Raw genomic sequence first — 49,009 nt, 5'->3', positions numbered from 1 at the left:
TTTTCTCCTGGTTGGATATTCTGGATATTACGACTAGCATAATTCCTTACATTCTGTTCAGACTCTAAAAGATAAAAAAGAATGAGGTGGTTTCTATCGAACAATATACTTCTTGAGTTATTTAGCCATCGGTGTACTCTCATTCTTCTTACTTTATTTCTACAAATTTAATCATTCCATTTCTGAAATTTTTAACTTTGCAAACATAGGAGCTATCGGGGCAGATTGGACGGATTTACACAGATAAAAATTTGTTAATCCATATCTGGCCTTATAGATCACGTATATTTCATACTCAAACTTTTAATTTATAACCAAAGAATCAGTGCTAATCTGTCTAATCAGTGTCCCATTATGAAGTAGAATAAATTTGGTACACACGATAGCTCCTTTGGAGGGGTGCCAAACGGCGGAGTGGTTTTTAAGTGTTTATTTTATTTCGGATTGACTTGCTGGTTTTATTTGCAGTAAGAACTTTTCAAACAATTGTATGGTTTTGGTATTGATTTCTTCATAAGACAATCGGTCTTTGCTTTGGTAAAAAAACATAAAAGAATACGGTTGATCCAAATTGTCCAACAGTAAGTGCTTGTTGAGTCTATAGGTTTCTCGGAGTACACGTTTGAAATAATTACGATCTACTGCTTTTTTGAAATATTTTTTCGAAACAGAAACACCTATTTTTATTTTTTCGGCTTCGCCAAAGGTTCCCGCATTATAAACCAATCGCAATGGATATTTTGAAACCGATTTTCCTTCGGTAAACAACAGACCAATGGTGATTTTGCTTTTTAGTTTTTCTGTTTTGGGATAGGTAAAGTTCATTTTTATAAAATAGACAAATTTATATTTCTACAAAGGTACAATTAAAGTATAGGCGAACAATAGGCCGTTTTTAATCTACTTGGTTTTACAATTATAAGAAAAATCTTTTAGTATGTGTATAGTACAATTCGAATGGATGGTCAGGATGTTGATTTACAAAGATTTAGAATCTGGTTAATTAATTGATAAGGTTATAAATAGTCCTAAAAATATATTTCTTACTTTTGTCGCAAATTTAATAGTATGCAAAAGTTAATTTCGTATCCCTTATCTTTTATTGTTTTAGTCTTTGTTTTGTTGACTTTGGTAGTTTTTCATCCCATTCAATGGTTTTGTTTACATGTATTTGGATATCAAGCGCACAAAAAAAGTGTGGATTACTTGAATTTTATATTACTAAGAATTGTTCTTTTACTAGGAGTAACTTTTAGTTTTGAAAACAGGGAAAGTATTCCAAAAGGTGTACCTGTAATATTTGTTGCCAATCATCAAAGTTTGTATGATATTATTGCGATGATCTGGTTTTTAAGAAAGTTTCACCCCAAATTCGTCAGTAAAAAAGAGTTGGGAAAAGGAGTGCCAAGCGTTTCTTTTAATTTGCGTCATGGAGGTTCTGTATTGATCGATCGAAAAGATCCAAAACAAGCCATTCCATCCATTAAAAAAATGGCAAATTATATCGAAAAATACAAACGATCTGCTGTTATTTTTCCTGAAGGAACAAGAAGTAGAACCGGAAAACCAAAAGAATTTGCTCAAACAGGGTTAAAGATTTTATGCAAGAATGCACCATCGGCTTATGTTGTGCCAATTAGTATCAATAATTCTTGGAAATTGATGAAATATGGAACTTTTCCTTATGGTTTAGGAAATCGTATTACCTTTGTAGTGCACGATGGGTTTGCTGTAAAGGATTTTGATTTCGAAGAATTAATGCAAAAAACCGAATCGGCGGTTGTAAACGGAATAAAAATTTAAAAATTAATATATAATGTCTATAAAAAACATTCGTCTAGAAGTAATGCAATTTTTAGAAAACAAGGTAGAAGGTTTTGTTGATCAATACCTGATTCCTGTTGAGCAAATATGGCAACCTTCTGACTTTTTACCCAATTCAGAAAGCGATAATTTTCTTGAAGAGGTAAAAGAACTTAGAGAGATATCCAAAGATTTACCTTATGATTTTTGGGTAGCCATGGTTGGAGATATGATCACTGAAGAAGCTTTACCAACCTATGAAAATTGGTTGATGGATGTAGAAGGTGTAGATAATCTTGAAAGAAACGGTTGGGCCAAATGGGTGCGTCAATGGACTGGAGAAGAAAATCGTCACGGTGATTTATTGAATAAATACTTGTATTTGTCTGGTCGTGTAAATATGAAAGAGATCGAAATGACAACTCAGCATTTGATCAACGATGGTTTTGATATTGGAACCGGTAGAGATCCGTATAAAAACTTTGTGTACACTAGCTTTCAAGAATTGGCGACTTATGTTTCACATAACAGGGTTTCGCAATTGGCCAAAAGTTATGGAGACAAAAAATTATCCAAAATGTGTAAGATGATTGCGGGTGACGAGATGCGTCATCACCATGCCTATAGTCATTTTGTTACTGAAATTTTTAAAATTGACCCAAGCGAAATGATGCTTGCTTTTCAATACATGATGAAAGCAAAAATTGTTATGCCAGCTCATTTCTTGAGAGAGTCTGGAAACAAAATAAGTTCTGCTTTTGAACATTTCTCTGATTCGGCACAACGTATTGGGGTCTATACTGCATCGGATTATGTTGACATTATGCAAAAATTAATTGATAAATGGGAAATTGACAAAATTGGTAGTTTGACTGATGAAGCCGAAAAAGCCCGTGATTACTTGATGAAATTACCTGCTAGAATGGCAAAAATTTCTGAAAGATTAGTTATTCCATCAGAATCGTTTCAATTCAAATGGGTTGAACCAGCGAGATTGTAGATTTAAGATTGTAGATTTTTGATTAACGATTTAAGATTTTTGATTGAAATTGTCTTTGAAATTGCCATTGCTATTGAAATTGAATTTTGCCGTTGAAATTAATATTAACATCGCTGATTTTTGAAGTTTATGCTTCAAGAATCAGCTTTTTTTTATAAACATATACATTATGAATAATCCAGATTTAATAAACAAAACCATTCTTTTTGTAAAAAAAAAATTAGAAAATGCCGAAGGAGGTCATGACTGGTTTCACATTCAAAGAGTGTATAAGAATGCACTTTTGATTGCCAATGGCGAAAAGTGTGATCTAACTGTTGTAAAACTTGGCGCTTTGCTTCATGATATAGCCGATAGTAAATTTCATGAAGGTGACGAAACGATAGGTCCAAAAGTGGCTCGTGAATTTTTAGAAAGTGAAGCTGTTCCCGAAGTAATAATTGCGCATGTTATTCAAATTATAAATAACATCTCTTTTAAAGGCGGAAAAGTCGAAAAGACATTCTCGTCAATTGAATTGGATATTGTTCAAGATGCCGATCGTTTAGACGCCATAGGAGCTATCGGGATCGCCAGAGCATTCAACTATGGTGGTTTTAAGAACAGACCAATATATAATCCTCAAATTGCGCCAAATTTGCACATGACAAAGGAGGAATACAAAAATAGTCAAGCCCCTACAATCAATCATTTTTATGAAAAATTGTTGTTGCTAAAAGACAAAATGAATACTGAAACGGGTAAACAAATTGCCGAACAAAGACATCACTATATGCAGGGATTTTTGGCTCAGTTTTATGCCGAATGGGATGGGGAAAAGTAAGATTGTAGAATTATAGAAAGTTATTTCGCAAAGAAACGCAAAGCAAACACAGAGACTCACTAAGAGTTTAGTTTTACTATTTTTGTGTGACTTTGCGTTTCTTTCTTTGTGAATCTCTGTGGAATTATTTTCCTGTTTCGTAGATCTTAAATCTACATCCCAAGCTCTTTCATTTCCAAAATTACATCCGATGCATTTTTAAACGTTGGGACTTGTTCAATAATACTTCCGACACGTTTTTTATTCAGTTTGAAGGTAATGTCATTTTCAGTAGTGAACAAAAGTGCTGTCAGGAACGGGTTGTTCATGTAGGGAGCGAGAACAATGTAGGCTTCATCAAGCGTATGAAAACTTTCAATTTCCTCTGTTTTGTAGCGCGCCATAATCGAAAGACTAAAAACACCATCGTTCAAAACCGGACGCACATAAATATTCTTCAATTCGGTATCGCCTATGGTTTTGGCCAGTGTCAGTTTGGCGTAGGTTTTATCGGCGATGCTATCTTTAACTTTTTCCCAAAATTCTGCAAATACAGGTTGAAACGACATAATTTTATTTTTAGGTATTATCGAAAGGCAAAATTAAGTTTTTGAAACCAAAAAAATGGGTTTTCGGTTCAAGATAATATAAAGAAAGGATAGTAATTCTCTCTCTTCTCTATCAATCGATAAAAACACCATGAGTTTTGGGTTTCTGAAATGAATATGATGTTTTAAAAATGGTAAATGAGTATATTTGGGTTTAAAAATGGTATGAGTTTTCATCAACTCCATACAGTAGTCATATAATAATTGCGTGTGAAAATTTAATTTCAGATACAAATACAAAGGATGAGTTCAAAAAAATATATTATAAAAGGAGAAGGATTGCCAAGTTGGACAAATCCGATAAGTCACGGTGTAGTTGCTAATAATATGTGTTTTGTTAGCGGACAATTATCAGTAAACTTAGAAGGACAATATGTTTCTGGTACAGCATTAAAAGAAGCCGAAATGGCATTTGAAAACTTTTTTTCTGTATTGAAAAATGCAGGTTTTAAAAAAGAAGATACTGTATTTATTGATATTGCATTTATTGATTTAGAAAATTTAACCGAAATAAATCAATTGTTCATTAGTTTGTTTCCTGAAAATAAGCGTCCTGCTAGAACTGTATATGAAGTTAATAAATTACCATTTGGTGGAAAAATAAAGATTGCAGGAACTGCAGTCAGAGACCTGAAATAAACCCCACGAGTATTAGAAGGGTTTGAAATTTAAACCAAAAGTTTGATAACTGCAAACAACCAAAAACAATGAAACGAATAACCGTGTTCTGTGGTTCAAGCTCAGGAACTGAAGAAATTTATACCTCAAAAGCTACTTTGCTTGGAGAAACGTTAGCCAAACGAAACATTGAATTAGTATATGGCGGAGCCAAAGTAGGACTTATGGGAGCCGTTGCCGATGGAGTCTTAAGTGAAGGCGGAAAAGTAATTGGTGTATTGCCCAACTTTTTGGGCTCCAAAGAAATTGCTCACCCAAAACTTACCCAATTAATTTTGGTCGATACTATGCATGAAAGAAAAACCAAAATGAATGATCTAAGTGACGGCGTTATAGCCTTGCCGGGCGGTTTCGGTACTTTGGATGAGCTATTCGAAATGCTGACTTGGGCACAATTAGGTCTGCATAAAAAACCAATTGCCATTTTGAACGTCGACGGTTATTATGACGCTTTAATTGTTTTTGTGCAAACAATGGTAGACAAAGGTCTTTTGAAAGAAGTAAACCAACAAATGCTTTTGGTAAGCGATACTATAGACGAACTTCTGGACAAAATGGAAAATTATGTAGCGCCAAAAGTGGGGAAATGGATTAATAAGGAGAACATTTAACATCTATCAATACAAACTATTAAAATGAAATTTAAACTTTTAATACTATTCATTGCTGTGTTTCAATTTACTGGCTGTCAAAAGAATCAAAAAAGCGAAACGACCAATCCAAAAAGCGATTCTAAAAAAATTAGCAGGAATGGCTATTCCATTACCTACGATTCTGGTTTTAGGCTGGATGAAAGCGGAAGCAATGGAACAGAATTCTATTTGTTTTCTCAAAAGGTAAAACCTGGAGATGATTTTGTGGAAAATATTAATTTAATTATTCAGGATTTAGGAACTTTAAAGTATGATTTGAATCAATTTGTGACTCTTTCTGAAAATCAAATTAAAACAAACGGAAAACTAATTGAAAGTGCTAGAAAAAAATCAAGTGAAAAAGAATATCACTTGCTGATTTTTGAGGGCAAATTTAATGGCTTAGATTTAAAATTTTTACAATATGATTTTGTAAAAAATGATAAAGCATACATATTGACTTTTTCTGCAAAGAAAAATGAATTTGCGGATAATCAGAAAAAAATGGAATTGATTATGAATACTTTTGAACTGAAGTAACAAATGTTCTCCTTTTTTTATTTTGAAATTGAGATGAGTTTGTTAATAGGAATAATTCGATTAAAGTCATAAAAAGTTATAATTCTTAATTTACAGAGCAATTATATTTCCTTTTGTGGTTTTTTTGTTTACATTTAAATTTTTAGAAAATATTATTTAACACGGATGTTTTTGATGGTTTATTCCGAAGTTTTCGAGAGCCATGAAGTCCGTGAAAATTGATTAAAATCAATCAAAATGATGAAAGACACCGTTTCGATACCTTCAATTTCAAATGTTGAAAATTCAGTACCCAATTCCCGAATTAAGATTGCCAATTTTGCACCCAATCCAGAATCGCGTTTGGATTCTATGGAACTGAAGTGGGAACCTATAGATGATTCCAGTATTCCTTACAGAGACCTGACCAATTTTTCTACAAAAAAAGAAAGCTATACCAAGCTTATTGCCAAGCTGGATGTTGAAAATAGCATTCGATATCAAAGAACTATCGAAGATACCTATTGTAATGTTTACTCTTTTGATTATTGTTATTTCTCAAAAGTATATCTTCCTACAGTTTGGTGGACAGAAGATGCACTTCAGAAAGTTTTGAATGGTGAAGAAGTAGAAGTTGTTTTTCAAGAAACGGTAGATCATATTTATTCCAGTGCCATTCATGATTGGTTTTTGCAATGGGGAGCTAGTTTTGGTTGGAAAAGGATGTTATCTGTTGATGAAATGCAAACTCAAGTGAATACCAACGGCGGAATTGGAATCATATGCGCCAAAAGAAGAGAAAAAGGACTTTCGGGTCATATTGTTCCCGTTGTTCCAGAAACGGATTTGCACCAAGCGTATCGAGAAAATGGAGTGGTCCTATATCCACTGCAATCGCAAGCAGGAAAAATCAATTATAATTACTTTTCTGAGGTTCGAAAAGATTGGTGGAATGATGAATTATATTCTTCTTATGTCTTGTATTATCACGAATAATTCAAAAAAATAATGGCACCACTTTAGCATTTTGCATTATTATTGATTTTCAGCGAATTAACCGCTTGGAAATACAATAAAAATGAAGTACTTTTGCAACTTGGAAAAAACAAGGATAGCAAATGTTGTATTTAGGCTATTCAGCTGCTTAAAATATTGATATAAAAGTGATTAATGACAATAGTAATTTTATAAACCCATTATAAAAGTTTACTTTTTTATCAATCGTCAGTCGATACTAGCATAAATTTTCCAAGACTACATCAAATTTCTTATAATTATAAAAAAAGGAATAGATTTAACAATTAAGTTTCATTCGTTATTAGGGCTTTTGTTTTTGATATAGAATGAATTAGACCCGTTTTTTTAAGTATAATAAAGATAAAAAGATTCAATAAACCATAAAAAAAGAAATTAGTATAAATGAAAGACAATCAGACAAAAAAATATTATTGGGGTATAGGATTAGAAAACGAAACCTACATGCAATTTGAAGAATCCCTAATAGTTTCTGGTGCCTTTATACAAGAGAAAATTGGTTTTGAAAAATACAGTATTGATTACAGAAAATGCTACAAGCCAGAAAGCATAGCTCCAATGTTGCAATCGGCATTCTATAAAAATAAAAACTACAAAGTGAGCCGAATGATGAATAGTCATTCTCTCGAAAAATTGGACATCAACTATCAGCACAAAATGTTGTCTCCAGTAAAGCCATTTGTGGATACAGAAACTGCTGAGGTGAGTGCACAACCACTTGAAAATCCTGAATATCTTGGAAAATCGATCATGGAACTTTTTCTTGAAGATCAACCGTACAATATTCAAAGTATGATTACCCAAAGAAACAAAACGATGGGATCGGTGCATTTTGATGGTGATTCTATCGAATTTGTAACCAAATATTTTGAAAACAGAACTATTGCTGATTCCTGCAAAGAATTAAAAGCCACCAAAAAATTATTCTTAGATAAAATCAATGAATCTGCTGTATTGAACGGAAAATTAAGTTTTCCAGATTACAACAATGGTCTTAATATGTTCATGAGCAATCAAGAAAACTTGGTTTTGTTTAATAATGGAACCTATCATTTTCATATTACTTTGCCAACATTGACAGAAGACAGCCGAATTGTCGATTATAATAATTTTGACAAAACGCACGCCAACGCCATTTATTTGTTGCAATGGTTTGAGCCTTTTTTTATTGCAACGCTAGGAAGTCCTGACATCATGGGCGTGATAAGTGATAAATACAGTTTGGACAAAAAATTCACTCTGGGTTCTATGCGAAATGCCATGTCTCGTTACATAGGTGTGGGAACTTATAACAAAGCAATGCCAAAAGGTAAAATCTTAACGTATAACGTAGATGATTTTAGAAAATTACTAAATTTTGAAAAAGAGGAAAACATTTGGTGGAGAGATCAGATTGAAGGGGATATGGCATATGAAATGCTTTCGGAGTTAGGACTTGATTTTAATCAGGAAAAAATGTACCAAAGTGGTTTTGAAATGAGAAGCTTTGATGAGTTTCCGGCAGAATATTTGAATGATGTTCTTTTTTCGATTATTTTGATCTGTGAACATTCTCTAAATCTTCCCGATGTTCAATGGGGACATGACAGTGTGGCTTGGAATAATCTAGTTTTTAAAACTTTAAAAAATGGGTATTCAACCGAAATCAATGAAGCCGAAAAGAACGAAGTTTTGGATTTATTACAGCTATTGAATCCTAATGATACTCATTATAATACACTCAAAGCAGCATTTGATGCTATCGTAATGCTGGATGAATTTTTCTTCAAAATCTTGGCTGTTTTACACGAAATGTACAAAGACAATAATGTTTGTTTGGATTCTATGTACGGTCAAAAAACAAGTTTCCCCCCAAAATGGGATAACTTCAACAAATACCAAAACGAGAGACATTTGCAGCAAATAGGGTCTTTCTGCGAGAATTAAATACCGTATTAGAATAGAGCTAGTAGATTTCTAAAGCGGGATCTTGGTTTATTCCTTACCTTTAGAAATTCACTGATTTTAGAGGTTTTTATGCAATAGATATAAAATCTGTGTAAATCTGTGAACCCCGAAAGCATTCCTATGGTGTGGACACATCTAAAAATAGAACACAGAATTAACAGATTGGACGGATTTACACAGATAAAATTTAGTTAATCCATATCTGGCCTTATAGATAATGTATGTTTCATACTCAAACTTTTAATTTATAATACCAAACCCAAAAATAAATTAACTCAAATACTTTTATGGTTTGAAGTTTTTCTCCCAAGGGCAATAGCAATTTCATTAAGTTAAGCTTTGTTTTTTCTCGCCAAGACGCCAAGGCGCAAAGTTAAGAGTCGATTTCTTGGCGTCTTAGCGTCTTTGCGAGAGTTATATTTTGAAAAAGCGTAGTGAGAAACCCTTAATGACATTGGGCAATAGGGTTAAGCTTTTTTCTCGCAAAGGCGCTAAGGTCGGACGAATCACTTTGAACCTTTGCGTCTTTGCGAGAGTCTTAATTTATAATATGCGAGAATTTCTGACGCTTATTAATGTATAAGCTTGTGCAAAAGATAAGCTTGTTGGACTAATATATATATGTAACTGGTATAACCAAAGAATCAGTACTAATATGTGTACCATTACATTATGAAGTAGAATATATTTGTGTCCACACGATAGGAAAGCTTTCGGGGTCGTCAAAAACAACTAATTGCTGTTTTATTATAATCCAAATTTCTTAAAACGAACGGTCAAATCCATCAATGAATTTGCGCATAACGTATTCTTTGGTATACGTATCATAATACCCAAAAATATAATAGTTTTTGTATCGAAAGGTATTTTGCATACTTACTTCATCATGTTCTTTAAGGAATTTGGAAATAAAATCTACCGCTAGAGGATCCTGTTGTTCTTTTTTAAATTGTTGTAATTTTTTATCAAAAACACTTTCGAAATAAACTGTTGTGGGGCCTGAAGCGTTCATCAAATCATAGGCGATGTCGGTGAAATTTCCTGACATAGCGGCGTTGATTCCTGTTGAAAGATCTAAAGTATTCTGACTGTTATTTGTTCCTCCTAGGGTGATTAAAATGGCTTTTGGAGTTTTATAAACGGATAAGCCCACATTCAAAAATAATAATCGTTCCAGAAACTTGGCGGTGTTTTTTAACTCTTTGGTTTTTTGACTGTCCATTTGAATCCACAAAGGAGAATTTTTAAAGGAGATAGTATCTTTTTTTGAAACGGGAAAACTTTTGATGGTTTCACCAGATTGATATTCTTTAATTTCAAATAACAATTCCTCTTTATTGGTGGTCAATTGAAACATTTTGTTTTCGTGGTAATACGAATTGGACAATCCCGATTGTTTTTTGGTAACAGGTTGCAGAAACTTCTTCTCTTGAATTTTAAAAGTAGATAAATCAATATCAAAGGATTGTGTTTCCTTAAAATTATGATCAAATGTGAGTAACAAACGTTTTTTTAAGATGTATAATTTGGTTTTTTCCGAGCCTTTGAACAATGGATTGAACTGATTGGTTTCCATTTTTTCAATAGGGCAAACTTCTAAAATCTGATTCAATTTCAAAATTTCTGTGTTTTTATTTTGAAATTTAAAAGGAGTGAAATCCAGTATTTTTTCTTCTTTTTTACCGTCTTTATAAACATACAAAATCATTTTTTGCTCTAAATTTTTTAAAGAAAGAATATAAAAGCTGTTGTTTTCTTGGAATGATGTTACAATGTCTTGATTGGAATAGGAAGAGTAGTAATTGGACAAGTAAGTAGTTTTTGCATTCAAATCATATTGAACTGCCAAAATGTTTTTTAAATCTTCAGAAGACCAATAAACAGTAGGATTTCCTTCCTCATTAAAGCTATAGCCAGTTATGGTTTTGTAACTTAAATCAGGTCTTGATAGCGTAAATTGATCGGTAAGAAACAAAGCACTATTGTATTTTAGAATCGTAACTGATTCTTTATCGCTGGCAAATACAAATACATCGTGAGTGATTGTATTTTCGGCATTTACAATTTGCTTGTATTCTTTGGATTTTTTAAGCTCCAATGGATAAGTTGACAAAACGGTTTGACTAAAAAAGAAGTTGTATTGAAATAGAATTGTAAAAACAATGAATTTTTTCATATCTGTGAAAATTAATAGTCAGTGGACAAATATGTAGTCGCTTTTCTGTTTATTGGGAATTGTCCATAACTAACTTGTAATTAATGACGATTTCATAAGTGATTATTATAAAACCAAAAATAGGAATTCTATTTTATAGGAATTGAATTTATTGATTCATTATTTCCTGAAAATAATCTACCATTTGGCCTACATGCATGGCGTCCATTAATCCGTGATGTACATGAATAGACATCGGCATAGTTCTTTTCCCGTTTTGATCAATTGTCATTTTACCAAAAGAAATTTTGGGACAACTATCTGGAAAAGTCAAGTTTCGCGCGTGAGAAAGTGAAGTAAATTTTAACCAAGGTATGGCTGAAAAGTGAATCAGATTTTCTGCATAAAATTCACGGGTAAACAATCCTGTTGTGTTTTGAATTCGTTCGATTTCTGTTATTGCTGTTTGCTCGAAAATTAAAAAATTGTGGTGGTATTTAATAAAAGAAAACCCAAAAGTTCCATCGGCTCGACTTATAGTAGCGGACCCATCAATACGATCATGAATATAGATGTGTGTATTTGAAATTCGGTATCTGAAATTCTCAAAAGCATTTACAGCCATCAAAGTTTTGTGTAAATAATAAATAAAAAAAGAGGAGCTTTGTGTTTTGGCTGTTGCATACGCTTTGGTACAGTCAATATCAATAGTGACTCCAAAAAAAGGTTCTTGCATTTGTTTGAAGAAAAGGAAATGTTCTTTTCGATTCCAATTGTCTATGTCTAAAAGCGTTTTCATTTTTTTAGTATTTATTTGAGTTCAATATGATAGTTATTCAGACTTTTTTGCCGAAACGTATCAAATTTAAAACCTAGCTAAAATACTAAATAAAAAGCATTTTAACTAGGTTCAATTTATTAAAAAAATGATTTTAAGCGTCCAATAACTTTAAAACTTCTGTTATTTTTTCGAAGGCCTGAAAGTTTTTGTGCTCTACTTTATGGTCGATTTTTTCATGAGCCCAAGTAGTGTGAAACGGAATATGCACTGCATGTCCGCCAATGGCCAAAACAGGCAATACATCGGATTTTAAAGAATTTCCAATCATAAAAAATTCCTCTGGTTGTATCTCCAAACGCTTGATTAAATCGGTGTAATCGATTTCTTGTTTGTCTGACATTACCTCGATATGGTGAAAATAATGTCCCAAACCCGAATTGTGTAATTTTCTGCGTTGATCCAGTAAATCTCCTTTAGTGGCCACCACCAATTTGTATTTACCATGTAAGGCTTCCAAAGTTTCCTCAACTCCGTCAAGTAAAATCACGGGTTTTTCTAGTAATTCCTTACCGTATTGAATGATTTTTTCGACTACTTCAATTGGAATCGTATTGTTCGAAATTTTCATCGCCGCTTCGATCATCGAAAGAATATAGCCTTTTATTCCGTAACCATACAATTTAAGATTGTCAATTTCGATTTTAAAAAGTTCCTTCGAAATTCCTTGATGTGACAAATAATCTTCCATCAAACCACAGAATTTTTTCTCGGTTTCATCAAAATAGGTTTCGTTGATCCATAAGGTATCATCGGCGTCGAAAGCAATTACTTTTAGGTTCATAAGGTTTCTTTTTTATGCAATACTAAAAAAAATTAAAGAAATAAAAGCACATAATACATGAATTGCGGAAAGCATTATGATGCTAATCATGATTTTTTTATTTTTAGTATTTGAATTGTTTAAAACAGAAAGAATAGATTTAGACTGAGTGTCATTTAGCCAGGCATTCAAATCAATTAATCCCTCTAGATAACCAAATATAAAGGTAATAGTTAAAACAAAACCTTTTTGATTAAAAGATTTTTGCATAGAGAAAGCAATGAAAATGATAAGCCAAACTTTAAAAATGATTCTAAAAACAATTTTTATAAAACTTAATGTTTTTTCTCCAGTAATCATATTTAAAAGGATGTACAATAAAATTACACTTGTGAAAATAGTGTGAATTTCCCATAAGATTCCAGAAACTATAAGGTGAGATTTAAAAATAAGTTGCCAGATTCCTATGGCAATAATCCACGTTAAAAAGGCAATTATTCTTAGATTCATTTTACATTTATTTGACCGCAGATTCACAGATTATTTTTTAATTAATCTGCGAATCTGCGGTTAATTTTTTTTAATTTATCGTCTCCCCATTGCCAACACCATCTGTATCAGGGTTTACAAAAACTAATTTTCCTTCTGCATTGGTGGTCATCAAAATCATTCCTTGGCTTTCTACACCGCGAAGGTTTCTAGGCGCTAAGTTTACAAGAACCGTTACCCGTTTACCAACAATATCTTCGGGTTTAAAACTTTCGGCTATTCCAGAGACAATGGTGCGAATGTCAATTCCGGTATCTACTTTCAAAATCAATAGCTTGTTGGCTTTTGGCATTTTCTCTGCTTCAAGGATAGTCCCAACACGTATATCCATTTTGGCAAAATCTTCAAACTGAATTAAGTCTTTTTGCGGTTCGGCTACTTTATTTTCTGCTTTGTTAGCAGTTTTTGTTGCTTCCAATTTGTCTATTTGTTTCTGAATTTCCTCATCTTCAATTTTAGAGAACAATAATTCGGCTTCTCCAATTTGATGACCAGCAAGCAATAAATCAGAACTGTCTGTAATCGTTTTCCAGTCTAAAGGCGATTCAATTTTTAAGATTCTTGATAATTTTGTAGCGGTAAATGGCAAGAAAGGCTCACAAAGTGAACTCAATGCCGCAGCAATTTGCAAGGCTACATACATTTGGGTTTGCACACGAGCAGGATCGGTTTTCACCATTTTCCAGGGCTCCTCGTCTGCCAAGTATTTGTTCCCTAAACGTGCTACATTCATCATTTCGCCCAAAGCTTCTCTAAATCTATATCTTTCCAATGAACTCGAAATCACTGCTGGATAGGCTTTCAATTCAGTCAAAGTAGCTTCATCAACTTCTGATAATTCATTCGGTTGAGGTACTATTCCTTCGTAATATTTATTGGTCAACACCACCACACGATTAATGAAATTGCCATAAATCGCTACCAATTCATTGTTGTTTCTCGCCTGAAAATCTTTCCAAGTAAAATCATTGTCTTTTGTTTCAGGTGCGTTTGAAGTCAAAGCATAACGCAAAACATCTTGCTGATTCGGAAATTCTTCCAAGTATTCGTGCAACCAAACGGCCCAGTTTTTAGACGTCGACAATTTGTTTCCTTCTAAATTCAAGAACTCATTTGCAGGTACATTATCTGGCAGAATGTAGCTTCCTTCGGCTTTTAGCATCGCAGGGAAAATTACACAGTGAAAAACAATATTGTCTTTCCCTATGAAGTGAACTAGTTTTGTATCCTGATCTTTCCAATACGGTTCCCAATCTTTTCCTTCGCGTAAAGCCCATTCTTTTGTGGATGAAATGTACCCAATTGGTGCATCAAACCATACGTACAATTTTTTTCCTTCGGCACCTTCTACAGGTACGTCAATTCCCCAATCGAGGTCACGTGTTACTGCGCGAGGTTCTAGTCCGCCATCAATCCATGATTTTACTTGTCCGTAAACATTCGGTTTCCAGTCGTTTTTATGCCCAACAAGTATCCATTCGGTCAAAAAATCCGTATAACGATCCAAAGGCAAAAACCAGTGTTTCGTAGATTTCAAAATAGGAGTTTCACCAGTAATGGTCGATTTTGGGTTGATTAAGTCAGTTGCGTTTAGCGTAGAACCACATTTTTCGCATTGATCACCATAGGCTTCTTCGTTACCACATTTAGGGCAAGTTCCCACCACAAAACGGTCAGCCAAAAACTGATCCGCTTTGGCATCATACAATTGCTCTGTTACTTCTTCAATAAAATCACCTTTATCATATAGTTTCTTGAAAAATTCCGAAGCAGTATCGTGATGAATTTTTGCCGAAGTTCTAGAGTAATTGTCAAATGAAATTCCGAAATCAGAGAATGATTTTCTAATAATTCCATCGTATTTATCAATTACTTCCTGAGGTGTAATGCCTTCTTTTTTAGCTTTCATCGAAATGGCAACGCCGTGTTCATCGCTTCCGCAAACAAACAAAACGTCTCTTCCCTGCAAACGCAAATAACGAGAATAAATGTCCGAAGGCACGTAAACCCCCGCCAAATGTCCAATGTGTATAGGCCCGTTTGTATAAGGCAATGCCGCTGTAATCGTATATCTTTTTGGATTCTGTAACATAATTCAGTTTAATTTGTTGCAAAAATAAGCAATTATTTTTTGTCATCCTGAGCGAAATCGAAGGATTAGGGACTAATCCCGCTATCCGTTGCAAATATATTCACTGAACTCCGCTGTAAATCAATTTGTGTGAAATAATCTTTTTCTTTTTAAAGAAAAAACAGAAGTGACTTCTATTCTTTGATGTGTGTAGTGATTTTTTAAATGCCAAAATAATAATGCAAACTATAGCAATAATTATATAACTTTTTTCATACACTCTAAAACTAATTTAGCCATTATTAATAATAAAAAAATAGAACATGAAAACTAGAAGCATATTATTTGCATTAGCATTAAGTATCGGATTATTTGCAACGTCTTGTAATTCAAATGATGAAAACGAAGGAGATACGTTAGCTCCGATAGCTGGAAAATGGAGTATTGTCAAAGTAGGCACCAATGTTAATGGTGTAGAAACACTGTCTGATCCGCCACAAAATGTAAGTGGCTGCGACCATGATTATATGGATTTAAAGATTAATAACACATTAATTTCTGGAGATTATGATTCTTCTGTTAGTCCATGCGCGTTAACTACAATTACGGGAACTTTTGCAAAAGGAGACAGTAAATTGACAACTGTAATAAATGGAGTAACTACTACTTATGACATTGTGAATCTTACACTTACTGATTTAAAATTAAAAAACGGTAACGCTATCTCAGTTTATATCAGATAATACATTTTTTCTGGTATTGGATTCTGCATCTTTTGGAATGTAGGATGAAAACGGAAATGACTTTTCAAAAGTTATTTCCGTTTTTTTTATGAATGTAATTGTTGAAAATAAAAAGTTGTGTTTGTATTTATTAGAAGCTATTTCCCGCTATCCGTTGCAATCTTTTGTGCCGAACACCGGCGCAAAAGGATTTTCACTGCTATCTGGGCTATGGGATTCTGCAAAGCCATTAATTTTATAATTGTACAACTGCTAGACTTTTTTAATTAATGCAAAATTTAAAATCGTTGCTTAATGCTACAAGACAATCAAGTTTAGTTGTCTTCTTCAGAAAGATTTAGGGTAAAAAACGATTACGTTTAATATAATCGGAATCTTATTTTGTAACATTTTTAGTATTTTTGTATATTGTATCAATAATTCATTCAAAATGCTTCAAAATCAATCCATAATCCCAGATATTAAATCCATTATTGCTCTTGCTCAGGACAAAGCCATCAGAGCTGTTGACAACGAGCGAACACTAATGTATTGGACAATTGGCAAACGTATTTTTGAGGAAGAACAACAAGGAAAAGACCGCGCCGATTACGGGACGTATTTAATTCAATTCATTGCTCAAGAACTTGAACCTGAATACGGAAGTGGCTATTCGAAACGGCAAATCGAATTATTTAGACAATTTTATCGCACATTTCCAATTGCGAACGCACTGCGTTCGCAATTGAGCTGGACACATTATAAACTCATTATTCGCTTAGATAGTCAAGATAAAATTGATTTTTATATAGCCGAAACAGTAAAAAATAATTGGAATACTCGCCAGATGGAACGCCAAATAAATACCAGTCTTTGGGAGCGACTTTTAATGAGTAGCGACAGAAAGGATGTTTTGGCAGTGGCAAGAAACGAAAAATTGCCCTCAGATGCCAGACAAATTATAAAAGACCCAATGGTTTTGGAATTTCTGGAATTGAAACGGGAAGCTTCTTACTACGAAAGAGATTTAGAAACGGCCATTATTACTCACCTGCAAGATTTTTTGTTGGAGTTAGGAAATGGCTTTGCCTTTGTCGCTAGACAAAGACGAATTCATATCGATGGTGATGATTTTTTTGTAGATTTGGTTTTTTACAATCGCTTATTGCAATGTTTTGTAATTATAGAAATAAAAACCGAAAAATTGACACATCAAGACATTGGTCAGTTGCAAATGTATGTCAACTATTACGACCGAATAGAGAAAAATGATAACGAAAATCAAACCATCGGAATCTTACTTTGTGCCAATAAAAACGATGGTGTAGTTAAATTCTCGTTACCCGAAAACAATAAAAATATCATAGCTAGTCAATACAATTTGTACTTACCAACCGAAAAACAATTACTGGAAGAAGTAAAAAAGGAACTGGAGAACTTTGCAGAAGACAAGAGTCAATAATAGAAACACCTTTTCTAATTATCTTGAATGTCTTTACCTTTATACCCAAATACGATTAAAAATCATGGCAAAAGGTCCCGAAAAAAACACCAAAAACAAGGCTTTGCATACCAAATTGCTCAATCGAAAGAAGACTAAACTTCAAGAAGAGAAAAAAGCACAGGCATTGCGGTTGAAAGCTTTGGTCACAAAAATGAATCAGAAAAAACAAGAATAACAGATTTGATATTATATAAATCACTTTGAATTTCTTTCCTGTTTTTATTTACCCGAAATTTGCATCAAATATTCAAAATACAAACCCTATGGAATTCGGTAGAATAATAGTTTCAGAAAGCGCAATGAACAGTGAAAATGGTCAAGATCTAATTCACTCTAATATTTCGGTAATCAATTTAATGCGGGAGGAAGGTGTGAACGACGATTTGATTCATGAAGACGCTTTAATGAGTTATTATTTAGATTATTATTATTCTCAATATACAGAAGGCAATTTTGCTCAGTTTGTTTACAATTCAAGCTGGAACAAAGAGTTGAATGAATTGATAGAAGAAGGTTTGGCATTAATTGGCGCCCCGAAACATTTGGAATTATTTCAACAGCAATGCAAGAAAGTAAAGTTAATGAGCAGTGTTAAGCTCAGTAAATTCCTGAAAGGAAAACTGGAAGGCGTAAACCCTATTAGAGATTTGCTTAACAACGACACTTTTTTTGAAATTGAAGAAAATCTGGTTACTTTGAATGCCAATTTTCTAAAATCTCATCCCGATTTCGAAGTACTTTCGGTAGACGATATGTTTGCTGTTTTGGAAGAATTCGTGGGTCATGAGATTAAAAGAGAGTAGTTTTTTCTATGACTATCCGTTTAGCAGAACTCGATTGATTTTTTGACACAGATTCCACAAATTTCACAAATCAATCTGTGAAAATTTGTGGAATCTGTATCAAATAAACATCTTTAAGTTTTTATATTTATTTAATACTGTTTAGACTTTAAATTTACTTTTATAAAACAATCTAGATCTACGTCTGTTCGAGTGTTTAGTTAAAAAATGCGATAGCTTTTTTTTTATGAAATGTATCGAGAACCCGCATCTAGTAGGCTTCTCGATACAATTTAGAAAAGTAAAGCTCTCGCATTACTTTTCTAAATCACTTGAAGAGACGATGCGTTTTATTACAGTAAAATCAAAGGTTAAATGGTATAATCGAGTATTAATCTTTATTGGTATTAGTTACAGACAGTCATATTTTATTATATCCCAAAGTCATAAAAGAAAACCATAAAGACATGCAAAGAAAATTTAAAAAACCTTTGCGACTCTCTGTGTCTCTTTTGCGTGTCTTTTTGTAACGCTTAATTCTTTACAAACTTCAATTTCTTAGACCCAGAATCGGTGTAAACTTTTATAAAATAAATTCCTGTAGCCCAAGAGCTAATATCCCAAGAACTTGCCGAATTGCTGGTCATTATTTTTTGGCCTGACACGTTGTAAAAGACCGTTTTCTCAATCGTTTTTCCGTTTGGTAAAGCAAGGGTAAGCATGTTATTGGATGGATTTAAATACAATTGTGAATCATTCAACTCAAAATTTTCTTGGCCTAGAGTTGCAGTATTGTTTTTGGATATAATATTTTTATTCGGGTCAAAAGTGACACTCGTTATGGTAAAAGGTACGTTTTCTGTAAAACTTTGCCCATTTGATGTGTTGTTTAAAACTAAATCCAATTGTTGGCCACCACTACCAAAAACACGTACAGGCACTGGCATTTCAAAAAAGGAAACCGAAGCATCCGATTGTGTTTGATTAACTGTAAGCTTGGCTTGACCACCGCCCAAATTTTGTGCCGTGATACTGTAAATTGGATAACCTTGGTTGTAAATCCAATCATTAAAAAATTCGGTCAAACTACTACCGTAAACCGCTTCCAAATGCAATTGCAAATCGGGAGTTTTGGCATATTTGTAGGCTAGATTGCTGTCTTTTAAGTAGTTTTTTATACCTTGAAAAAACAAGACATCTCCCATTTTAAAACGGAGCATATTCAGTACCATCGCCCCTTTATTATACGTTAATCTAGAGCTGAAAATTCTATTGACATCCGTCAGTTCGGCATCGGTCAAATAGACAGCTCCGTTTGTTTGGGAAGTAATATTATTGATCATTTTGTTCTTTTCGGTTACAAAAGCAGCTTGACCATCAAAGTTTTCGATCACCAAAGCGGCAACGTAAGTGGCAAATCCTTCGTTTAACCATATGTTTTTCCAATCGCCACAAGTGATTTTGTCACCAAACCATTGGTGAGCCATTTCGTGAGCGATGAGACTTCGGCTAAAATTATTCATAAACGAAACTGTGGTATGTTCCATTCCGCCTCCCCAGCCAAATTGAGCATGACCGTATTTTTCTTTGTGAAAAGGATAGATTTCAAATAGGCTTTCGAATAAATTCAAAATCAAAGGAGTTTGATCCAATTGCGTTTGTACGTTTGGTAAAGTCTCGGGATAAATATAGTTGATGATTGGGTATTGGTTGGGAGAGGTTCCTCCCGTTTGATTGTAAACACTGTAATTGGTTACAGCGATGGCTATCAAATAAGCAGGTATGGGATATACATGGCGAAAATGAGTGGTTTTGCTAGCTCCATTAATCACTGGAGTTGCAGGCTCAACTCCATTGGAAACACTTACATATTGAGATGGTGCTGTAATGTACACATCGATAGCATCTGCCTTATCATTCAAATCTTGCTTGCAAGGCCACCAATCTCTTGCGCCATAAGGCTCGGAAAGGGTGTACAATACTGCTGATCCATTGTGTGTAGAAGTCGTAAATGCTTGTTCTCCATTTGCAGGAGCACCAGCATAAGTAATAACCAGGGTTGTGGAAGCTCCAGTATTAATTGCGTTTGCTAATGTTATTACCAATTCATTGTTGGTATTTTGAACAAAAGGCAATGGTATTCCGTTTTGAGTGATGCTACTTACATTTAATTGATTGGTTAAGTCAAACGTAACTGAAGTAAGATTGGATAATGCCGTGAAAGTTGTTGTCACTTTTCCGTTTATAAAATAAATCGCTGGATCAACCGTAATTTCCAGTTTGTGATAGGTTATATCATAATTTTGAGTATTGGGATTTACCTTCAAATTCATTTTTTTATTTGCCATTTTCATCTCAGAATTTGAGATTTTATCTAGTTGAAGATCATTTTTTTGGGCAGAAACAAATGTAATAGTAAGTAGAAAAATGTAGAGTAATCTTGATTTCATTTTTGATTTGTTTTGTACAAATATACTAATATTCTTGAGACAGAAAAGTTTGGCTAAAGGCAAAAAAAAACCACCTGAATTTGTCAGATGGTTTTAAAAATTGCAGATTAAATAACTAGATTTTGAAAGTAACTCCTACTTTAGCGCCACTAGTACCAGTATTTCCACCTAATTCTAGATTAACTCCAAAATTATTACTAAAGAAATAACGTCCACCAACTTGAAGTCCAAGTCCTAGAGACGTATTGTCTGGGTGATTGTTGTTGTCGTAATTCCAAATATAATAAGTAAGACTTGCACCTGCATAAAAGTCAAATTTACTTGGAATGTTTAATAAACTATTAAAGTGATAATTTCCGTTACCACTAATGCCTACTGCAGATGAATTGTAATTTTTGTTGTTGTCATTGTAATCATCAGATTGAAAAGATATTTGACCTCCCAAAGTAAAGTCTTTTGCAATACCATAATCCAAACCAAAATAAACTGGAATTCCCCAACCAGAAGTACCAACTCCTGCATTTAATTGTACACCACCTTCTTCAAGTGGACTTTGAGCCATAACGCCATTTGTAATAAATCCGAAGGCGATTAAAAGAATAAGTTTTTTCATAAGTTTTTGTTTTAAATACAACGCAAAAATATAATTTTATTATGGGTTCATTTTGAATTTTTGGAAAAAAAAGTCCATTTACAGTGAATTTTACAAATGAATAAATAATTGATTTCTGATAAGTTTGGATTTAATAGCCTGATAAAGCAATTAATAATTGTAAGCTACTGAATATTTGCAATTTTATTTTTTTTTAAACGTTACTATAAAAAATTAAAAGACTTTATGAGATTCCTAAACCATGCGCTATTATTTATAATTCTTTTTGTTTCTTGTTCTAAAGATGAGAAGTCAGAACCAGATTCGGTGTCTAATGCCAAACAAAAAATGAGGGATTTTGTGATAGAAATTAGCCAATATGCAAAAGCAAAAAATTCTAATTTCAATATCATTCCTCAAAATGGGATTGAACTAGTGAGTAATGACGGAGAAAGTACGACTGTCTCAAATAATGCTTACCTAAATGCAATCGATGCCAACGGTCAAGAAGATTTATTGTATGGATATGATAATGATGATCAAGCCACTCCTGTAACGACAACCCTTTACTTAAAAGATTTTTTGAATCTTTCTAAAAACACTAATAAAAAAATTCTGGTAATCGATTATTGTAGTACAGTATCCAAAATGAATAGTTCGTATTTTGAAAACAACAAATCAGGTTATGTTTCTTTTGCAGCAGATCACAGAGAATTGAATAATATCCCTACAACTTCAATTTATCTGGAGAATAATGCTGTTATAACAGCTATGTCTCAGGTCAAGAATTTTTTATACCTAATAAATCCAGAAAAATATACAACAAAAACAGCTTTTATAAACGCTGTAACAGCTACCAACTATGATCTGGTTATAATGGATTTGTATTTTAATGACGGAACTCCTTTTACGAAGGCAGAAATTAGTGCCTTAAAAAATAAAGCCAATGGGGGCAAAAGGTTAGTAGTCTCTTATATGTCTATAGGCGAAGCCGAAAACTACCGATTTTATTGGCAAAACAGCTGGAATACTTCTAAACCCAACTGGCTAGATGCCGAAAACCCAGATTGGAAAGGGAATTTTAAAGTTAAATTTTGGGATACAGAATGGAAAAAAGTCATCTATGGCGACGATAATTCGTATGTTAAAAGGATTCTTGATGCCGGATTTGATGGTACTTATCTTGACATAATTGATGCTTTTGAATATTATGAGAACTGATAAGTTTTTAAGAATCAATCTCGTTTCCTTATTAATTTTCACACAAGTTTGTCATTTCGTCTCGACTTTTGGATGAGACGAAATTACAAAACAGACCTTGAGGAAATGGAATTGGCTCAACAATCCTTATATTTGATATTATTTAAAATGACTATAATGGATTTATTCAGTACCGAATTTGATTATAAAAAAAACCTACTTCCCAAAGAAGGTACGGTGAATTATTATGCAAAAATTTTTGCGTTCCAAGAAGCAAATCAGTATTTTGATATTCTAATGAACACTATCGAGTGGAGAAATGATGAAGCCATTATTTTTGGTAAACGCATCATTACAAAACGAAAAGTTGCTTGGTATGGAGATTTGGAATTTGAATATACGTATTCCAATACTACAAAGAAAGCTTTGCCTTGGACCAAAGAATTAATGGAATTAAAATTTGTAATTGAAGAGAAAACAGGAGAGAAATTCAATTCTTGTTTGTTAAACTTATATCACAACGGCAATGAAGGTATGGCTTGGCATAGTGATGCAGAAAAAGATTTAAAAAAGAACGGAGCCATAGGTTCTGTAAGTTTTGGAGCCGAACGCAAATTTTCTTTCAAGCACAAAGACACCAAAGAAACAGTTTCGATAGTATTAGAAAATGGTAGTTTATTGGTCATGAAGGATGCCACCCAAACCCATTGGTTACATCGTTTGCCTCCCACAAAATTGGTTACTAAACCACGAATTAATTTGACTTTTCGAACTATAATAAAATAAATTAACAGCAACGCATTAATTTAAGTCAAAAACAGTCTTACAGGTTCTAGTGACTTTGCTTAAATGAACTTTTGTTTTAACTCAATGTTATTCAAATTAAAACTTATATTACTCCTATGTTTATCAATCTATTCAAAAGACACATATTGGTTTTAACTACAACACGATCATCTTGGCATTAAATTTGGTTCCATTATAAATTACTTGAACAATATAAGTGCCAGTTGAGAACATTTTGTTGGTATTAAAACTCAAAATATCGCCATCTACAGCATAAGAATTTCCAAAAATTTTAGAACCCAACATAGAATAAATACTGACTTCAACAGTGCTATTTATAAAATTATAAAACTGTACATTGATCTGACTAGTCGTTATCGGATTTGGAAAAATCTTCATAAAATCGGCATTCGGATAGTATATCGATTTGTCCGTTTTGAAAATTGGTAGCTTTTCAAAAGAGCCACCTAAAACAGCATCAGACTGTGCTTCGGTCATACACAACCAATCTTGCATGATGGTTGCATATATTTGTCTAAAATCATGCTGAAAAGGCACTTGGTCATTGACCGTTGCGTTTTGCGGTAAGTTTGGTGAAGTACCCACCATTCCAGAGACAGGGTTTGGTGTTCCTTCTACTGTTCCTCTGCCGGTATTCAATGCTGCACCAAAAAAGAGTACAGGAGCTCCAGAACCATGATCGGTTCCAGCACTGTCATTGCTTTTGATTCGGCGACCAAATTCACTAAACGTCATTCCAGTTACTATATCTGCTTTTCCCATTAACTTTAAATCTTCCTGAAAAGCACCTATGGCTTGAGAGAGTATGGTCAAATTTTCGGCTTGTTTGCCCAGTTTTCTATCCGAATCCATCACTTGATTTTCATGACTGTCAAACCCTTTTGGATGATTCACCACATATATTGGTGTTTGTAATCCTCCATTTATCAATTTGGCAACTATTTTTAATTGATCGGCCAAGCCATTTTTGTTGGGATAAGTTGGTAATTGTGCTTTGGGAACATTATACGCTTTTTGAATCACATCACGATACGCATTACTTTGATCCTTCATCAACCTCAAAAAAGTCAGTTCGTGACCATAATCTGAGTTGGGCGCTGGATCTGAAGTAGCATTGATTACATTCAATAAATCTTCTGGTCTTGGAACACTATACGCCATATTTATGGTAGGGCCTTGCAGCGAAAAGGGTAAAGTAGAACCTATTTGGATCGCCAATGGATCGGGCATGTCTGTATTGGGATATGCTTTTGGAAAACCGGGATAGACCGAGTCCAATGCTCTTCCCAACCAACCCGAAGACAATGATTTGTCACTGTCCGATGCAGTAAACCAAATATCTGTAGCTCGAAAGTGGCTATAACTTGGATTGGGATAAGAGACTCCTTGAACGATCAACATTTTACCATTGTTGTACAATTGTTGCATTTCTGTCATTGCCGGATGCAAACCTGTCGTTTCGTTGTAATGCAAAGGCAAAACATCGGTTTCTTTCATCAAAATATTGGAACGAGCATTGGTTAACTCACTCCATTTGTCTCTGGGTAAAACCATGTTCAAACCATCGTTTCCACCATTCATCTGAATAATAACTAATATTTTTCCGCAACCTGCAGCAGCTGTTGCCAGTAATTGCAAACTTTCACTATCAATTTGTGACGATGCCATTACTGGTATATGATTGAAAACCAAAGGTATTGTCGATGCAATGGCCGTTGTCTTTAAAAATTTTCTTCTTTCCATTTTTATTATTTAGTTTCTAAACTTCAAAGTTCCTAAGTTCCTGATTTTCTAAGATTTTGAGTTTATAAGTTTCTTAGCATCTTAGTAACTCAGAATCTTAGCATCTTTAAAAACACCTACATCAACTGATATTCGGCAAATTCAACAATCGTTAATAGCAAACTTCGTACTCTGGTTTTTACCGTCTGTAGGTTCATATCACTAGGATCGTTTATGTAGAAACGCCAAGCACCAGACCAATAATAATCGGCATCTTGACCCGTTAACAGTGTTTGTGTTTTTATGGCATTTTTGGCAGACAAACTAAAATCAATTGGTACTAAATATTTGATGCATTCATTAATCAATAAGTTTGGATCTTCGCAAATGGCATTTGGAAACTGCTTGACAAAAGCCATTACATCAACCTCCATTCGTGTCGTATATCCATTTTTTTCGATATCAAAGCCATAAAACAAATATTCGATAAGACCATAACGTCTTTGAATCGAATTGGAATTGATCCAATACTCATGGAAACTTGGTTTTTGGTAAAAAGCTTGCCAACCCGCTACATTTGGAATCGCTCCCATAGCTTGTTGCATGTCGTACATAGCATAGTTGAAGGTGTTCCAAAGATCGTATTGTGCTTCGTAATTGGTGGCATCGGCTACATTGTAATTCATGTTGAAGGTACGCATAGTTCCCACAATTACATCCAATGGCGATTTGATATATACGCCACGATTGGCCATGTCAAAAAAGTGTTCACTCTTGAACAATCGGTCCAAAACAGGAAGGATATTCCAATTGTTGGTCACAAAATGTTGTGCCAAAGGAACAATTACGTTGGCTTCGATGTTGGCATCAATATCATAATACACAAAGAATCGGTACAAACGGCGACAAATGTATTCGGAAACCACTTTTGATTTGGAGAAGATCATGTCAAAGAACAAATCCAATTCTCCAGCACCTGTATTTGGAATTACAGTGTTATTAAAGAAAGCCGAAAAACGTTTGGAACTTGTATCATGTATATTGGCAACAAAATTGGTCGCTTCGTTGGTAGTATTCAAGTTTTGGACTCTCCAACCAGTAAGCACTTTGGCGGCCTGAATTACGTCGGGTTCTCCATATTGGCTTCCGTCTTCTTTGCCTAGCGTAAAAAGTTCCATCACCTCACGAGCAAAATTCTCATCGGGTGCCGATTTGGTATTGGCTTGATTGTTTAAGTAAAACATCATCGCGGGTTGCGTGGCCATGTTTCGAATTAAGGATTTGAAATTGCCAGTAGCATTATCGCGAAACATTTTCATGTATTTGTAGCAAATACGAGCCGAATTGGTATTGCTAAACTCATTCGAAGATTGCTTTACAAATTCAAAATCTATGGGAATAAAATGATACCAAAACAGCACCATTTTTTCACGAATAGTAATGTCTTGATTAAAAGCAAGACCCAAAGACCAAGAACTTAAACCCGAAGTTCGATTGCCATTGGTGTCATTTCCTATTTTATCGCCAATAAAAGCATTATTAGTCCAATCTGCTCCATACGGTAATCCGTTTTCGTCTGGTTCTTCATTATTATAATGATTGACTGGCGGGGCAGGCGGTGTATTATTTATGGTCAAAACTAAATCAACTGCTTGATTCATCGAAAGCCCCAAAAGCGTATCGACATCCGTTTTTTTGAATCCAAAACCAGTTCTTTTCAATAAATGCAACGCTTCAGCCGTAGTCCATGGTCCAGTATACGGTTTGAGTCCGCTTGTAACATTGGTGACACGCTCCGTCTCTGGTCCCGATTTACCAGTCACTTCTTTTTTGGGATTCGTTAAGGAAGAATAACGACGGCCATTGTATATTTTGCGTGAGTATTTCTCGAATAAGGGATCTTTTTCTTGGGCATTTACCAATAACTTTTTTAGTAATTTAGTAAATAATGCGCGTCTGGTTAGTGTAATGTTTCCCATAAAAAGTGGTGTCTAATTTAAATCGTCAAATAATATTGACTACATACAAACGACAAATATATAGAAATCGGTATATTAGAGATAAAAAATACGTCATAACGCGTATTTTTACGTAAGAGTTAGGAAAAATAGCACAACATAAAGTTTATTTTGCCATCAAGTGGGCTTTAAAATGACCCGTATTTTTTTCTAAATTTAAATCCATTTCAAAAGTTTTGAATGATTTTAAAAGTGCCAGATTTTTATTTCTACCTATGATAAAACGCCAATCTTGAGGTTGAAGTTTATTAAAATTTATTCGCAGATAACCAATTTTGGATAGTAAAGAGTTTAATTTTCTGGCTTTTGGGAGATTGGCTTCAAATACTAATGTGTTGTTTTTTACCGAAGTTTGAGTCGGTGCCAAAGGGAAATTCACAAAGAGCTGTCGGTTGTCAATTGCGTTTTTGGTTTTCAGATAGGTATAAATTTTTGGAGCGTTCTTGGTTTGTATAGAAAAATAAAAGGAAGGTTCTCGACTGGTACGAACAACTACTTTCTTTACCGGATTAAAGTCGTCATCATAATCAAAACTAATAGCCGATTGTTTCTTTTCGACCATTCCATTAAAAATCAATTCGGTTTTGCTGGGATGATGAACCATAATGGAATCCATGTCAAAACCTACCAATTTGTTGATTTGAACTAAATGGTCTTGGAATATGGTTTGACTCCGAATCATTTCAAAATCAAATCCCAAAGACAATACTGCATTTGGGTTTTGAGTAAATAAAGTCGTTTTTTTATACTCCGAATTCAGTTGTAGCAGTCCTTCAGCTATTATATCTTGACCTTTAAAATTTAAACTTACCATTGCATCTTTTTCCAGAAAAGTGTTTTTCTTAATCCAAACGGTTATTGCATTGGGAGTGTCTATTGTATTTTGAATTGAATTGCCTTCTAAAAAATGTTTTTTCAAAAACAATTCTTCGGCGGTTTTTGCAGCGATTGACTTTTGAGTTTCATCAACTTTGGAAATCAGAATTTGGTTGGAATGTTTTATAATGTATATCCCCAATGATTTGGAGAAATAAGAAGGCATTCCGTTTTTGAGTTTTTTTTTTTGGAAATGCTTTTTGAGTATTGCTTTTTCAAATTCGGTTTCATTTTCTAATTGGGCAACGCTATGCCATTGGGAAATGGGTTGGTTTTCGAGGTGAAAAATAGCCAAATAATCAGGTGTTTCTATTCCGAAATCGGTCAAGTCAAAACTCTTTTTTGTTTCAATTTCTCGCCATTTTGTTGGATTCTTCAGAAAGGAAATGATAAAATGATTTCGAATGTTTTTTACATCTGCCATAATGATTCCATCGGCAGTTTGGGGAATACATTGAGCGTCAAATCTTTTATGAAACCCAAACCAAAACAGTATTGCCATACTCCCTAAAGCGATAAGAAGTATGGCAATTTTATAAAAATAATGTTTTACGGGCTTCATCAATTACTCAGTTACCGTTGTCTCTTTTTTGCTTTCGTTATACATTTCATCGATTACATCAAAGAAATAGTGCAAGCTATTAGTGTGTTCTCCCTTAATAGTGTAAGTTGCTTCTGTAGTAATGGCTCCGTTTTTGAATTTGGTTTCCATAGTAATTTCACCTGCATTTTTTAGTGCAATGTCAAAGTAGTTGGTTTTAGTGTCTTTGTCAAATTCGGTTTTAGAAGCCGAAATTATTTTTTGAAGATCAATCCAAGCCGCAGTATTATTTTTTGAAATTGATTTTTTGAAATTGGCTTGCAATGGCATTACCATTTGCTGGATGAGGTTTTCTACATTTACTTTGGAAGTAGTGATCATTACAACTCCATTTTTCATTCCGATATATAAATTTTCAAGAATGTTGTCTTTTTCAAAATGAATGGTATAATACCCATTGGTCAATTGATAATCGGTAGCGGTAAATTTACTTTTGTTCAAAGGGAGTTGCAGTAATTTGTTGACAAAAGACTCATTTCGGGTATTCATCATAAAGGTGAAATCGGGTTGAATTTCTTCTTTGGTTCCTTTGGTTTCAATTTGTTCGTAGTTTTCATCGTAGTCTATCGTTACAAATTCACGCTCTACTTTTTTGAGGTCATGCAATACAAAAAGAGCGTTTCCAGGAATCAAATCGGCTATGGCTTTTTCATCCAACAATAGTGCAATGGCATCTATCAAAACATCGGCTTCGTTACCACTAGTATCTTTGGTATATGACTGATAAGCCGAATTCAAAGTGGTTTTCAAAATTTTATATTCATAATTCATAATGGCTTGGGTGTCCATCGCAATAGAATAATAACCTAAAACATTATTTCCAACGTAGTTCAATAGATTTTTGTCAATTTTGGAATTAAGCATTTCTTGAAACGATTTTTTGGTTTCCTCATTTTTAGGAGTCATGGCTTGACTTAAACGAATTCTGTCCTTTTCAAAATACCCATTCGCATAGAAAGTACTGTTTAAAACACCATTTTTGTATATTCCAGCCAAAGAAGAATTGGCTCCCAGAAAAGAAGAATACACTTGGTTGGTCAAAGCATCAATATCTGCAAATACAAAAAAGTCAGATTTTGGATTGTTGTTTTTAAAAATGGAACTATTTAAAGTCGAAGTCTCTGTTTTGTTTTCAAAAGCATCTTTGAAAATCAAGTTTACAACAGGATCTATTTTCAAACTTTCGATGGAGTCATTTTTTTTGTTTTCAAGTTCCAGAAGTTTTCTATTGGTTTCTTCTAGTTCTGCATTGGCTTTGTCTTGAGCGGCATAAATTTCTTCCTCGGTAGGCTCTTCAATTATTGGTGTTTCCTTTACTTTTTTGGATTTTTTTCCTTTTTTGGATTTTGACTTTTTTTCAGGAATTGGTTTTGCTTCCACTTCTTGAACGTATGCAGGTGCTTCATAATCATAAGCAACCGCAGCGGAATCTACTATAACCGCTGTTGAGTCCATATAAGTTAAGTCCGAATAGGGATCAGAGTCGTTGTACTTGTTGGTGTAAGGTTTTGTATAACTGGCATTAACTAAAATGGCAAATTTATCATTCCAGGCCAAATGATGGTTTTTGGTAGTACAAACACTAGAATAACTATCCTGTTTTTTTACTTTTAGACTGTCTACGTATTTATTTTGTATTAATTTTTCGAATAAGGCCGAATTATTCAACGGAATCAATACCACATAATTCATCACCGTATCTTTGTTAATGTAATATTGATAGTGTTTATTGGTAAGATCAATACCCGTTTGGCTTAAATCTTTGGGTAAAAATTTTAATTCTTTTTCTAATAGAGCCTGCATCCACGGGTATTCTTGAATTGTTTTTAGGGATACTTTTTCATTTAGGTTTTTGCCATTAAAACACAAGGCAAAAGGAGCATTTTCTGGAACTTTGTTGGCTAGGTCTTGAGCAAATAGGGTTGTTGAAGAGCAAAGAATAAGAAATAATAAAATTTTTTTCATTGATTTTTAGTTGAGTATAATGGTGTTTTCGATTTTCTCGTTTCCGTTAATCACGTTGAGGACGGATCCGTTTATTTTGATGGCTTTTTTGCTTTTGGACGGAGTAGCATTTTTATTCGAAAATGATTTTATAGTCGAATCAAATTTATATACAGAAGTGTATTTTGCGGTTTCAAAAACTTCCTTATCCGCTTTTTCCAATTTGTCATAAAGTGCTTTAATGGGTACTTTTTGACTGCGAATAAATTTCTTGTCATTAAAAGTAAAATAGTCTGTTGTGATACTCGGATCAATTTTTTTACTGTTTTTTAGTTTCAAAAAAACGGCATTGAGATTCGTAATCTTGTGAAAGTCCAAATCCACCACAAAAATATAATTTGTTAAATCGATGTTGGTTTTTACATTGGATATTCCAGTAGTATTTTGAGCAAGTGCTTCTAGTTTGGATGCTTCTTTTTTAATTTCGTCTTTGGAAGGAATTTTATAGCCATTTACTTTTTGCATCTTCAGCACTGAATTGATTTTAGTTTTGCTTTGACTAAAATTAATTACAAAATTGAAATGTCCGGAACCATCGTCTTTCATTTTCACTTCTTCAATGACTTCAAAACAGCTTTGAAACAAAAATACAAAACACAATAAGGGTATAAAATAAATTTTTTTCATGGTTTTGTTTGTTACAAGTTTTTAATGTGAATACTTGTACAAAATGAGGCGCAAAGAAAAGGATAAAATTTCTTTTTTACCTTTTTCTAGACTATTTTTTTTGTCTTATTTTTTTGACTTTAATTGTTTTATGGGTATTTTGAAAGTGAACTTCAGCCATAAAAAGCCAATTGTTCCCGATAGAAATGAAGCTATTAAAATGGCAATTTTGGAATACGTAATGATTTCTTCACCATCATTTTTAAAAGCCAATAATGTTATAAAAATGGACATGGTAAATCCAATTCCACCTAGCATTCCTGCTCCCAAAATGTTTTTCCATTTTAAATCTTTTGGCAAAGTACAAATGCCTAAAGTGACCGCTAGAAAGGAGAAAAACCAGATTCCAAGTGGTTTTCCAACAACTAGTCCTAGAATGATTCCAATAGAATTTTCATGACTCAATCCTTCATGCCAATCGGATTCTATCGGAAGGCAGGTATTTGCAATGGCAAACAAAGGAAGAATAATAAAAGCAACAGGCTGGTGCAAAAAATGCTGTAATCGGTAAGAAGCAGTTTGTTTTCCGCCATCTCCAAACGGAATAACAAATGCCAATAAAACACCAGTAATGGTGGCGTGTACACCCGAATTCAGCATAAAGTACCACATAAAAGCGCCGCCAATTAAGTAAGGAGCTAGGTGGTGTACCTTTCTACGGTTTAGAATAAAAAGGAATCCCATAACTGCAAATGCATAAAACAAATTATCAAAAGCAATGGTTTGAGTATAAAAAATGGCAATAACCAATATGGCTCCTAAGTCATCAATTACGGCCAAGGCTGTCAAAAATACTTTTAAGGAAGTGGGTATTCTTTTGCCCAAAAGTGACAAAACACCAATTGCAAAGGCAATATCTGTTGCCATAGGAATTCCTGCTCCATTTTGAGTAATAGTACCGTAGTTCAATGCCAGAAAAATTCCAGCAGGTACAATCATGCCGCCCAAAGCTCCAAAAATAGGTAATATTGCATTTTTAATATCGGCCAATTCACCTTGATACATTTCTCGTTCTAGTTCTAAACCAATAAGTAAAAAGAAAATGGTCATTAAACCATCGTTAATCCATTCGGTTATCGTGTGATGGCCCAATTCCGTATTCCAAAACGATATGTATTGCGTTTGAAAAGCAGAATTCGCCAAAAGTAAAGATCCGATTGTAACGAGTAAAAGGATAATTCCTCCAGATTTCTCACTATGAAAGAATGCATTAAATGTTTTGGTTAATTTCATTTTTGAGTTGGATTTATTTGGAAATGGCTAATTTACGGATTGTAACTTAATTATTTTTAGTTCAATCCATAAACCATGATTTTTTGTAACTATTCAGCTTATTCTAAATTAACGTCAAATTAAAAAGGAAAAAGACACGAATTTCACTAATTTACACGAAAACACAGTCCTTATAATTACACAAATTTTCAAGAACTGATAATTTTCGTGAAATTAATTTTTAAAATTGAATATAATTCGTGCTAATTAGTGAAATTCGTGTCTACTTTTAATTAGGCTTAATAGTTACAATTTTTTAAGTAATTTTGAAAATCTAAATTTAGCAATACTTTTTTATATGGAAATCAAAATCCTTCATATTGACAGCAATCATCCTTTGCTTTGGGAACAGTTGGAACAAGCCGGTTTTATCAATCACGCCGATTTTACGTCTTCTAAACAAGAAATTGAAGCCAAAATACAAGATTATCAAGGAATTGTAATTCGTAGCCGTTTCAAAATTGATAAACAATTTTTAGATAAAGCTGCCAATTTACAATTTATTGCTAGAGTAGGAGCAGGTCTGGAAAGTATCGATTGTGACTATGCCACATCCAAGAATATTGCATTGATTGCCGCACCCGAAGGAAATTGTAATGCTGTTGCAGAACACACTTTGGGTATGATCTTGTCACTCTTCAATAAATTAAACATAGCCGATAGCGAAATACGTTCTGGCGAATGGAACAGAGAAAAAAACAGAGGGTACGAACTCGACGGTAAAACCGTTGGAATCATTGGTTACGGAAATATGGGAAAGGCTTTTGCCAAAAAGCTCCGTGGATTTGATATAGAAGTATTGTGTTACGATATCAAAGAAAATGTTGGTGATGCCAATGCAAAGCAAGTTTCGTTACAAGAATTGCAACAAAGAACAGATGTGTTGAGTTTACACATTCCATGGACACCCGAGACGGACAAAATGGTAAACTCAAATTTTATAAATGCTTTTGCAAAAGACATTTGGATTATTAACACCTCAAGAGGAAAGAACATCATTACGGCAGATTTGGTTGGAGCAATGCAATCGGGTAAAGTACTTGGGGCAGGTTTGGATGTATTGGAGTATGAGAAATTATCTTTCGAAACCTTATTTCAAGACAAAAATACCCCCGAAGCTTTTCAATATTTGTTGGATGGGCGAAAAGTGATATTGACTCCGCACATTGCGGGTTGGACGTACGAAAGTCACGAAAGATTGGCGCAAGTGATTGTCGATAAAATAAAGGCTTTGTACGGAAAATAATATTTATGTAAGATTTTAATTGTTTATAATGTTAAAATTTATAAATTAGCCTCATTAAGGAGTTACTGAAAATCCAAAAAAGAGTAGGGACTAACCAACTAAAAATTAAATTATGATTGAATGGTACAAAAAAGTCGTTTTTGAGAATTATGCAAATTTTTCTGGTAGAGCTAGAAGAAAAGAATATTGGATGTTTGCCTTGGCCACTACTCTTATAAGTATTCCTTTGAATTATATACTTCCTTTAGCTGTATCGCCAAAGTTAGCATTGTTGGGTACATTTTATGGTTTTGCAGTTTTAATCCCTTCTTTTGCAGTTGGCGTTAGAAGAATGCACGATATAGGTAAAAGTGGATGGTACATTATTATACCAATATATAATTTGATTTTGGCTTGCACAGAAGGTGATCAAGGCACTAATGAATACGGTCCAGATCCAAAAAATGACTTTGAGGAAATAAATGAAATTGGAACAACGGAAGTATAATTTAATTCGAATCAACAACAATAAATAATCAATCAATGGAGAATTCAAAACCCGAAACTTGGAACACACCTGTAAATCCAATACCAACTTTTAAAGTTGATCCAATTGTAGTGCTAATATTAAGTTTTTTAACCTGTGGATTGTATTTAATCTATTGGAATATAAAAGCATCAGAAGTATTAAACGCTGTAGTTGAAAAAGAAGTTATTTCACAACCAATTGCTATTTTTGCTGGTTGTTGTTATCCTATTAATGCATATTTCTTTTATTTGGTTGGGAAAGACGGTTTGCCTGCAGTTTATAAAAGAATGGGTTTGCCAATGAAAGATGATTCTGTTCTTCTATTGATTTTAGGATTAATCTTTCCTATGGTTGCTGCTATGATTGTACAAAGTGAAATCAATAAATTGTATTCATAATATAATGAAACAAGATCGTAAAATATTCGGAATTATAGGGGCTGTCATAACCCTTGTAATTCCGTTTTTTTTAATGTTACACAACCAGAATAATCATCTCGAAACAGATCAATCTTTATGCCCATTCAAAATGCTTACTGGTTTTCCTTGTCCAGGCTGTGGAATTACCAAATCATTGGTGTATTTCTATGAAGGGGATTTATACAAAAGCATGTATTATCACATTTTAGGACCGTTTGTGGTGCTTTTTTGCGTAGTTACAATACTTGTTTTAGTTGCAGAATTAATTACCAAAAAAGAATACCTAAACAGCATTCTATACAACAAAAAGCTAGCCTATGTCCTGGCTTGTTTTCTGATTTGTTATCAAATTGTTCGAATAACCTACTTTGTAGAAAACAACACTTATGATTCTATTTTAAAAGAATCCATTTGGAAATAAAAAAATCCCGAAAGGGATTTTTTTTATGCCTAAAATCTAAAATCTAAAATCTAAAATCTAAAATCTAAAATCTAAAATCTAAAATCTAAAATCTAAAATCTAAAATCTAAAATCTACTCTTCCTTATCATTCAGCTTTCGTTCCAATTCCGCTTGGTATTCTTCCATAACGGGTTTCATGGTGCTTTCTGGAATATCAGAAATTCTGAGGTAAATAAGACCGTCAATAGCATTGTTGAATAATGGATCTACATTAAAAGCAACCAAACGAGCGTTTTGTTTGATGTATTTTTTGATCAAAACCGGCAATCGTAAAACACCAGGTTCTAATTCATCGATAATTTTATCAAACTTGTTTAAGTCGGCTTCGGTTTCATTAAAAACAAAATCTTTGTCGGCGTCTTTTAGTTTTACTTTGAACTCTTTTTTCGGATGAATATACTGCGCAATATAAGGATCGTAATAGTGCGATTTCATAAACTCAATCATCAATGATTTTGAAAAATCAGAAAATTGATTGCTAATACTGACACCGCCTAATAAAAATTTATGTTCTGGATAATGAAGTGTTGTGTGAATAATTCCCCTCCATAATAAGAACAAAGGCATTGGTCTTTGTTGGTAATCTTTGATGATGAAAGCTCTACCCATCTCGATGGATTTGTGCATCATATCATGTAATTCAGGTTCAAAACGGAAAAGACCATTTAGGTAAAAACCGTCCATTCCGTATTTCGGGTAAATTTCAGCTCCTAAGCCCATTCGATAGGCGCCGGCTATTTTTTTGGCTTCATCATCCCATAAAAACAAGTGGCGGTAATATTTGTCGTATTTGTCTAAATCTATAGATTCATTAGTTCCTTCCCCTACTTCTCTAAAAGTAATTTCTCTCAATCGACCAATTTCATGAAGAATATTAGGAATATTTTTTGCCTCAGCAAAAAATACTTCATAATTTTTACTTTGCAACAATCTGCAATCAGTATCTCTCAAAGCCTCCACTTCGTCAATCATTTTCTCAGTATTGGCAGGAGTAACAATTTTTTTAGGACTCTTGGTAGGTTTCAAATTTGCGGTATTCAAGAAATTATTATCTTTCTCAAACGGATTGGCCAGCATATAGGTTTTCTTTCTCAAGAATTCAGAGTATTCTTCGATTGTTTTGTGCTCGTTTTGTTCGTTTACCGAAATGGGTTTTCCAACCCGAACTTTGATAATTCGATGTTTCTGAGTCAATAATTCCGAAGGCAGTTTTGCGGTTCTCAATGTGCCATTTATTTTCGATAAAAAATAAAACAAACGACTGTTTTTGGCGTGAAAATATATTGGAACAACTGGAACCTGTGCTTTTCGAATCACTTTGATTGCACCTTCTTCCCAGGTTTTGTCCACAACAAGTTTACCGTCTTTATAGGTAGAAACTTCTCCCGCTGGAAACATTCCTAATGGTTTTCCGTCTCTAAGATGGCGCAGTGTTTCCTTAATTCCAACCACACTAGATTTGGCATCTTTGTGGTTTTCAAAAGGATTTACAGGCATGATGTACGGTTTCATCGGATCGATGCGATGCAATAAAAAATTGGCAATGATCTTGAAATTAGGTTCTCTTTCCAACATTAATTTCAATAATAAAATTCCATCAATACCTCCTAATGGATGATTTGAAATTGTAATATAGGCTCCGTCTTTTGGTAGACGTTTAAAATCTTCTTCTGGAATCTCAAATTTAATTTGAAATTCATCCAATATAGCATTCAAAAACGGTACATCTTTCAAATGTTTGTTTCTGTCGTATACTTGGTTTAAGGTTGAAATCTTTAAAACTTTCATCAACAACCAACCTGAAAAAGTGCCGAAAACCCCGTACTTGTCCGTATTTATTGCTTTTGCAACTTCTTTTGCGGTAACTAAACCCATTTATTATTTTATTTTTGAGCTAATCACAAAGATAGCAAAATACTCCATTTTTTTATGTTTTATTTTGAATCAATCTTTCTGAATTTTGTTACTTTTGAATTCGACAAAAAAATATTTCATAAATTTTAAAAGTGCTAACCTGATAAAAAAAAAGAACAATAGCTTTTTTGAATCAATTTTAAAAACACCAAATGAAAATTATCTCTTATAATGTAAACGGAATTCGTGCTGCCATCACCAAAGGATTCATCGATTGGTTGCAACAGGCTAATCCCGATGTTATCTGTTTACAAGAAATCAAAGCCACCGAAGAACAAATCCCAGTTGCAGACATTACCGCTGCTGGATATCCGTACCAGTATTACTATCCGGCTACCAAAAAAGGCTATAGTGGTGTTGCCATTATTTCCAAAACAAAACCCAACAATGTGGTGTATGGGACTGGAATTCAACACATGGATTTCGAGGGCAGAAATCTTCGTGCCGATTTTGACGACTGTTCTGTGATGAGTCTCTACTTGCCTTCAGGAACAAACATGGACCGTTTAAGTCACAAGTTTATGTTTATGGATGACTTTCAAAACTACATAGACCAACTCAAAAATGACATTCCCAACCTCATTATTTGTGGCGATTACAACATTTGCCACGAGGCGATTGATATCCATGATCCCATTCGAAACAAAAACACTTCGGGCTTTTTACCCGAAGAAAGAGCGTGGCTGGATAAATTCATGAAATCCGGTTTTGTAGATAGTTTTCGCCATTTCAACTCAGAGCCACACCAGTATTCATGGTGGAGTTATCGTGCGGGAGCCCGCGGGAATAACAAAGGTTGGCGTATCGATTACAATTTAGTGAGCGATTCCTTGAAACATAAACTCAAAAGAGCCGTTATACTTCCAGATGCCATGCATTCGGATCATTGCCCGGTTTTGGTCGAAATTGAGTAGGACAATTTCAATGGCAATGTCAATATCAATTTCAAAATGAAAAATAATGAAAGGTTTAAGAAGCTAATCCCGCTATCATTCCAATCTTTTTTTGTGCTCAGAAAAATAGCCCAAAAAAAGGATTTTCCCTTCTATCGGGGCTAGGGTATTGCGTATTGCATGAACTTTTGATTTTAAATTAAGAACAGTAAAATTTACAATAATAAAAAAACCACCCCACCTTCCAGGTACCCCCCCAGAGGAGGGTAAGTCGCTAAAATTCCCCTCCTTCGGAGGGGTGCCCAACGGGCGGGGTGGTTTTTAGACTCTCAAAAGAAAATAAAAACTAAAATAAACCCAAATGATTAAAAAAATTTCTATCGGACTTTTAATTCTCGCATTATCCACCTCTTGTGTTTCCAAGAAAATCTACAATGATCTCGAAACCAAATTTGCCGATTTAAAAAAGGAAAACAGATCCATTTCGGATGAGAATGCAGCACTTTTAGCTTCCAAAAAACAATTGGAAACAGAGAAAGCTGCTTTGCAAACCAATCTGGATGATGTAAATGCCAACTTGATCAAAGTGCAAGCCGATTATGCCGCGGCCAAAGACAAGATGAAAGTGCTCCAAGATTCTTATGCTGCGTTAGAAAAAAACAGCAATGAATCATTGGAAGCCAACATGAAAAAGAATCGTGAATTATTGGCTCAACTCGATGCAAAAGCAAAAGCCTTAGCCTTAGAACAAGAAAAATTAAATGCAAGCAGTCAACGTTTAAAAGAACTAGAAGACCTTATCGCTGCCAAAGAAGCCAGTATGAAAAAACTAAAAGAAACACTTTCTAAAGCGCTAAATGGTTTTGAAGGCAAAGGCTTAACCGTAGAACAAAAAAACGGAAAAGTATATGTTTCTATGGAAAACAAATTACTTTTCAATTCCGGTAGTTGGGCTGTAGGTTCCGAAGGTAAAAAAGCAGTTGTTGAAGTTGGAAAAGTATTGGGAGATAATCCTGATATCTCTGTATTAATAGAAGGTCATACTGATAATGATCCGTACGAAGGTTCTGGGCCAATTGCGGACAATTGGGATCTTTCGACCAAAAGAGCCACTGCGATTGTTACTATTTTGGGAGAAAACAAAAAAGTAAACAAACAAAATCTTACCGCAGCCGGAAGAAGCGAATACTCACCGTTATCAAGTAACGCCACGTCAGATGGAAAAGCCAAAAACCGTAGGATCGAGATTATTCTAACTCCAAAGTTGGATGAAATTTCCAAAATGTTGAATGAGTTTTAAGAAGAAGATACTAAGTTACTGAGAGTCTTAGATTCTAAGTTTAAAAAAGGTTCGCGTGAAAACGTTGAGCCTTTTTTTGTAACTTTGGGTTTGTAAATTAAGAATTATGTCAACAATAGAATTAAAAAATAAGATCATCGAGCAAATGGAGCATTCCAGTGATTTTATATTGAAGCAAATTTCAGATTTATTAGACAAATATGACCATGAAATTGTTGGATCCGATGCTTCAGGATTTCCCCTGACTATTTCTGAATATAATGATAGAGTTGAAGAGGGATTGACAGATTTAAAATATGGTAGAGTTACGCCTCATGAAGATTTACTGAAAGAGATTGAAGTTTGGAAAAATGAGCTTTAAGGTTACTTGGACAACAAGTGCAAAGAGCGATTTACGTAAAATTTTAGGTGTCGTTTCCAATGACACATTTGCCGAAATTGTAAATGCACCTTTAGATATTGTGTTTTCAGAACAATTTCAATTTGATGAATATCGAATAGATTGCAGAAGGATGATAGTTGGGAATTACAAATTGTTGTATCAATTCAACGATAACGTGATTACTGTAGTTAGGGTTTTCAATACGCTTCAAGATCCAATTAAAAGTTTGAAATAAAAAATAGTTGCTTATAAATTAGTAAAAGGTTCGCGTGAAAACGCCGAACCTTTTTTATTGGAATGAATAAGAGTTTTAAATTCTCTTTTTGCAGCTATTCAGCCTAACAAAAGTTTGACACAAATTTCACGAATTAACACAAATTCAAAATAAAAATTGTGCTTAATTTCACAGAAAAACAATTTTACAATACAATAATCTGTGCAAATTTGTGAAATTTGTGTCTATTTTTTTTATTTCTATACTAATTTGGAGTAGGCTGAATAGTTACCTCTTTTTTAATTTGCTTCTGTCTTGTTTGTTGTGAAGTATTGCAACAATCGTTATTCTTTTTATGTCTTCTTCAATGTAAAAATGAACTCCATAAGGGAAGACTTTGGGATGTGCTATACGAATGTTTTCAAATATAGGGGAATAGATGAAAGGATTTTTTTGCACTTTTTTAATAATTTCTTTTATTGCATTTGCAAATCGCTCTTCTAAATCAGTATCTGGGTTTTGTGTATAGTACCATAACTTGGCATCATCAATATCCATTTCTACTTCTTCAAAATAATGTAACTCAAAATCAAAAACAATCATTTTTTGACTTTTTTATCGAGTGTATCAAAAAGACCTTTAATAGGTTTGACTTTTTCTGGATTTTGGGCAATTGCTTCTATTCTTGAGGACAAAATTTCTTTTTGCCATGCTGGTAGTTCTGCTGTTACTTCCTCAATATCTGGATATTGTTTTTTTATTAAATTCCATTCTTGAGCTGGAATATATACCCCCGAATTATTTCCGTCACTGTCGTGTAATACTTGTAGGTTCATAATTAGTTTGCTTAAGTGTTGAAATGGTTTTAATAAATGCCATTGTATTACAAATTTACAAAAAAAAGTGTAGTATGGATAATTTGATTGGGATAACCATATTAGAAAGAATTGCCAGTTTACAATGTGATTTTTTTGCTTTGAATTACCGCGAGCTAAAACTTGAGGGAATTCCAAAAAAGGAGGTTTGTCTAAAAGGCATAACCACAATTTAATTTTTATCTTTGTTTCCAAAAATAACGAAGCAACTCAGTTTCTTAGAATCTTAGCCACTCAAAAAAAATGAAATCGCCATTAATAAAAAGTTTGTTGCAAACAAACACCAGAATAAAAGGCGATAACATATATGACAGCTAAAAAAATACACTATTACATATATGAAATACACCACTTTACCGAATACCGATATCAAAGTCAGCAAAATATGTCTTGGCACCATGACTTTTGGTCAACAAAACACCGAATCCGAGGGACATACCCAAATGGATTATGCACTCGAGAAAGGCGTTAACTTTTTTGACACTGCCGAGATGTATTCAATTCCTGGAAAGCAAGAAACCTACGGAAGTACCGAAAAAATTATTGGCTCTTGGTTCAAAAAAACAGGAAAAAGAGAAGAAGTAGTTTTGGCTTCCAAAATTGCGGGTCCAAGTCCAATTTTCGGTTATATGCGCGAAAAATTAGATTTTTCGCCATCCAGTATTCAATATGCGCTAGACAATAGTTTACAGCGTCTTCAAACCGATTATATCGACTTGTATCAATTGCATTGGCCAGAGCGTAAAACGAATTTCTTCGGGCAACGCGGTTTTAAAGCGCAAGACGATGCTTGGGAAGACAATATTTACGCTGTTCTAGAAGCCTTGGATGGTTTTGTCAAAGCGGGTAAAATCAAACATATCGGAGTTTCCAATGAAAATCCTTGGGGAATGATGCGTTTTCTGGAAGAAAGTAAATACCATAATTTACCCAGAATCAAAACCATTCAAAATCCATATTCGTTATTGAATCGCCTTTTTGAAAATGCTTCTGCCGAAGTGTGTCTTCGCGAAAATGTCGGTTTATTGGCCTATTCACCTATGGCTTTTGGAGTATTATCTGGTAAATTTTTAACAGGCGAAAGTCATCCCAATGCACGATTGAGCTTGTTTCCTCAATACGCTAGATATAACAGCGCACAATGTACTGAGGCTACAAAATTGTACCAAAAAGTAGCGCACAAACACGGATTGACATTGACGCAATTGGCTCTGGCTTTTGTAGAGCAACAGCCCTTTTTGACCAGTACGATTATTGGTGCTACAACAATGGAACAACTCAAAGAAAATATCGACACCATTAAAGTAACACTGACCGAAGATATTCTCAAAGAGATTGACGCAATTCAGGCTGTTATTCCGGATCCAGCTCCTTAAACTTAAAAACCCTGTCAGAGTTCAAAACTCTGAAAGGGTTATGATTTTGAAAGGGGAACTTTTTTATTGCTCTACCGTATAGCCTTTGACTTTTGCCAATGCTACTATAGAAGTGTTAATTGCATTTCCCAAATCGTCTTGTGTTTTTGTTTTTTTGGCTTCGGTATCTATATATTGCTGGCGTTTTTTGCCCAATTCTCCAATTTCTTTCTGAATAGCTTCTCTTTCTTTGCTTTTTTGAGTAACAATCACTGCTACTTCGGCTTCCGATTTGTTTTGAAGTTCGGTAGGGAGTTCTTCTTTTTTAATTTTTGCAATGGCTTTTGGGTCTTCTTTTACACGGTCTACCAAGTCCCAACTTTCGTTTTTGTAAACCGCTTTGGATTTACTTACAGCGCGTTCGGCATAATTGGCAGATGAAACTCCTTGCGCATTCTTGTCTTGTGTTTCCTGGTTCATTTTTTTGGAAGAACCTTTTGTTCCGTAGCCAATATAAGTGGTATTTATCTTTACATTGCATTTGGATATTTGATCGTCATAAGGCGTTGATACGTATTGTACTGATAGATTGGAATCAATGTTAAAGTATTTTCCTTTTCCATAATCGGCGCCGTCTTTCCAAAAGGTGTTAATGCCTTCTAGACTGCTTCCGCAGAAAATAGTGTTTACATAAATGTTGTTTTTCATCGCTTCGCTTATGGCTTCTTTGTAGTTTATTCCGCCTTGGTTAAATGCTTCGTTTCCTGCTATGTAAATGAGTTTCATATTGCTATTGTCTTTTCCCCATTGTAGTTTTTTGGCTGCATCTTGGATTACTGCACCGCAATATTCGTTTCCACCGTTGGTTTTTAAGGCAAATAATTTTTCGGAAATCAAGTCCAAATCACTAGAGAGTGGGGTTATTTGTCGGATGTAGTTGGATTCTTGAGCCAATCCATCATTGCCGTATTCATACAAAGCGATTTCGATATCGGGAGTTTTACCAGAATATTTAAGCGTAGTAAGTGTGTTTACAATGTTCCAAAGTCTCGATTTGGCTTGATCGATTAATCCGTCCATACTGTTGGAAGTGTCTAATAAAAGTGCGACTTGAATTTTGGTTTTCGCTTCTGGTTTTTCAATTGTGTCATCCGTAATTGGTTTTGCATTCGAAGAATTGCAACTTGCAAAAGTCATTGAGGTTGCCAATAGTGCTGAGATAAATAGAGTCGATTTCATAATTTCTAGTTTTTAAGGGTTGATTACAGACCAAACTTATCAACTAAAAACGCTCGTTTTTTGGAAAATTGGTGAAACGACCTTTTGACTTGGTGAAACGAGTTGTAAAAGGAGTTTAAAATACTTTACTTTACATTGTTAATCGGAAAGTTACTATCCCGATAAATATCGGGACTAAGTTGCTGAGAGTCTAAGATTCTTAGTAACTTAAAAAAACAAAAACTTGTCTCTTAGCCCCGATAGCAGTGAAAATCCTTGTAGGCTGGGGTTCAGCCTACAAGATTGAAGCGGATAGCGGGACTAAACTTGATGAGAAAGCCTAAACTTTCTGCTCTAAATTATTATTAATCACTCAGTAGCTTTTAAAAAAATGCGTTTACGAACTATATATTTCATCTTCCTATTTACACTGTTGCTTCCTTTTGGAATAATGGCTCAGGATTCGTTGTATAAAAGCAAATCGATGCCGGCTTCTAAGATGAGTAGGGTGAGTAATGATTTAAAAAAATCTTTGGAAGTAAATGATGAGGTTCAAATTGCTAAAAATTATGAGCGATTGGCCAATGAATTTGTCAGTAAAGGAGAAAATGGCAAAGCCGAAGAGTATTTTAAAAAAGCCATTACGGGTTATACCAAATTAAAGCTTGTAGAAGACAAAACACGTGTTACCAGAAGTCTAGCCAAAGTGCAGGAATCCCGAAAGGATTATGAATCGGCGATAAAAAATTACGATAAAGCAGGGACAATTGCAGAAGATAAAAGCCTTGAACAAATTAATGCGAATGATGCCAATCGCTTGCGTGCTGTGGCGAGTCCGGTTACTCAAGTCGGCTACCTGAATTCGAATATTGAATTGCTCAAAAAAGGAAAGAAAGAAGAGGAAGTTTCGGAGGCCTATGTTCAAAAAGCCGAGAATTCGTTACAACAAAAAAACAAGGAAGTTGCCATAGAAAGTTACCATCAAGCCCTCGCTTTCGCGAAAGGAAAACCAGCAACAATCATCAAAATTAACAATGAAATTGCCAAAGTATATGCGTCGGACAATCAGTTTGACAAGGCGATTGGCATTAATGAAAAACTATTGGCGGATGCCAAAACCAAACAAGATTTTAATACTCAAATCAAACAGTTGCAATCGCTATCGGATCTTTATTTCCAAAAAGAAGAACCCAATAAAGCCATCACTGCTTTGAAGGAAGCCTTTGCTTTGGCATTGCAAAAAGGAAATTCTGCCGAGGCAAAAAAGAGTTTAAATTCCTTAATTCAATATTACAATGCAAAAGGAAACAACAAAGAAAGTTTAGCTTTATACGACCAATTTATTCAAAATTTCGACCAATTAGTCCAATCCGACACGACTTTGATGGATACCAAAGCGTTTCAGGTAAGTGAAGATAAAATCCGCCAATTGGAAAAAGAGAAAGCTTTGAAAGACGAACTGATCACCAAGAAAAATACGTTTAACTATTTTCTGTTGGGTTCGATAGCCTTGCTTTTAGTGTTGTTTGTATGGATTGTAAAAGTGCTTTTTTCGATAAAAACCAAGAACAAAGAAATCGCCTTGCAGTCGTTGAGGCGTGAAATGAATCCGCATTTTATTTTCAACAGTCTCAATAGTGTGAACCAATTTATATCCGAAAACAAAGAATTGGAAGCCAATAAATACCTGACTTCATATTCGAATTTGATGCGAAATACTATGGAGAATTCCAATAAGGATTTCATTACTCTGGACAACGAATTGGAGCAATTGAAAAAATATTTGGAATTGGAACATTTGCGTTTTCAGGATAAATTTGATTTCAAAATCAGCGTTGACCCAGAATTGGATCCTGAAAGAACGATGGTTCCCAATATGATTATGCAACCGCATTTGGAGAATGCTATTTGGCACGGACTGCGGTATTTGGATGCCAAAGGAGTATTGCAATTGAATGTCCTGTTGGCCAATGGGAAAGTGGCGATTCGGATTGAAGATAATGGTATTGGCATGACCAAAAGTCAAGAGTTGAAAACGAGTAATCAAAAAAACCATGAATCTCGAGGAATGAGCAATACTAAAGAGCGAATTAATTTGCTAAATGATTTGTACAAAAAGAACATTTCTTTTCAAATTTTCGAAAAAACGTTGCCTGAAACAGGAACCATAGTCGAAATTGTTTTTCCATTAATTGATAAAATAGCATGAGTTTTCAAAAGATAAAAAGCGTTATCATCGAAGATGAATTGGCAGCACGTGAAGTACTCAAAAATTATTTGAGCAAATATTGTCCGCAGGTTGCCGTTATTGGTGAAGCTCAAAATATAAAAGAAGCCGTTCCACTGTTGTATGAATTAAAGCCACAATTGGTTTTTCTGGATGTTGAAATGCCTTTTGGAAATGCTTTTGATGTGCTCGAAGCCTGCAAGGATTTACATTTTGAGACTATTTTTGTAACTGCCTTTTCGGAATATTCTTTGAAAGCTCTGAATCAAAGTGCTGCGTATTATTTGCTAAAACCCATTAGTATAGAAGAATTAATTGTGGCGGTAAACAAAGTGCATCATCAAATTCTGAATCACGAAATTTTTAATAGAAACAGGATAATCGTTGAAAATTTTAAGGAAACCAAACCCGAAAAGCAACAGGTAATTTTACCAACATTGGAAGGTTTTGAAGTGGTAAAAATGGAAGAAATCGTTCGTCTTCGTGGGAACGGAAATTTCACCGACTTGTATCTTCATAACGGAAGTAAGAAAATGGTTTGCCGATTCTTGAAGCACTTCTCGGAAATCTTGCCTTTGCCTTTTATCCGAGTTCACAAATCCCATATCATTAATTTGAATTGTGTAAAATCGTATAATAAAGGTGGAATCATTACTTTAAATGACGCCACCGAAATTGAAATTTCCCCGACTTATAAGGAGGATTTCTTGAAGAATTTTAAGTAGTTTAGGTTTGTTAAATTTGAAAACACTCTAAATCACTTATACCTAACAGGTTAAAATAAACCTGTTAGGAGATGCTATCCTAACAGGTTTATTTTAACCTGTTAGGTATTTAATTCATAAGTTAAATCAAAAATCAAACTCTTCCTTCACAGCCATAGAATCAATAACCGTTGTATCTTGTACTTTGATGTTCAAAAACGAATGTGCTCGCCCTGTAAGTAAAATAGAAGGGGAGAGCCCAATTGTATCTTCGGGTACTAACAATCCTCTGCGAAACATCAAATTTCTCAAGAAAATCTGTTGCTTGGTTGCGTATGCTTTTTGAAGACCTTCTTGGTCAAATTGCCACATAAATTTCTTTGGTTTTGGTATAATGGTGGCCAAATACAAACATTCGTTTATGTTTAAATCTGCTGGTTTTTTCTGGAAGTAGGTTAGATATTAGTCAAAAGATTTTGAAAATGAATTCTTTATTACCCATTTTTGTTCCACTTTTTCCAATAATACTGTTTTTCCATCTCCGCCATCTGTTTTTCTGAAATATCCAATATCACTATAAAAAAGAAGAGCAAATTTTCCATTCAAACTTATTATTGGTTTAGAAAAAATATAAGCAATAGTTCCAGTTGGAAAATCATCTGATTTCATTTTGACTCTTAATTCATTATTTTTTATGATAGGTATTTGGAGCTTTTTAAAATCCTTTTTTTTCCAATAATATGAAATTGTGTCTTTTTTGTATTTCTTTTTTAAAGTATTAATCTCGGTAGAATCAATTGGCCGCTCAATAGTCGTATTTCTTGAACAGTCGATTTTTCTTCTTATACCGTCAGGGTTTTTTCTTTCTAGGTAAGCAATTTCATAGTATTCTAATGATTTAGTTCTTGATTCTGCTTCACTGATTAAATAAGTAGGATTTCTAGAATTATTCTTTAGTAAGCTACTTTGTATGGCAAAATCTTGAATTATTTTTTCTTCAGTTTTAATAGATGAACAGCAAGCTAAAAAAAATGAACAGATTATAAATATGATTTTTTTCATAATACAAGAATTATTTACATGATTTTTATCTATTTTTTAATTTATAGGTTTTTTCTTAGTAGCTATTGCATTCCTGTTTTATCTCTATTACCATGTATTATTTGGTTTAACCAAAAAAAAACACATTCTTTTTTCGAAAACTAAAAAAGTTTCCATATAGTAGAGACTTTTTGTTGGATAAAATTAATGAAGGTTATATTACTGCTTTATTAATTTATAAATTGTATTCTGTTGGAAATACTCATTTATTGGAGTAGGACATTTCATTAAATCAACAAATTCTGCATTTTCATGAAAAAGGACATCCATATTGTTGCCATCAACATAAAGAAGGATTTGGCCACTCTGTGCACAATTGCCCCCTTTTGCAACATGAATTAAATAATACCCATCATTATGATAATAACGCCCTTTCATAATGTATGGACTGGAATCTGGAAAGTAAGAGGTATTGTCTATGACACTACCATTCAAATCTGTTATGATATAGCGCACTAACAACCTGTCAAATTTCATTGTTTCAAAAGTCGTCGTATTTTTCAACACCCTAAATTCATATTTTTTATTTCCATTGTTGCCTTTCCAAGTACCCACAAATTTCCCCAAAATATTATTGACATCCTTAAAATAAATTTCTTCATTTCTATTGATAATTTTATAACCATATTTGTTTTCTAAGGGCACTATTTTCTGTGCATTCATTGTCAATCCAAGTACCATTACTGTGCTTAAGTATATTAATTTTTTCATCTTTAAATTAGTAACAAGCATGAACTATTGGTTGTTAAGATAGTAAATGTTAAAGTTTTTATTTTACTGCTTTATTAATTTATAAATTGTATTCTGTTGGAAATACTCATTTATTGGAGTAGGACATTTCATTAAATCAACAAATTCTGAATCTTGATGAAAAAGGACATCCATATTGTTACCATCAACATAAAGAAGTATTTGACCACTCTGTGCACAATTGCCCCCTTTTGCAACATAAACTAAATAATACCCATTTTCATGATAGTCATGACCCTTGATTACATAAGGACTGGAATCGGGAAAATAAGTGGTGTTTTCTATGACACTACCATTCAAATCTGTTATGATATAACGCACTAACAATCTATCATATTTCATTGTTTCAAAAGTCCTTGTAGTTTTTAACAACCTAAATTCATATTTTTTATTTCCATAGATACCTTTCCAAGTACCCACAAATTTTCCTAAAATATTATTAACATCCTTAAAATATATTTCTTCATTTCTATTGATAATTTTATAACCATATTTGTTTTCTAAGGGCACTATTTTCTGTGCATTCATTGTCAATCCAAATACTATTAGTGTGCTTAAGTATATTAATTTTTTCATCTTTTATTTTTTGGCTCTTCGCCTAAACTAGTGGGTACATCTTTTATACGTTTCCAAGATAATATATCATAGCAATGAAGTTTTCCGAATTTCGATAGCCTCTTGCCCTAGATCTGGCTAATTGCATCACGCTGTTTAGTCCTTCTGAAACGGCATTAGTTATCCCTGTTGTGATTGATTTGATTATTCCATTGTAATGTGCATAAATCGTCTTTATAAAAATATTTATTGGTCTTAATTCCAATGACA

Annotated in this window: 49 protein-coding genes; 25 read left to right on the top strand and 24 right to left on the bottom strand. The window is 33.8% G+C overall.

Annotation, left to right across the window (positions count from 1 at the left end):
- Positions 1–429: 429 nt before the first annotated feature.
- The gene (rnpA, locus tag AC8GF4_RS08125) at positions 430–825 is read right to left on the bottom strand and encodes a ribonuclease P protein component (protein ID WP_506593768.1); all 396 of its coding nucleotides are present in this window, start codon (positions 823–825) and stop codon (positions 430–432) included.
- 243 nt (positions 826–1,068) lie between these two features.
- On the opposite strand from rnpA, the gene AC8GF4_RS08120 reads away from it, so the two are divergent.
- The 3 genes from AC8GF4_RS08120 to AC8GF4_RS08110 all read left to right on the top strand — a co-directional run bounded on the left by AC8GF4_RS08120 (position 1,069) and on the right by AC8GF4_RS08110 (position 3,626).
- Positions 1,069–1,803, top strand: a complete 735-nt coding sequence (locus AC8GF4_RS08120; protein WP_506593766.1) for a lysophospholipid acyltransferase family protein — start codon at positions 1,069–1,071, stop codon at positions 1,801–1,803.
- Positions 1,804–1,816: 13 nt separating this feature from the next.
- Positions 1,817–2,803, top strand: a complete 987-nt coding sequence (locus AC8GF4_RS08115; protein WP_506593765.1) for an acyl-ACP desaturase — start codon at positions 1,817–1,819, stop codon at positions 2,801–2,803.
- A 169-nt stretch (positions 2,804–2,972) separates the two neighbouring features.
- The gene (locus AC8GF4_RS08110; protein WP_506593763.1) at positions 2,973–3,626 is read left to right on the top strand and encodes an HD domain-containing protein; all 654 of its coding nucleotides are present in this window, start codon (positions 2,973–2,975) and stop codon (positions 3,624–3,626) included.
- Positions 3,627–3,778: 152 nt separating this feature from the next.
- Here the strand turns inward: AC8GF4_RS08110 and AC8GF4_RS08105 are convergent, their stop codons facing one another.
- Positions 3,779–4,174, bottom strand: coding sequence for a hypothetical protein (locus AC8GF4_RS08105; RefSeq protein ID WP_506593761.1), 396 nt, complete (start codon positions 4,172–4,174; stop codon positions 3,779–3,781).
- Between the two features lie 282 nt (positions 4,175–4,456).
- Between AC8GF4_RS08105 and AC8GF4_RS08100 the strand changes: the two genes are divergently transcribed.
- The 5 genes from AC8GF4_RS08100 to AC8GF4_RS08080 all read left to right on the top strand — a co-directional run bounded on the left by AC8GF4_RS08100 (position 4,457) and on the right by AC8GF4_RS08080 (position 9,003).
- Positions 4,457–4,852 carry a RidA family protein gene (locus tag AC8GF4_RS08100; RefSeq protein WP_506593760.1) on the top strand — a complete coding sequence of 132 codons (396 nt, stop codon included), beginning with the start codon at positions 4,457–4,459 and terminating at the stop codon, positions 4,850–4,852.
- A 68-nt stretch (positions 4,853–4,920) separates the two neighbouring features.
- Positions 4,921–5,502: an LOG family protein gene (locus AC8GF4_RS08095; protein WP_506593758.1), complete on the top strand. Its 582-nt coding sequence runs from the start codon at positions 4,921–4,923 to the stop codon at positions 5,500–5,502.
- A gap of 24 nt (positions 5,503–5,526) precedes the next feature.
- A complete protein-coding gene (locus AC8GF4_RS08090; RefSeq protein ID WP_506593757.1) occupies positions 5,527–6,063 on the top strand; it encodes a hypothetical protein in 537 nt (178 codons plus the stop codon).
- A 237-nt stretch (positions 6,064–6,300) separates the two neighbouring features.
- Positions 6,301–7,038 (top strand): hypothetical protein, encoded by a 738-nt coding sequence (locus tag AC8GF4_RS08085; RefSeq protein ID WP_506593755.1) that lies wholly within the window; start codon positions 6,301–6,303, stop codon positions 7,036–7,038.
- A gap of 423 nt (positions 7,039–7,461) precedes the next feature.
- A complete protein-coding gene (locus AC8GF4_RS08080) occupies positions 7,462–9,003 on the top strand; it encodes a hypothetical protein (protein ID WP_506593753.1) in 1,542 nt (513 codons plus the stop codon).
- A 784-nt stretch (positions 9,004–9,787) separates the two neighbouring features.
- Here AC8GF4_RS08080 and AC8GF4_RS08075 read toward each other — a convergent pair.
- The 5 genes from AC8GF4_RS08075 to metG form a co-directional block, all read right to left on the bottom strand.
- Complete coding sequence (locus AC8GF4_RS08075) at positions 9,788–11,200, bottom strand: hypothetical protein (protein WP_506593752.1); 1,413 nt, start codon at positions 11,198–11,200, stop codon at positions 9,788–9,790.
- A gap of 148 nt (positions 11,201–11,348) precedes the next feature.
- Positions 11,349–11,978, bottom strand: coding sequence for a CatA-like O-acetyltransferase (locus AC8GF4_RS08070; RefSeq protein ID WP_506593750.1), 630 nt, complete (start codon positions 11,976–11,978; stop codon positions 11,349–11,351).
- A gap of 133 nt (positions 11,979–12,111) precedes the next feature.
- Positions 12,112–12,801 (bottom strand): HAD family hydrolase, encoded by a 690-nt coding sequence (locus tag AC8GF4_RS08065; protein ID WP_506593749.1) that lies wholly within the window; start codon positions 12,799–12,801, stop codon positions 12,112–12,114.
- 12 nt (positions 12,802–12,813) lie between these two features.
- Positions 12,814–13,290 carry a hypothetical protein gene (locus AC8GF4_RS08060; RefSeq protein WP_506593748.1) on the bottom strand — a complete coding sequence of 159 codons (477 nt, stop codon included), beginning with the start codon at positions 13,288–13,290 and terminating at the stop codon, positions 12,814–12,816.
- A gap of 70 nt (positions 13,291–13,360) precedes the next feature.
- Positions 13,361–15,421, bottom strand: coding sequence for a methionine--tRNA ligase (gene metG, locus AC8GF4_RS08055; protein ID WP_506593746.1), 2,061 nt, complete (start codon positions 15,419–15,421; stop codon positions 13,361–13,363).
- Positions 15,422–15,723: 302 nt separating this feature from the next.
- Between metG and AC8GF4_RS08050 the strand changes: the two genes are divergently transcribed.
- From AC8GF4_RS08050 to AC8GF4_RS08035, 4 genes are all read left to right on the top strand, one after another.
- Positions 15,724–16,143 carry a lipocalin family protein gene (locus AC8GF4_RS08050; protein ID WP_506593744.1) on the top strand — a complete coding sequence of 140 codons (420 nt, stop codon included), beginning with the start codon at positions 15,724–15,726 and terminating at the stop codon, positions 16,141–16,143.
- 430 nt (positions 16,144–16,573) lie between these two features.
- Complete coding sequence (locus tag AC8GF4_RS08045) at positions 16,574–17,584, top strand: PDDEXK nuclease domain-containing protein (protein WP_506593743.1); 1,011 nt, start codon at positions 16,574–16,576, stop codon at positions 17,582–17,584.
- Positions 17,585–17,648: 64 nt separating this feature from the next.
- Entirely contained in the window at positions 17,649–17,801 is a 153-nt protein-coding gene (locus AC8GF4_RS08040) for a hypothetical protein (RefSeq protein WP_506593742.1), read from the top strand.
- A gap of 88 nt (positions 17,802–17,889) precedes the next feature.
- Positions 17,890–18,429: a DMP19 family protein gene (locus AC8GF4_RS08035; protein ID WP_506593741.1), complete on the top strand. Its 540-nt coding sequence runs from the start codon at positions 17,890–17,892 to the stop codon at positions 18,427–18,429.
- A gap of 512 nt (positions 18,430–18,941) precedes the next feature.
- Here the strand turns inward: AC8GF4_RS08035 and AC8GF4_RS08030 are convergent.
- Complete coding sequence (locus AC8GF4_RS08030; protein ID WP_506593740.1) at positions 18,942–20,858, bottom strand: M1 family metallopeptidase; 1,917 nt, start codon at positions 20,856–20,858, stop codon at positions 18,942–18,944.
- 115 nt (positions 20,859–20,973) lie between these two features.
- Entirely contained in the window at positions 20,974–21,471 is a 498-nt protein-coding gene (locus AC8GF4_RS08025; protein ID WP_506593738.1) for an outer membrane beta-barrel protein, read from the bottom strand.
- Positions 21,472–21,696: 225 nt separating this feature from the next.
- Here AC8GF4_RS08025 and AC8GF4_RS08020 point away from each other — a divergent pair, with 225 nt between their 5' ends.
- Both AC8GF4_RS08020 and AC8GF4_RS08015 read left to right on the top strand, forming a co-directional pair.
- Positions 21,697–22,671 carry an endo alpha-1,4 polygalactosaminidase gene (locus tag AC8GF4_RS08020; protein ID WP_506593737.1) on the top strand — a complete coding sequence of 325 codons (975 nt, stop codon included), beginning with the start codon at positions 21,697–21,699 and terminating at the stop codon, positions 22,669–22,671.
- A gap of 156 nt (positions 22,672–22,827) precedes the next feature.
- Positions 22,828–23,436, top strand: a complete 609-nt coding sequence (locus tag AC8GF4_RS08015; protein ID WP_506593769.1) for an alpha-ketoglutarate-dependent dioxygenase AlkB family protein — start codon at positions 22,828–22,830, stop codon at positions 23,434–23,436.
- 156 nt (positions 23,437–23,592) lie between these two features.
- Here AC8GF4_RS08015 and AC8GF4_RS08010 read toward each other — a convergent pair whose 3' ends face one another.
- From AC8GF4_RS08010 to nhaA, 6 genes are all read right to left on the bottom strand, one after another.
- Positions 23,593–25,200, bottom strand: coding sequence for a DUF1501 domain-containing protein (locus AC8GF4_RS08010; RefSeq protein ID WP_506593736.1), 1,608 nt, complete (start codon positions 25,198–25,200; stop codon positions 23,593–23,595).
- Between the two features lie 116 nt (positions 25,201–25,316).
- Positions 25,317–27,158: a DUF1800 domain-containing protein gene (locus AC8GF4_RS08005; protein WP_506593735.1), complete on the bottom strand. Its 1,842-nt coding sequence runs from the start codon at positions 27,156–27,158 to the stop codon at positions 25,317–25,319.
- Positions 27,159–27,303: 145 nt separating this feature from the next.
- Positions 27,304–28,635, bottom strand: coding sequence for a hypothetical protein (locus AC8GF4_RS08000; protein WP_506593734.1), 1,332 nt, complete (start codon positions 28,633–28,635; stop codon positions 27,304–27,306).
- A gap of 3 nt (positions 28,636–28,638) precedes the next feature.
- On the bottom strand, positions 28,639–30,639 hold the full coding sequence (locus tag AC8GF4_RS07995) for a hypothetical protein (protein ID WP_506593733.1): 2,001 nt from the start codon (positions 30,637–30,639) through the stop codon (positions 28,639–28,641).
- Between the two features lie 6 nt (positions 30,640–30,645).
- Entirely contained in the window at positions 30,646–31,305 is a 660-nt protein-coding gene (locus tag AC8GF4_RS07990; protein WP_506593731.1) for a hypothetical protein, read from the bottom strand.
- 105 nt (positions 31,306–31,410) lie between these two features.
- Positions 31,411–32,577 (bottom strand): Na+/H+ antiporter NhaA, encoded by a 1,167-nt coding sequence (gene nhaA / locus AC8GF4_RS07985; protein WP_506593730.1) that lies wholly within the window; start codon positions 32,575–32,577, stop codon positions 31,411–31,413.
- 337 nt (positions 32,578–32,914) lie between these two features.
- Between nhaA and AC8GF4_RS07980 the strand changes: the two genes are divergently transcribed.
- The 4 genes from AC8GF4_RS07980 to AC8GF4_RS07965 all read left to right on the top strand — a co-directional run bounded on the left by AC8GF4_RS07980 (position 32,915) and on the right by AC8GF4_RS07965 (position 35,210).
- Entirely contained in the window at positions 32,915–33,862 is a 948-nt protein-coding gene (locus tag AC8GF4_RS07980; protein ID WP_506593729.1) for a 2-hydroxyacid dehydrogenase, read from the top strand.
- A 112-nt stretch (positions 33,863–33,974) separates the two neighbouring features.
- Complete coding sequence (locus AC8GF4_RS07975; protein ID WP_506593727.1) at positions 33,975–34,349, top strand: DUF805 domain-containing protein; 375 nt, start codon at positions 33,975–33,977, stop codon at positions 34,347–34,349.
- A gap of 35 nt (positions 34,350–34,384) precedes the next feature.
- A complete protein-coding gene (locus tag AC8GF4_RS07970; RefSeq protein WP_506593726.1) occupies positions 34,385–34,768 on the top strand; it encodes a DUF4234 domain-containing protein in 384 nt (127 codons plus the stop codon).
- A 4-nt stretch (positions 34,769–34,772) separates the two neighbouring features.
- Positions 34,773–35,210, top strand: a complete 438-nt coding sequence (locus tag AC8GF4_RS07965) for a DUF2752 domain-containing protein (RefSeq protein ID WP_506593725.1) — start codon at positions 34,773–34,775, stop codon at positions 35,208–35,210.
- A gap of 113 nt (positions 35,211–35,323) precedes the next feature.
- Here AC8GF4_RS07965 and AC8GF4_RS07960 read toward each other — a convergent pair whose 3' ends face one another.
- Positions 35,324–37,126: a GNAT family N-acyltransferase gene (locus tag AC8GF4_RS07960; RefSeq protein ID WP_506593724.1), complete on the bottom strand. Its 1,803-nt coding sequence runs from the start codon at positions 37,124–37,126 to the stop codon at positions 35,324–35,326.
- A gap of 191 nt (positions 37,127–37,317) precedes the next feature.
- Between AC8GF4_RS07960 and AC8GF4_RS07955 the strand changes: the two genes are divergently transcribed.
- From AC8GF4_RS07955 to AC8GF4_RS07940, 4 genes are all read left to right on the top strand, one after another.
- The gene (locus tag AC8GF4_RS07955) at positions 37,318–38,079 is read left to right on the top strand and encodes an exodeoxyribonuclease III (RefSeq protein ID WP_506593723.1); all 762 of its coding nucleotides are present in this window, start codon (positions 37,318–37,320) and stop codon (positions 38,077–38,079) included.
- A gap of 340 nt (positions 38,080–38,419) precedes the next feature.
- A complete protein-coding gene (locus AC8GF4_RS07950; protein WP_506593722.1) occupies positions 38,420–39,358 on the top strand; it encodes an OmpA family protein in 939 nt (312 codons plus the stop codon).
- Positions 39,359–39,464: 106 nt separating this feature from the next.
- On the top strand, positions 39,465–39,719 hold the full coding sequence (locus AC8GF4_RS07945; RefSeq protein ID WP_506593721.1) for a hypothetical protein: 255 nt from the start codon (positions 39,465–39,467) through the stop codon (positions 39,717–39,719).
- Positions 39,709–39,975, top strand: coding sequence for a type II toxin-antitoxin system RelE/ParE family toxin (locus AC8GF4_RS07940; protein WP_506593719.1), 267 nt, complete (start codon positions 39,709–39,711; stop codon positions 39,973–39,975). Before AC8GF4_RS07945 ends, AC8GF4_RS07940 begins: the two co-directional genes overlap by 11 nt.
- A 267-nt stretch (positions 39,976–40,242) precedes the next feature.
- On the opposite strand, the gene AC8GF4_RS07935 is transcribed toward AC8GF4_RS07940, so the two are convergent.
- Both AC8GF4_RS07935 and AC8GF4_RS07930 read right to left on the bottom strand, forming a co-directional pair.
- Positions 40,243–40,557 carry a type II toxin-antitoxin system RelE/ParE family toxin gene (locus AC8GF4_RS07935; RefSeq protein WP_506593718.1) on the bottom strand — a complete coding sequence of 105 codons (315 nt, stop codon included), beginning with the start codon at positions 40,555–40,557 and terminating at the stop codon, positions 40,243–40,245.
- On the bottom strand, positions 40,554–40,790 hold the full coding sequence (locus AC8GF4_RS07930; protein WP_506593717.1) for a hypothetical protein: 237 nt from the start codon (positions 40,788–40,790) through the stop codon (positions 40,554–40,556). Before AC8GF4_RS07930 ends, AC8GF4_RS07935 begins: the two co-directional genes overlap by 4 nt.
- Before the next feature lie 377 nt (positions 40,791–41,167).
- Here AC8GF4_RS07930 and AC8GF4_RS07925 point away from each other — a divergent pair, with 377 nt between their 5' ends.
- The gene (locus AC8GF4_RS07925) at positions 41,168–42,205 is read left to right on the top strand and encodes an aldo/keto reductase (protein ID WP_506593715.1); all 1,038 of its coding nucleotides are present in this window, start codon (positions 41,168–41,170) and stop codon (positions 42,203–42,205) included.
- A 63-nt stretch (positions 42,206–42,268) separates the two neighbouring features.
- On the opposite strand, the gene AC8GF4_RS07920 is transcribed toward AC8GF4_RS07925, so the two are convergent.
- The gene (locus AC8GF4_RS07920) at positions 42,269–43,423 is read right to left on the bottom strand and encodes a vWA domain-containing protein (protein WP_506593713.1); all 1,155 of its coding nucleotides are present in this window, start codon (positions 43,421–43,423) and stop codon (positions 42,269–42,271) included.
- A gap of 370 nt (positions 43,424–43,793) precedes the next feature.
- Between AC8GF4_RS07920 and AC8GF4_RS07915 the strand changes: the two genes are divergently transcribed.
- Positions 43,794–45,611: a tetratricopeptide repeat-containing sensor histidine kinase gene (locus AC8GF4_RS07915; RefSeq protein ID WP_506593711.1), complete on the top strand. Its 1,818-nt coding sequence runs from the start codon at positions 43,794–43,796 to the stop codon at positions 45,609–45,611.
- Positions 45,608–46,354, top strand: a complete 747-nt coding sequence (locus AC8GF4_RS07910; RefSeq protein WP_506593710.1) for a LytR/AlgR family response regulator transcription factor — start codon at positions 45,608–45,610, stop codon at positions 46,352–46,354. The genes AC8GF4_RS07915 and AC8GF4_RS07910 overlap by 4 nt, the downstream gene beginning before the upstream one ends.
- Before the next feature lie 126 nt (positions 46,355–46,480).
- Here the strand turns inward: AC8GF4_RS07910 and AC8GF4_RS07905 are convergent, their stop codons facing one another.
- From AC8GF4_RS07905 to AC8GF4_RS07885, 5 genes are all read right to left on the bottom strand, one after another.
- Positions 46,481–46,705, bottom strand: a complete 225-nt coding sequence (locus AC8GF4_RS07905) for a hypothetical protein (RefSeq protein WP_506593709.1) — start codon at positions 46,703–46,705, stop codon at positions 46,481–46,483.
- A 90-nt stretch (positions 46,706–46,795) separates the two neighbouring features.
- Complete coding sequence (locus tag AC8GF4_RS07900) at positions 46,796–47,395, bottom strand: hypothetical protein (protein WP_506593708.1); 600 nt, start codon at positions 47,393–47,395, stop codon at positions 46,796–46,798.
- 198 nt (positions 47,396–47,593) lie between these two features.
- Positions 47,594–48,145 (bottom strand): DUF6705 family protein, encoded by a 552-nt coding sequence (locus AC8GF4_RS07895; protein WP_506593706.1) that lies wholly within the window; start codon positions 48,143–48,145, stop codon positions 47,594–47,596.
- Between the two features lie 63 nt (positions 48,146–48,208).
- A complete protein-coding gene (locus AC8GF4_RS07890; RefSeq protein ID WP_506593705.1) occupies positions 48,209–48,760 on the bottom strand; it encodes a DUF6705 family protein in 552 nt (183 codons plus the stop codon).
- 43 nt (positions 48,761–48,803) lie between these two features.
- The coding region (locus AC8GF4_RS07885; protein WP_506593471.1) for a transposase at positions 48,804–49,009 on the bottom strand (206 nt) is incomplete at its 5' end.

The sequence above is a fragment of the Flavobacterium rarum (SeqCode) genome, assembly GCF_965234445.1.
GTDB lineage: Bacteria > Bacteroidota > Bacteroidia > Flavobacteriales > Flavobacteriaceae > Flavobacterium > Flavobacterium rarum.
This window is presented reverse-complemented; position numbering and strand designations above follow the sequence as displayed.

Excerpts from the sequence above, each read along its gene's own strand:
- AC8GF4_RS08000 (WP_506593734.1), bottom strand. The coding sequence starts at position 28,635 with ATGAAGCCCGTAAAACATTATTTTTATAAAATTGCCATACTTCTTATC.
- AC8GF4_RS08110 (WP_506593763.1), top strand. The coding sequence starts at position 2,973 with ATGAATAATCCAGATTTAATAAACAAAACCATTCTTTTTGTAAAAAAA.
- AC8GF4_RS07935 (WP_506593718.1), bottom strand. The coding sequence starts at position 40,557 with ATGATTGTTTTTGATTTTGAGTTACATTATTTTGAAGAAGTAGAAATG.
- AC8GF4_RS08040 (WP_506593742.1), top strand. The coding sequence starts at position 17,649 with ATGGCAAAAGGTCCCGAAAAAAACACCAAAAACAAGGCTTTGCATACC.
- AC8GF4_RS07900 (WP_506593708.1), bottom strand. The coding sequence starts at position 47,395 with ATGAAAAAAATCATATTTATAATCTGTTCATTTTTTTTAGCTTGCTGT.
- AC8GF4_RS07965 (WP_506593725.1), top strand. The coding sequence starts at position 34,773 with ATGAAACAAGATCGTAAAATATTCGGAATTATAGGGGCTGTCATAACC.
- AC8GF4_RS07970 (WP_506593726.1), top strand. The coding sequence starts at position 34,385 with ATGGAGAATTCAAAACCCGAAACTTGGAACACACCTGTAAATCCAATA.
- AC8GF4_RS08090 (WP_506593757.1), top strand. The coding sequence starts at position 5,527 with ATGAAATTTAAACTTTTAATACTATTCATTGCTGTGTTTCAATTTACT.
- AC8GF4_RS07980 (WP_506593729.1), top strand. The coding sequence starts at position 32,915 with ATGGAAATCAAAATCCTTCATATTGACAGCAATCATCCTTTGCTTTGG.
- metG (WP_506593746.1), bottom strand. The coding sequence starts at position 15,421 with ATGTTACAGAATCCAAAAAGATATACGATTACAGCGGCATTGCCTTAT.
- AC8GF4_RS08105 (WP_506593761.1), bottom strand. The coding sequence starts at position 4,174 with ATGTCGTTTCAACCTGTATTTGCAGAATTTTGGGAAAAAGTTAAAGAT.
- AC8GF4_RS07905 (WP_506593709.1), bottom strand. The coding sequence starts at position 46,705 with ATGTGGCAATTTGACCAAGAAGGTCTTCAAAAAGCATACGCAACCAAG.
- AC8GF4_RS08005 (WP_506593735.1), bottom strand. The coding sequence starts at position 27,158 with ATGGGAAACATTACACTAACCAGACGCGCATTATTTACTAAATTACTA.
- rnpA (WP_506593768.1), bottom strand. The coding sequence starts at position 825 with ATGAACTTTACCTATCCCAAAACAGAAAAACTAAAAAGCAAAATCACC.
- AC8GF4_RS07940 (WP_506593719.1), top strand. The coding sequence starts at position 39,709 with ATGAGCTTTAAGGTTACTTGGACAACAAGTGCAAAGAGCGATTTACGT.
- AC8GF4_RS08010 (WP_506593736.1), bottom strand. The coding sequence starts at position 25,200 with ATGGAAAGAAGAAAATTTTTAAAGACAACGGCCATTGCATCGACAATA.
- AC8GF4_RS07950 (WP_506593722.1), top strand. The coding sequence starts at position 38,420 with ATGATTAAAAAAATTTCTATCGGACTTTTAATTCTCGCATTATCCACC.
- AC8GF4_RS08120 (WP_506593766.1), top strand. The coding sequence starts at position 1,069 with ATGCAAAAGTTAATTTCGTATCCCTTATCTTTTATTGTTTTAGTCTTT.
- AC8GF4_RS07925 (WP_506593715.1), top strand. The coding sequence starts at position 41,168 with ATGAAATACACCACTTTACCGAATACCGATATCAAAGTCAGCAAAATA.
- AC8GF4_RS08035 (WP_506593741.1), top strand. The coding sequence starts at position 17,890 with ATGGAATTCGGTAGAATAATAGTTTCAGAAAGCGCAATGAACAGTGAA.
- AC8GF4_RS08065 (WP_506593749.1), bottom strand. The coding sequence starts at position 12,801 with ATGAACCTAAAAGTAATTGCTTTCGACGCCGATGATACCTTATGGATC.
- AC8GF4_RS08060 (WP_506593748.1), bottom strand. The coding sequence starts at position 13,290 with ATGAATCTAAGAATAATTGCCTTTTTAACGTGGATTATTGCCATAGGA.
- AC8GF4_RS07955 (WP_506593723.1), top strand. The coding sequence starts at position 37,318 with ATGAAAATTATCTCTTATAATGTAAACGGAATTCGTGCTGCCATCACC.
- AC8GF4_RS07910 (WP_506593710.1), top strand. The coding sequence starts at position 45,608 with ATGAGTTTTCAAAAGATAAAAAGCGTTATCATCGAAGATGAATTGGCA.
- AC8GF4_RS08085 (WP_506593755.1), top strand. The coding sequence starts at position 6,301 with ATGATGAAAGACACCGTTTCGATACCTTCAATTTCAAATGTTGAAAAT.
- AC8GF4_RS07995 (WP_506593733.1), bottom strand. The coding sequence starts at position 30,639 with ATGAAAAAAATTTTATTATTTCTTATTCTTTGCTCTTCAACAACCCTA.
- AC8GF4_RS08080 (WP_506593753.1), top strand. The coding sequence starts at position 7,462 with ATGAAAGACAATCAGACAAAAAAATATTATTGGGGTATAGGATTAGAA.
- AC8GF4_RS07895 (WP_506593706.1), bottom strand. The coding sequence starts at position 48,145 with ATGAAAAAATTAATATACTTAAGCACAGTAATGGTACTTGGATTGACA.
- AC8GF4_RS08030 (WP_506593740.1), bottom strand. The coding sequence starts at position 20,858 with ATGAAATCAAGATTACTCTACATTTTTCTACTTACTATTACATTTGTT.
- AC8GF4_RS08020 (WP_506593737.1), top strand. The coding sequence starts at position 21,697 with ATGAGATTCCTAAACCATGCGCTATTATTTATAATTCTTTTTGTTTCT.
- AC8GF4_RS07990 (WP_506593731.1), bottom strand. The coding sequence starts at position 31,305 with ATGAAAAAAATTTATTTTATACCCTTATTGTGTTTTGTATTTTTGTTT.
- AC8GF4_RS08045 (WP_506593743.1), top strand. The coding sequence starts at position 16,574 with ATGCTTCAAAATCAATCCATAATCCCAGATATTAAATCCATTATTGCT.
- AC8GF4_RS07930 (WP_506593717.1), bottom strand. The coding sequence starts at position 40,790 with ATGAACCTACAAGTATTACACGACAGTGACGGAAATAATTCGGGGGTA.
- AC8GF4_RS08050 (WP_506593744.1), top strand. The coding sequence starts at position 15,724 with ATGAAAACTAGAAGCATATTATTTGCATTAGCATTAAGTATCGGATTA.
- AC8GF4_RS08070 (WP_506593750.1), bottom strand. The coding sequence starts at position 11,978 with ATGAAAACGCTTTTAGACATAGACAATTGGAATCGAAAAGAACATTTC.
- AC8GF4_RS08100 (WP_506593760.1), top strand. The coding sequence starts at position 4,457 with ATGAGTTCAAAAAAATATATTATAAAAGGAGAAGGATTGCCAAGTTGG.
- AC8GF4_RS08075 (WP_506593752.1), bottom strand. The coding sequence starts at position 11,200 with ATGAAAAAATTCATTGTTTTTACAATTCTATTTCAATACAACTTCTTT.
- AC8GF4_RS08095 (WP_506593758.1), top strand. The coding sequence starts at position 4,921 with ATGAAACGAATAACCGTGTTCTGTGGTTCAAGCTCAGGAACTGAAGAA.
- AC8GF4_RS08115 (WP_506593765.1), top strand. The coding sequence starts at position 1,817 with ATGTCTATAAAAAACATTCGTCTAGAAGTAATGCAATTTTTAGAAAAC.
- AC8GF4_RS08025 (WP_506593738.1), bottom strand. The coding sequence starts at position 21,471 with ATGAAAAAACTTATTCTTTTAATCGCCTTCGGATTTATTACAAATGGC.
- AC8GF4_RS07920 (WP_506593713.1), bottom strand. The coding sequence starts at position 43,423 with ATGAAATCGACTCTATTTATCTCAGCACTATTGGCAACCTCAATGACT.
- AC8GF4_RS07890 (WP_506593705.1), bottom strand. The coding sequence starts at position 48,760 with ATGAAAAAATTAATATACTTAAGCACACTAATAGTATTTGGATTGACA.
- nhaA (WP_506593730.1), bottom strand. The coding sequence starts at position 32,577 with ATGAAATTAACCAAAACATTTAATGCATTCTTTCATAGTGAGAAATCT.
- AC8GF4_RS08015 (WP_506593769.1), top strand. The coding sequence starts at position 22,828 with ATGGATTTATTCAGTACCGAATTTGATTATAAAAAAAACCTACTTCCC.
- AC8GF4_RS07945 (WP_506593721.1), top strand. The coding sequence starts at position 39,465 with ATGTCAACAATAGAATTAAAAAATAAGATCATCGAGCAAATGGAGCAT.
- AC8GF4_RS07975 (WP_506593727.1), top strand. The coding sequence starts at position 33,975 with ATGATTGAATGGTACAAAAAAGTCGTTTTTGAGAATTATGCAAATTTT.
- AC8GF4_RS07960 (WP_506593724.1), bottom strand. The coding sequence starts at position 37,126 with ATGGGTTTAGTTACCGCAAAAGAAGTTGCAAAAGCAATAAATACGGAC.
- AC8GF4_RS07915 (WP_506593711.1), top strand. The coding sequence starts at position 43,794 with ATGCGTTTACGAACTATATATTTCATCTTCCTATTTACACTGTTGCTT.